62 protein-coding genes and 1 riboswitch (1 of these 63 only partly in view) are annotated in these 52569 nt (G+C 64.6%); of the genes, 21 read left to right on the forward strand and 41 right to left on the reverse strand.

The annotated features are described in order from the left end of the window. The 5 genes from FXB41_RS25300 to FXB41_RS25320 form a co-directional block, all read right to left on the reverse strand. A partial coding sequence (locus FXB41_RS25300; RefSeq protein ID WP_219683614.1) for a M16 family metallopeptidase occupies positions 1-341 on the reverse strand: 341 nt, incomplete at its 3' end. A 199-nt stretch (positions 342-540) separates the two neighbouring features. After that, entirely contained in the window at positions 541-1266 is a 726-nt protein-coding gene (locus FXB41_RS25305; RefSeq protein WP_007596887.1) for a hypothetical protein, read from the reverse strand. A gap of 97 nt (positions 1267-1363) precedes the next feature. Next, on the reverse strand, positions 1364-1858 hold the full coding sequence (lspA, locus tag FXB41_RS25310; protein WP_219683616.1) for a signal peptidase II: 495 nt from the start codon (positions 1856-1858) through the stop codon (positions 1364-1366). 164 nt (positions 1859-2022) lie between these two features. Next, positions 2023-5031: an isoleucine--tRNA ligase gene (gene ileS, locus FXB41_RS25315; RefSeq protein ID WP_219683618.1), complete on the reverse strand. Its 3009-nt coding sequence runs from the start codon at positions 5029-5031 to the stop codon at positions 2023-2025. A 201-nt stretch (positions 5032-5232) separates the two neighbouring features. Beyond that, complete coding sequence (locus FXB41_RS25320; protein WP_007596884.1) at positions 5233-6204, reverse strand: bifunctional riboflavin kinase/FAD synthetase; 972 nt, start codon at positions 6202-6204, stop codon at positions 5233-5235. Positions 6205-6435: 231 nt separating this feature from the next. Between FXB41_RS25320 and FXB41_RS25325 the strand changes: the two genes are divergently transcribed. Further along, positions 6436-6831 (forward strand): response regulator, encoded by a 396-nt coding sequence (locus FXB41_RS25325; protein ID WP_007596883.1) that lies wholly within the window; start codon positions 6436-6438, stop codon positions 6829-6831. A gap of 120 nt (positions 6832-6951) precedes the next feature. Here FXB41_RS25325 and FXB41_RS25330 read toward each other — a convergent pair whose 3' ends face one another. The 9 genes from FXB41_RS25330 to uvrC all read right to left on the reverse strand — a co-directional run bounded on the left by FXB41_RS25330 (position 6952) and on the right by uvrC (position 15735). Continuing rightward, positions 6952-7806, reverse strand: coding sequence for a TIGR01459 family HAD-type hydrolase (locus tag FXB41_RS25330; protein ID WP_007596875.1), 855 nt, complete (start codon positions 7804-7806; stop codon positions 6952-6954). Positions 7807-7821: 15 nt separating this feature from the next. Further along, positions 7822-9297, reverse strand: a complete 1476-nt coding sequence (locus FXB41_RS25335) for an EAL domain-containing protein (protein WP_219683620.1) — start codon at positions 9295-9297, stop codon at positions 7822-7824. Between the two features lie 142 nt (positions 9298-9439). Continuing rightward, entirely contained in the window at positions 9440-10570 is a 1131-nt protein-coding gene (locus FXB41_RS25340) for a YihY/virulence factor BrkB family protein (protein WP_219683623.1), read from the reverse strand. 2 nt (positions 10571-10572) lie between these two features. Further along, complete coding sequence (locus FXB41_RS25345; protein ID WP_007596868.1) at positions 10573-11172, reverse strand: hypothetical protein; 600 nt, start codon at positions 11170-11172, stop codon at positions 10573-10575. A gap of 90 nt (positions 11173-11262) precedes the next feature. After that, a complete protein-coding gene (gene prmB / locus FXB41_RS25350; RefSeq protein ID WP_219683624.1) occupies positions 11263-12222 on the reverse strand; it encodes a 50S ribosomal protein L3 N(5)-glutamine methyltransferase in 960 nt (319 codons plus the stop codon). After that, positions 12222-12698, reverse strand: a complete 477-nt coding sequence (locus FXB41_RS25355) for a molybdenum cofactor biosynthesis protein MoaE (protein ID WP_219683626.1) — start codon at positions 12696-12698, stop codon at positions 12222-12224. The genes prmB and FXB41_RS25355 overlap by 1 nt, the downstream gene beginning before the upstream one ends. A gap of 3 nt (positions 12699-12701) precedes the next feature. After that, a complete protein-coding gene (moaD, locus tag FXB41_RS25360; protein ID WP_007596861.1) occupies positions 12702-12953 on the reverse strand; it encodes a molybdopterin converting factor subunit 1 in 252 nt (83 codons plus the stop codon). After that, a complete protein-coding gene (gene pgsA, locus FXB41_RS25365; protein ID WP_007596859.1) occupies positions 12950-13567 on the reverse strand; it encodes a CDP-diacylglycerol--glycerol-3-phosphate 3-phosphatidyltransferase in 618 nt (205 codons plus the stop codon). The genes moaD and pgsA overlap by 4 nt, the downstream gene beginning before the upstream one ends. Positions 13568-13665: 98 nt before the next feature. Continuing rightward, positions 13666-15735, reverse strand: coding sequence for an excinuclease ABC subunit UvrC (uvrC, locus tag FXB41_RS25370; RefSeq protein WP_219683628.1), 2070 nt, complete (start codon positions 15733-15735; stop codon positions 13666-13668). Positions 15736-15986: 251 nt separating this feature from the next. Here uvrC and FXB41_RS25375 point away from each other — a divergent pair, with 251 nt between their 5' ends. Beyond that, positions 15987-16610: an outer membrane protein gene (locus FXB41_RS25375; protein WP_219683630.1), complete on the forward strand. Its 624-nt coding sequence runs from the start codon at positions 15987-15989 to the stop codon at positions 16608-16610. Positions 16611-16680: 70 nt separating this feature from the next. Here the strand turns inward: FXB41_RS25375 and FXB41_RS25380 are convergent, their stop codons facing one another. The 4 genes from FXB41_RS25380 to FXB41_RS25395 form a co-directional block, all read right to left on the reverse strand. Then, complete coding sequence (locus tag FXB41_RS25380) at positions 16681-16896, reverse strand: cold-shock protein (RefSeq protein WP_007614865.1); 216 nt, start codon at positions 16894-16896, stop codon at positions 16681-16683. A 249-nt stretch (positions 16897-17145) separates the two neighbouring features. Then, positions 17146-18006 carry a 23S rRNA (adenine(2030)-N(6))-methyltransferase RlmJ gene (locus FXB41_RS25385; protein ID WP_219683631.1) on the reverse strand — a complete coding sequence of 287 codons (861 nt, stop codon included), beginning with the start codon at positions 18004-18006 and terminating at the stop codon, positions 17146-17148. A gap of 52 nt (positions 18007-18058) precedes the next feature. After that, positions 18059-18751, reverse strand: coding sequence for a ribonuclease T2 family protein (locus tag FXB41_RS25390; protein ID WP_219683632.1), 693 nt, complete (start codon positions 18749-18751; stop codon positions 18059-18061). Positions 18752-18871: 120 nt separating this feature from the next. Next, positions 18872-19336, reverse strand: a complete 465-nt coding sequence (locus tag FXB41_RS25395) for a hypothetical protein (protein WP_007596853.1) — start codon at positions 19334-19336, stop codon at positions 18872-18874. A 182-nt stretch (positions 19337-19518) separates the two neighbouring features. On the opposite strand from FXB41_RS25395, the gene FXB41_RS25400 reads away from it, so the two are divergent. Beyond that, on the forward strand, positions 19519-19812 hold the full coding sequence (locus FXB41_RS25400) for a hypothetical protein (protein WP_007596852.1): 294 nt from the start codon (positions 19519-19521) through the stop codon (positions 19810-19812). 44 nt (positions 19813-19856) lie between these two features. Continuing rightward, positions 19857-20387 (forward strand): DUF3617 domain-containing protein, encoded by a 531-nt coding sequence (locus FXB41_RS25405; RefSeq protein ID WP_007596851.1) that lies wholly within the window; start codon positions 19857-19859, stop codon positions 20385-20387. A 172-nt stretch (positions 20388-20559) separates the two neighbouring features. Here the strand turns inward: FXB41_RS25405 and FXB41_RS25410 are convergent, their stop codons facing one another. The 3 genes from FXB41_RS25410 to FXB41_RS25420 are packed head-to-tail and all read right to left on the reverse strand — an operon-like array spanning position 20560 to position 23234. Further along, complete coding sequence (locus FXB41_RS25410; protein ID WP_007596850.1) at positions 20560-21948, reverse strand: ATP-binding protein; 1389 nt, start codon at positions 21946-21948, stop codon at positions 20560-20562. 18 nt (positions 21949-21966) lie between these two features. Beyond that, entirely contained in the window at positions 21967-22698 is a 732-nt protein-coding gene (locus FXB41_RS25415) for a response regulator (RefSeq protein ID WP_035993624.1), read from the reverse strand. Then, the gene (locus FXB41_RS25420) at positions 22695-23234 is read right to left on the reverse strand and encodes a MarR family winged helix-turn-helix transcriptional regulator (RefSeq protein ID WP_007596846.1); all 540 of its coding nucleotides are present in this window, start codon (positions 23232-23234) and stop codon (positions 22695-22697) included. The genes FXB41_RS25415 and FXB41_RS25420 overlap by 4 nt, the downstream gene beginning before the upstream one ends. Before the next feature lie 339 nt (positions 23235-23573). Between FXB41_RS25420 and FXB41_RS25425 the strand changes: the two genes are divergently transcribed. The 5 genes from FXB41_RS25425 (at position 23574) to FXB41_RS25445 (ending at position 27770) form a co-directional block, all read left to right on the forward strand. Continuing rightward, complete coding sequence (locus tag FXB41_RS25425; protein ID WP_007596844.1) at positions 23574-24656, forward strand: branched-chain amino acid aminotransferase; 1083 nt, start codon at positions 23574-23576, stop codon at positions 24654-24656. Between the two features lie 122 nt (positions 24657-24778). Then, entirely contained in the window at positions 24779-25303 is a 525-nt protein-coding gene (locus tag FXB41_RS25430) for a YegJ family protein (protein WP_219683633.1), read from the forward strand. Positions 25304-25353: 50 nt separating this feature from the next. Next, a complete protein-coding gene (gene hisS, locus FXB41_RS25435) occupies positions 25354-26874 on the forward strand; it encodes a histidine--tRNA ligase (protein WP_219683635.1) in 1521 nt (506 codons plus the stop codon). A 99-nt stretch (positions 26875-26973) separates the two neighbouring features. Beyond that, positions 26974-27177 (forward strand): tautomerase family protein, encoded by a 204-nt coding sequence (locus FXB41_RS25440; protein WP_007596840.1) that lies wholly within the window; start codon positions 26974-26976, stop codon positions 27175-27177. Positions 27178-27374: 197 nt separating this feature from the next. Further along, positions 27375-27770: a thioesterase family protein gene (locus tag FXB41_RS25445; protein WP_219683636.1), complete on the forward strand. Its 396-nt coding sequence runs from the start codon at positions 27375-27377 to the stop codon at positions 27768-27770. Between the two features lie 132 nt (positions 27771-27902). On the opposite strand, the gene proC is transcribed toward FXB41_RS25445, so the two are convergent. Beyond that, entirely contained in the window at positions 27903-28727 is an 825-nt protein-coding gene (gene proC, locus FXB41_RS25450) for a pyrroline-5-carboxylate reductase (protein ID WP_219683638.1), read from the reverse strand. A 203-nt stretch (positions 28728-28930) separates the two neighbouring features. Then, on the reverse strand, positions 28931-29431 hold the full coding sequence (locus tag FXB41_RS25455; protein ID WP_007596830.1) for a type III secretion system chaperone family protein: 501 nt from the start codon (positions 29429-29431) through the stop codon (positions 28931-28933). A 387-nt stretch (positions 29432-29818) separates the two neighbouring features. Beyond that, positions 29819-29978, forward strand: a riboswitch (FMN riboswitch). Between the two features lie 76 nt (positions 29979-30054). On the opposite strand from FXB41_RS25455, the gene FXB41_RS25460 reads away from it, so the two are divergent. Continuing rightward, the gene (locus FXB41_RS25460) at positions 30055-30618 is read left to right on the forward strand and encodes a 6,7-dimethyl-8-ribityllumazine synthase (protein ID WP_007596828.1); all 564 of its coding nucleotides are present in this window, start codon (positions 30055-30057) and stop codon (positions 30616-30618) included. 76 nt (positions 30619-30694) lie between these two features. On the opposite strand, the gene FXB41_RS25465 is transcribed toward FXB41_RS25460, so the two are convergent. The 8 genes from FXB41_RS25465 to FXB41_RS25500 all read right to left on the reverse strand — a co-directional run bounded on the left by FXB41_RS25465 (position 30695) and on the right by FXB41_RS25500 (position 38357). Then, positions 30695-31729 carry a D-alanine--D-alanine ligase family protein gene (locus FXB41_RS25465; RefSeq protein WP_007596826.1) on the reverse strand — a complete coding sequence of 345 codons (1035 nt, stop codon included), beginning with the start codon at positions 31727-31729 and terminating at the stop codon, positions 30695-30697. Beyond that, entirely contained in the window at positions 31726-32754 is a 1029-nt protein-coding gene (locus FXB41_RS25470) for a putative zinc-binding metallopeptidase (protein WP_007596824.1), read from the reverse strand. The genes FXB41_RS25465 and FXB41_RS25470 overlap by 4 nt, the downstream gene beginning before the upstream one ends. A gap of 220 nt (positions 32755-32974) precedes the next feature. After that, a complete protein-coding gene (locus FXB41_RS25475; RefSeq protein WP_007596822.1) occupies positions 32975-33928 on the reverse strand; it encodes a ribose-phosphate pyrophosphokinase in 954 nt (317 codons plus the stop codon). A 193-nt stretch (positions 33929-34121) separates the two neighbouring features. Then, positions 34122-34748: a hypothetical protein gene (locus tag FXB41_RS25480; RefSeq protein WP_219683640.1), complete on the reverse strand. Its 627-nt coding sequence runs from the start codon at positions 34746-34748 to the stop codon at positions 34122-34124. A gap of 113 nt (positions 34749-34861) precedes the next feature. Next, positions 34862-35629, reverse strand: a complete 768-nt coding sequence (pgeF, locus tag FXB41_RS25485; protein ID WP_219683642.1) for a peptidoglycan editing factor PgeF — start codon at positions 35627-35629, stop codon at positions 34862-34864. Continuing rightward, positions 35626-36744, reverse strand: coding sequence for a class I SAM-dependent methyltransferase (locus tag FXB41_RS25490; protein ID WP_007596817.1), 1119 nt, complete (start codon positions 36742-36744; stop codon positions 35626-35628). Before FXB41_RS25490 ends, pgeF begins: the two co-directional genes overlap by 4 nt. Positions 36745-36765: 21 nt before the next feature. Further along, entirely contained in the window at positions 36766-37611 is an 846-nt protein-coding gene (gene lgt / locus FXB41_RS25495) for a prolipoprotein diacylglyceryl transferase (protein ID WP_219683644.1), read from the reverse strand. A gap of 14 nt (positions 37612-37625) precedes the next feature. Continuing rightward, entirely contained in the window at positions 37626-38357 is a 732-nt protein-coding gene (locus tag FXB41_RS25500) for a dienelactone hydrolase family protein (protein WP_007596814.1), read from the reverse strand. A gap of 169 nt (positions 38358-38526) precedes the next feature. On the opposite strand from FXB41_RS25500, the gene FXB41_RS25505 reads away from it, so the two are divergent. From FXB41_RS25505 to ychF, 4 genes are all read left to right on the forward strand, one after another. Then, positions 38527-38778 (forward strand): accessory factor UbiK family protein, encoded by a 252-nt coding sequence (locus FXB41_RS25505; protein ID WP_007596812.1) that lies wholly within the window; start codon positions 38527-38529, stop codon positions 38776-38778. Between the two features lie 183 nt (positions 38779-38961). Continuing rightward, entirely contained in the window at positions 38962-39681 is a 720-nt protein-coding gene (locus FXB41_RS25510) for a 50S ribosomal protein L25/general stress protein Ctc (RefSeq protein ID WP_007596810.1), read from the forward strand. 58 nt (positions 39682-39739) lie between these two features. Then, on the forward strand, positions 39740-40345 hold the full coding sequence (gene pth / locus FXB41_RS25515; protein ID WP_007596809.1) for an aminoacyl-tRNA hydrolase: 606 nt from the start codon (positions 39740-39742) through the stop codon (positions 40343-40345). 5 nt (positions 40346-40350) lie between these two features. Then, positions 40351-41448 carry a redox-regulated ATPase YchF gene (ychF, locus tag FXB41_RS25520; protein ID WP_007596807.1) on the forward strand — a complete coding sequence of 366 codons (1098 nt, stop codon included), beginning with the start codon at positions 40351-40353 and terminating at the stop codon, positions 41446-41448. 120 nt (positions 41449-41568) lie between these two features. Here the strand turns inward: ychF and FXB41_RS25525 are convergent, their stop codons facing one another. Next, on the reverse strand, positions 41569-41865 hold the full coding sequence (locus FXB41_RS25525) for a DUF4282 domain-containing protein (protein ID WP_018453524.1): 297 nt from the start codon (positions 41863-41865) through the stop codon (positions 41569-41571). Between the two features lie 178 nt (positions 41866-42043). Between FXB41_RS25525 and FXB41_RS25530 the strand changes: the two genes are divergently transcribed. The 3 genes from FXB41_RS25530 to FXB41_RS25540 all read left to right on the forward strand — a co-directional run bounded on the left by FXB41_RS25530 (position 42044) and on the right by FXB41_RS25540 (position 43323). After that, a complete protein-coding gene (locus FXB41_RS25530; protein ID WP_219683739.1) occupies positions 42044-42496 on the forward strand; it encodes a MaoC family dehydratase in 453 nt (150 codons plus the stop codon). After that, a complete protein-coding gene (locus FXB41_RS25535; protein WP_219683646.1) occupies positions 42496-42978 on the forward strand; it encodes a MaoC family dehydratase in 483 nt (160 codons plus the stop codon). The genes FXB41_RS25530 and FXB41_RS25535 overlap by 1 nt, the downstream gene beginning before the upstream one ends. Before the next feature lie 198 nt (positions 42979-43176). After that, a complete protein-coding gene (locus tag FXB41_RS25540; protein WP_007596790.1) occupies positions 43177-43323 on the forward strand; it encodes a hypothetical protein in 147 nt (48 codons plus the stop codon). Between the two features lie 41 nt (positions 43324-43364). On the opposite strand, the gene FXB41_RS25545 is transcribed toward FXB41_RS25540, so the two are convergent. The 5 genes from FXB41_RS25545 to FXB41_RS25565 all read right to left on the reverse strand — a co-directional run bounded on the left by FXB41_RS25545 (position 43365) and on the right by FXB41_RS25565 (position 46745). Next, a complete protein-coding gene (locus tag FXB41_RS25545; protein WP_007614812.1) occupies positions 43365-43502 on the reverse strand; it encodes a hypothetical protein in 138 nt (45 codons plus the stop codon). Between the two features lie 266 nt (positions 43503-43768). After that, a complete protein-coding gene (locus FXB41_RS25550) occupies positions 43769-44191 on the reverse strand; it encodes a hypothetical protein (RefSeq protein ID WP_007596788.1) in 423 nt (140 codons plus the stop codon). Between the two features lie 315 nt (positions 44192-44506). After that, a complete protein-coding gene (locus FXB41_RS25555; RefSeq protein WP_219683648.1) occupies positions 44507-45424 on the reverse strand; it encodes a hypothetical protein in 918 nt (305 codons plus the stop codon). A gap of 214 nt (positions 45425-45638) precedes the next feature. Beyond that, positions 45639-46079 carry a nuclear transport factor 2 family protein gene (locus FXB41_RS25560; RefSeq protein WP_219683650.1) on the reverse strand — a complete coding sequence of 147 codons (441 nt, stop codon included), beginning with the start codon at positions 46077-46079 and terminating at the stop codon, positions 45639-45641. A 213-nt stretch (positions 46080-46292) separates the two neighbouring features. Next, on the reverse strand, positions 46293-46745 hold the full coding sequence (locus FXB41_RS25565; RefSeq protein ID WP_007596785.1) for a nuclear transport factor 2 family protein: 453 nt from the start codon (positions 46743-46745) through the stop codon (positions 46293-46295). A gap of 283 nt (positions 46746-47028) precedes the next feature. Here FXB41_RS25565 and FXB41_RS25570 point away from each other — a divergent pair, with 283 nt between their 5' ends. From FXB41_RS25570 to FXB41_RS25585, 4 genes are all read left to right on the forward strand, one after another. Then, a complete protein-coding gene (locus tag FXB41_RS25570; RefSeq protein WP_063993925.1) occupies positions 47029-47271 on the forward strand; it encodes a hypothetical protein in 243 nt (80 codons plus the stop codon). A gap of 96 nt (positions 47272-47367) precedes the next feature. Next, on the forward strand, positions 47368-47547 hold the full coding sequence (locus FXB41_RS25575) for a hypothetical protein (protein WP_219683651.1): 180 nt from the start codon (positions 47368-47370) through the stop codon (positions 47545-47547). Between the two features lie 110 nt (positions 47548-47657). Beyond that, positions 47658-48044 carry a hypothetical protein gene (locus FXB41_RS25580; protein WP_219683653.1) on the forward strand — a complete coding sequence of 129 codons (387 nt, stop codon included), beginning with the start codon at positions 47658-47660 and terminating at the stop codon, positions 48042-48044. Positions 48045-48051: 7 nt separating this feature from the next. Next, complete coding sequence (locus tag FXB41_RS25585) at positions 48052-48417, forward strand: hypothetical protein (protein ID WP_219683654.1); 366 nt, start codon at positions 48052-48054, stop codon at positions 48415-48417. A 68-nt stretch (positions 48418-48485) separates the two neighbouring features. Here the strand turns inward: FXB41_RS25585 and uvrB are convergent, their stop codons facing one another. The 4 genes from uvrB to FXB41_RS25605 form a co-directional block, all read right to left on the reverse strand. Next, positions 48486-51485, reverse strand: coding sequence for an excinuclease ABC subunit UvrB (uvrB, locus tag FXB41_RS25590; protein ID WP_219683655.1), 3000 nt, complete (start codon positions 51483-51485; stop codon positions 48486-48488). A gap of 125 nt (positions 51486-51610) precedes the next feature. Continuing rightward, a complete protein-coding gene (locus tag FXB41_RS25595; protein WP_007596779.1) occupies positions 51611-51841 on the reverse strand; it encodes a hypothetical protein in 231 nt (76 codons plus the stop codon). A 57-nt stretch (positions 51842-51898) separates the two neighbouring features. Further along, positions 51899-52126, reverse strand: coding sequence for a hypothetical protein (locus FXB41_RS25600; RefSeq protein WP_007596778.1), 228 nt, complete (start codon positions 52124-52126; stop codon positions 51899-51901). 315 nt (positions 52127-52441) lie between these two features. Next, a protein-coding gene (locus FXB41_RS25605; RefSeq protein ID WP_219683656.1) for a LysR substrate-binding domain-containing protein crosses the window boundary here: on the reverse strand, positions 52442-52569 show its 3' portion. 790 nt of this gene lie beyond the right edge of the window; 128 of the gene's 918 nt are visible here — the last part of the coding sequence; its start codon lies off the right edge, out of view — the gene reads right to left on this strand; its stop codon occupies positions 52442-52444.

Genomic DNA, 52569 nt, shown 5'->3' on the forward strand with positions numbered 1-52569 from the left:
GTCGAGGCGTTCTCGTTGCCCCCGACGCGGAGCACGGTCTGGGAGAATTCGCCGACCGGATGCTTCGATGTGCCCTTGAACATCAGGTGCTCGAGGAAGTGCGCGAGCCCGGACTTGCCCGGCGTCTCGTCCGCCGAGCCGACCTTGTACCAGATCATTTCCGTGACGACGGGCGTGCGGTGGTCGGGAATCACCACGACCTGCATGCCGTTTCCAAGCGTGAAGCTGGCGGGCGGAGCCGATGTCACCGTGGTCTGCGCAAGAGATGCGCCGGCCGTGAGGACACTCGTCGAAAGCAGCGCGGCAAGGAGGCGGGCAGCCGATCGGTAAGAGGACATCATGATCCTTATGAAAGGCCGAGCCCGGATGTCCGGCTCGGAGGCACGGCATGGTACACCGTGCGGCAAACGCTTCGCGTCACGAAGCAGAGAACTCAACTCGGGCGCAAGTTACTGATAAGCAATTAAAGACCGCGTCCGGCGCGCACGAGCCGTCGGCGCGGGACCGCGTCTGTCGGGATATCGCAAAGTGACAGGAGCGTTATTGTTCCTTGTCCTTCCCGGACATGATGTCGAAATAGGTCCGCCTCGTCTTGTCCTCTCCGGCGCCATAGGCGTAGCTCGGCGACGGCGTCTGGTAGCCCGGCGGCGGCTCGACCAGCGACTGGCGCGGCGGCTCGGTCGTGAATTGCTTGGCCTCGCCCTTGTTGTTCGACATCATGCCCCATAGACCGCCGGTGAAACCGAGCTGAGCGGGGCTGAGCGACGGGTTACCGTTGGTGCCCGGCTGGATGGGGTCGTTGCTCGTGCGCTCGGGTGCAGCTGTTCTGCCGACCTCCATCTCGGCGGGCGACAACGTCCGGCCTGCCTGCCAATTCTCCGTCGCCTTGACGGCCTTTTTCCGCTGGGCGATGGCCTCCTTGCGGCGCTTTTCGTCCGGGTCCTTCGGCCAGTTCGGCGCGTTCTTGGCTTCGGTGCCGGCGGGCGGCGGCAGGTCGAGCTTGGGCGGTACCACCAGCGGCGACCGCTCACGGTACTCAATACCCTTCTTCTCCATGCTCTTGGCGCCGATGCCCGACATCAGATTGTCGATGAGCTTCTCTTCGAAGGTCATATCGTCATCGTCCTCGCCGTCGTCACCGGCGCGGGCGGCGCCAGCCGACATGACGAGACCGATGCCGAGTGCGACAGCGGACAATTTCAATGCCCGCCAGAACCCTTGCCCGGGATCTCCAACCATCGAACTGCTGGTCTTCGAGCTGCGCATCACTGTACCTGTTCCAAATTGTGGCAGTTTGCCGCTCTCGCGCGGCATAATCCCTCGCAAAAACAAGGGTCCGCCTGCCGGTCCGTATCGGCCGGGATCAGGGCGCTTTTGCGGCGGGTACCCCCAGGAAGGAATCATACAATAGCGCCGCCACGCCAGCAACGATGGCCACGTCCGCGAGGTTGAACACGTACCAATTATAGGTCTTTCCGCCGATCTCGACGTGAAACAGGGCGAAATCGACCACCGCGCCATAGGCGAGGCGATCGATCCCATTGCCGATGGCGCCGCCGATGATCAGGCCGAGCGCGATGGTTGCCAGCAGGGTGTGCGAGCGGGCCATCCAGATCGCCAGCGCAACCACGGCTAGGACCTTCACGGCCATCAGCGCCAGTTGCGCAGCCTGGCCGTCGTTCTGGAGCCAGCCGAAGCTGATGCCGATGTTCCAGGCCAGCACCAGGTCGAAGAACGGCGTCACCTCGACCGCGCCGCGACGGGCAAGGTCGAACACATTCAGCAGCCAGAGCTTTGAAGCCTGGTCGGCCACCAGCGTGAGCAGGGCCGCGAGGATGCCGGCGCGGAGCGGGGTCATGCAGGGGAGATCTCTATCTCCACTACAAACACCGCCGTCGTCCCGGCGAAGGCCGGGACCCATACTCCGAGGCGGAAGTTGTTTGAGGGACTCGTGGTCATCAGCCTTCGCTGCAATCGGCGGTCGTGGTTATGGGTCCCGGCCTCCGCCGGGACGACACGAAGTTAGACACTCACCCCCAGCGCCTTCCATTCGCGCAGCGCCTTGGCGTCGCGCGGGGTGACGTCGGGGTATTCGGGGTCTTCACCCACCGTCGGCGAAATCTTCCAGGAACGGGCGCATTTGGTGCCGACCGCCTTCTCCACCACGACAGCGATGCCGGGAACGGCATCGAGACGGAATGCGGAAGCCGGCGCCTCGTCCTCGCGCACCTCGTAGTTCGAGGTGATGCAGATCTCGGCGAGGTCGGTGTCGAACAGCGTCGCAAGCATGTCGCGGTCGGCGACATAGATCACCGGCGAGGCCTCCAGCGACGAGCCGATGTTCTTGGCGGCGCGTTCGAGCTCCAGCGCACCGGTGACGACGCGGCGGACGTTGCGGATCGCTTCCCACTTCGCGGCGAGCTTGTCGTCGCGCAGGCTTTCGAGGTCGTCGGGAAACTGCGTCAGGTGCACCGAGGGCTCGGCGCCGGGCCTGTACATGCGCCAGGCTTCCTCCGCGGTGAAGCTGAGGATCGGCGCCAGCCATTTCAGGATCGAGCTGCACAACAGATCGATCGTGGTCAGCGCCGCCTTGCGCGTCGGCGAGGAGGGCGGATCGCAATACAGCGTGTCCTTGCGGATGTCGAAATAGAACGCGGAGAGCTCACTGTTCAGGAATGCGGACAAGGTTGCGACCACCGTCTTGTAGTCGAACTCCTGATAGGCCTTGCGGACGACGGCAGCACGGACCGCGAGCTCGTGCAGCATCAGCCGTTCGAGCTCAGGCATGTCGGCGGGTGCGACTGCGTCGGCGGGCTTGTAGTGATCCAGCGTTCCCAGCATCCAGCGCACGGTGTTGCGCAGCTTGCGATAGGTCTCGATGGTGTTCTTCAGGATCTCCGGGCCGATGCGCTGGTCGTCGGCATAGTCAGTGGCGCAGACCCACAGGCGCAGGATATCCGCGCCCGAATCCTTGATCACCTTCTGTGGCTCGACGGTGTTGCCGATCGACTTCGACATCTTGCGGCCGTTCTCGTCGAGCGTGAAGCCGTGGGTGAGCACGATGTCATAGGGCGCGCGGCCGCGCGTGCCGGCGCTCTCCAGCAGCGAGGAATGAAACCAGCCGCGATGCTGGTCGCTGCCTTCGAGATACATCACGGTGTCGTCGCCGCCGTCGACCTTGCGAACGATGTTGCCGAGCTGCGGGAAATTCTGGCGGTCCTCGAGCACGAAGGCGTGCGTGGAGCCGGAATCGAACCAGACGTCGCAGATGTCGTCGATCTTCTTCCAGTCTTCGCTCGCGCGCGATCCAAGGAAGCGCTCGCGGGCGCCTTCCATGTACCAGGCGTCGGCGCCTTCCTCCATGAAGGCCTCGGCGATGCGCTGGTTGACGATCTCGTCCTGCAGGATCTCGGCCGAGCCGTCGCTCTTCTCGCGCACGAACACGGCGATCGGAACGCCCCAGGCGCGCTGGCGCGAGATCACCCAGTCCGGACGGTTGGCGATCATACCGTTGATGCGGTTCTCACCCGACGGCGGCACCCATTGCGTGACCGAGATCGCATGCAGCGCACGGGCCCGCAGTGTATCGCCCTTCTTGGCATGGCCATCTTCGCTGATGTCCTTGTCCATCGCGATGAACCATTGCGGCGTGTTGCGGAAAATGACCGGCTTCTTCGAGCGCCAGGAATGCGGATATTGGTGCTTGAGGCGGCCGCGCGCGAGCAGCTTGCCGGCCTCGATCAACGCCTTGATCACGGCCTCATTGGCATCGCCCTTCTCGCCCTTGTCGTTGAGCACGCGCTTGCCGGTGAAGCCGGGGGCCTGCGCGGTATAGGCGCCGTTCTCGTCGACAGTGTAGGGGATCGCGGTCGAGATGCCGCGTTCATCGAGCTCGCGGGTATTGGCCATCCAGACGTCGAAGTCCTCGCGGCCGTGGCTCGGCGCGGTGTGCACGAAGCCGGTGCCGGTATCGTCGGTGACATGCTCGCCGGCGAGCAGCGGCACGATAAACGCGTAACCGCCATCGAGGCCGCGCAAGGGATGAGCGCACTCCACGGCGTCCAGCGTATCGCCGGGAATGTCGCGCAGCTTCTCATAGGCCGTGACGCGCGCCTGCTTGAACACCTCTGCGGCAAGCGCATCGGCCAGGATCAGGAGATCGCCGGTCTTCGCCCAATTGTCCGCGGCTGCATCCGTCACCTTGTAGAGGCCGTAGGCGATCTTCGGTGAGAACGAGATCGCGCGGTTGCCGGGCAGTGTCCAGGGCGTGGTGGTCCAGATCACGACCGAAGCATTGGCGAGCGCACCATGTGCCGGGGACGTGACGGGGAACTTCACCCACACCATGTCGGAGGTGTAGTCCTCGTACTCGACCTCGGCCTCGGCGAGCGCGGTCTTCTCGACCACGCTCCACATCACCGGCTTGGAGCCGCGATACAGCGTACCGTTGGCGGCGAACTTCATCAGCTCGCGGGCGATCTGCGCTTCGGCGGGATAGCTCATCGTCTGATAGGGATGATCCCAGTCGCCGATGATGCCGAGGCGCTTGAATTCCTCGCGCTGCACGTTGATCCAGTGCGTCGCATAGGCGCGGCATTCCTTGCGGAACGCCACCATCGCGGCGGAGTCGCGGAAGTCGGGCTTCTGCTTGCCCTTGGAGCGGTAGTTCTCTTCCTCGATCTTCCATTCGATCGGCAGGCCGTGGCAGTCCCAGCCAGGCACATAGTTGGAGTCGAAGCCGAGCATCTGCTGGCTCTTGGTCACGACGTCCTTGAGGATCTTGTTCAGCGCGTGCCCGATATGGATGTTGCCGTTGGCGTAGGGCGGGCCGTCATGCAGCACGAATTTGGCGCGGCCCTGGGCTTGCTGGCGCAGTCTGTCGTAGAGGCCGATGTCGTTCCAGTATTTCAGCAGCTCCGGCTCGCGCTGCGGCAGGCCGGCGCGCATCGGGAATTCGGTCTGCGGCAGGAACAGGGTTTTCGAATAGTCTTTGGCTTCGGATTTTTGGGACTTTTGTGGCTTGTCGGACATGAGGCTGACTGGCTCGGAAGGGCGCGGGAACGGATGGCGATGCGGAATCGCGGGTGAAACGACAACATCCCGGTCTTGCGCCGAGCCGAAGGCTCAGGCGGAAGCCGGGCCGCTAATCCCTATGATGCGCCGCGCAAACATGGGCTCTCCATAGCAGGGGGCTAAGGGAAGCGCAAAAGGTTCGGGGGCCGGTTTCCGGCCTCAATCGATGATGCCAAGCCGCGGAAACGCGTCCGGGGCGGCGGCGAGCATGGCGCGGGCGCGGGCGGAATCGTCGTCCATCTGGCGGATCAGGGCATCCAGGCCGTCGAATTTCAGCTCCTCGCGGATGAAGCCGATAAAGGCGCAGTCGAGCGTCTGTCCGTAAAGATCGCCCTTGAAGTCGAACAGGAAGATTTCCAGCAGCGGCGCGCCGTTATCGAAGGTCGGGCGGCGGCCGAAGCTTGCCACCCCGTCCAGCCGCTCCGCGCCGCGGCCGACCCGCACCGCATAGATGCCGTGCTTGAGGCCGCAATTGGCATCGAGGCGGATATTGGCGGTGGGATAACCGAGGTCGCGGCCGCGCTTCTCGCCGTGGATGACCTCGCCGGTGATGAACCAGGGCGCGCCGAGCATGGCCGTGGCCTCGTCGATCTGGCCTTCTGCGAGCGCGATCCGGATCGCGCTGGACGAGACCGGCCGCTCGTCGATGTCGACATGCGGCTGCACGTCGACCTCGATGCCGAGCCGGGGCGCCTCGTTGACCAGGAGGCTCGGCGAGCCGACGCGACCCTTGCCGAAGTGGAAGTCGTAGCCGACGGCGATTCCGCCGATGCCCAGGCGCCCGATCAGGTCATGGTGAATGAAGTCTTGCGCGCTGGTCCCGGCGCGGGACTTGTCGAAGGTCATGACCACGGCGCCGTCAAGTCCGGTGCCGGCCAGAAGCCGCAGCTTGGCACGCTCGTCCGTCAGGCGGAATTGCGGGGTGTTGGGGCTGAAAAACCGCCGCGGATGCGGCTCGAAGGTCAATGCCAGCGCAGGGCGGCCATGGATCCTGCCCATTTCCAGGGCTGCGGCGATCACGGCGCGATGGCCGAGATGAACGCCGTCGAAATTGCCCATGGCGACCACGGCCCCCCTTGCAATGGCGGAGTCCGGCGTGGTGTCGCGGATAACGGTAAAATGCGGAGCCATCAGGGGAATTCTCGAACCGGCGGGACCGGCCGGGACCGTGGCGCGACGGGCCGGATGAAGTCAAGCGGGAGGGGGGCGGCCGCATCGAAGGTGATTTCAGTCCACCGGGGGCGTTCCCAGTTAACGCGCTGTTTAACGCCTTGGTGCTAGTCCTTGGAGCGTGGAACCGCGGGGCTCCGGCCCGGCAGGTCCGATCGTAATATTTCCTGGGTTTGCGTTGGGGGAGTCGAGATGGCGGTTGATTTGTCGATGTCGGTTCTGGTGGTTGACGACTACAGCACCATGATCCGTATCATCAGGAACCTCCTGAAGCAGCTTGGCTTCGAGAATATCGATGATGCAAGCGACGGTTCGGCAGCGCTGAACAAGATGCGTGGCAAGAAGTACGGTCTCGTGATTTCCGACTGGAACATGGAGCCGATGACGGGTTACGACCTGCTGCGCGAAGTGCGCGCGGATCCGAACCTCGCCACCACGCCCTTCATCATGATCACGGCCGAATCAAAGACCGAGAACGTGATCGCGGCCAAGAAGGCCGGCGTGAACAACTACATCGTCAAGCCGTTCAACGCGGCGACGCTGAAGACCAAGATCGAGGCGGTCTTCCCGGACATGGCGAGCGCGTAAGGCGCGCTCGAAGCCATCGGTTGAATTCGGAAGGCCCGGGCGGTTGTCCCGGGCTTTCTGCGTCTGGTTCGTCGTTCTGGAATCGATGCCCGATATCAAGCCGGAATGACGATCAACTCGCTACCACTTCAGTTCGCGCATCAGCGCCTTTGGCGGATGGCCGAACAATTCCAGCACCGAAGCCGGGTCGAGCTGGTCGAGACCCTCGAACTCCTCGGCATGGATGCCGCGGGTCACGAATAGGCAATCGATGCCGAACTCGCGCGCGCCGGTGAGGTCGGTCCGGACGGAATCGCCGATCGCGAGCACCTTTTTGCGGTCGATCTGGTGGCCCTGGCGTTCGCCGGCGAGCGCCATCGCGCGCTCGTAGATCGGCCGGTGCGGCTTGCCGTAGAAGATCACCTCGCCGCCGAGCTCGCGATAGAGCTCCGCGATCGCGCCGGCGCAATAGATCAGGCGGTCGCCGCGTTCCACCACGATGTCGGGGTTGGCACAAACCAGCGTCAGCTTGCGCTCGCGCGCCTTCAGCATCATGCCGCGATAGTCTTCCGCCGTCTCGGTCTCGTCGTCATAGAGACCGGTGCAGACGATGTAGTCTGCCTCCTCCAGCGGCGCGGTCACCGCATCGAGGCCGCGGTAGATCGAGTTGTCGCGCTCGGGGCCGAGCCAGAACATCTTGCGGCCGGGATGGTCGGCGACATAGAGCCGCGTCAGATCGCCTGAAGACACGATCGCGTCGTAGGTCTCGTCGGCGACGCCGAGCTTGCGCAATTGACGCTGCACGGAGTCGGCCGGGCGCGGCGCGTTGGTGATCAGGATGACCGTACCGCCGCGGCTGCGATAGGTGTGCAGCGCGTCGCAGGCTTCGGGGAAGGATTCGAGGCCGTTATGGACCACGCCCCAGATGTCGCTGAGCACGACGTCCACGCCCGCCACGAGTTCACGCAGGCTTTCAGCGAAATGCAGCGTGGTCATGATGCGTGGGGCCGATCAGATGCGGCGCGCGAGCGCGGCGCTGCCGGTGACGCGCTGTGGCGCAGACGCAGCCGACGTTGCGCTTGAGCTCGGTATGCCGGAGCCATTGGATCCCTGAGTGTCCTGTGCCTGGTTCGGCGCGGCGGTAGCAGATGACCCCTCCGGCCGCAATGGCCGGGGCGGCGCGAACAGGAACCCCTGGCCGAACCGCACGTCATAGTCGAGCAGGTCGATCACGGCGCGCTCGCCCTCGATCCGCTCGGCGATCAGGTCGATGCCGAAGCGGCCGAGCAGGTCGGAGAGATCGGACGGGTGGATATCCGAGGCCGAAGCCTGCCTGGGGTCGAGCAGGAGCGAGGCAGGCACCTTGATGAAGCGCACGCCGCGATCGGCGAGCTCGCGCGGTTCGATCCGCAAATCGGTGACATGGTCGATCGAGAAACGGAAACCGCGCTGGGCGAGCGCGGCGAGATTCTCGGTCTCGGCCGGACCGAGATTGCGGAAGGTCGATTGCTTGAATTCCAGCACCAGCGAGGGCGCCAGCGCCCGGTTGGCCTCGAGGAAATCGAGGTATTGCGCGAAGGTCGTGGAATTGCCGAGCGTGGAAGCCGCGACGTTGCAGAACACGCCGACCTCCTTGTTGCGTACCATCAGGCGTCGCAGCACCTGCACGCACCGCAGCATCACCATGTTGTCGATGCGCCCGATCAGGCCGGAGGCCTCCGCAATGCTGATGAACTCCTCGGCCGCGACCAGCTGGTCACGCTCGTCGCGCAGGCGCGTCACGGCCTCGTAGAAGCGGACCTTGCGCTGCGGCAGCGTCACCATCGGCTGGAGGAAGATGTCGATGCGGTTCTCGTCGATCGCGTTGCGGAGCGTCGCCAGCAATTGGGTCTGGTTGCGGCCGTTGGCGGTCTGAACCGGATTGGCGCTCTGGGTCTGGATCGCCGGTGCCGCCGGCCGTGGCGTCGGCGCGGGTGCCGGGGGAGGGGCAGCCGACCGCTCCTCTTCGAACGGGGCCATCAGGTCGAGCGACGCGTCCTGCTCCTGCCTTGCGACCGGAGCTGGGGCCGGGAGCGGCGCGTTGCCGGCCATCAGATCCTCATGAGCCGAGACGGTGGTGGCGAGCTGCCTGACCAATCCGCCGAGCTCGTTGATCTCGCCGACCACCGCCTGAATGCGGTCTGAGTTGGCCGAATTGGAGGAGGCGATGCGTGCTTCGATCGTGGCAAGCCGGCGGCCGAACTCGGCGACCTGGCGGGCGAGGTCGGCGGTGCCGCGCGAAAGATCGGTGATCTGGCCGCCGACGTCGCTGCGGTCGCGCAGGCGCATCGAGACTGCATTGTAGAGGATCAGGAAGGTCAGCGCCGTTAGCGCCACGATCGCGGATTCGGTTCCGCTGATGCCGGCGACCGCGTAGAGCACGAGCCCGAGCGAGGCGGCGACCAGAACCATGCAGATGGCGATGAAGATCGTCGAAATACGAATCATGCCGCGCGTTACGCCTCAAGTGCTGACTGCCTGACCGGGAAAACACGGGTGGCGTCTCGAACCCGTCACGCCGCATGCTCCCCCAAGCGGCATGAGCTTAACATCATTGTTGATTCGAGGGGATAGCGACCCAATCGCGGAGTCAGGATGGCGCCGCAGCGCCGACCGTGTCGGCCGAGACGGCCTCGCGGGTGCCAAGCGGCTTGGGTGCCCCGGTGGTCGTGTCGCGCAGGGTCTGCCGTTCGATCTCCGAATTCAGCTCGGCCCCGAACATGATGACGATCGCCGACATCCACATCCACATCATCAAGCCGATCGCAGCGCCGAGCGAACCGTAGGTCGCATTGTAATTGGCGAACTCCGAAAGGTACCAGGACAGCAGCGCCGAGCCGGCGATCCAGAGGATCGCGGCCGTCACCGCGCCGGGGCTCAGCCATTGCCAGCGCGGGGCATCGCGGCTGGGCGCGAAGCGGTAGAGGACGGCGAGCGCCGCAAGGAGAATGACGAACAGCACCGGCCATCGCGCCAGCGCCACGATCAGCTTGCTTTCGGGCGCCATGCCGAGGTGGTTGAGCGCGAGCGGGAAGGCGACGACGGCGCCCACCATCAGCAGCAGGGCAACGATGCCACCGACCGTGAAGGCCAGCGAGACCGTGTTCAGCCGGATGAAGCTGCGCTTTTCACGCTCCTCATAGGCGACGTTGAGGGCATCGAAGATGGCTTTGACGCCGGCATTGGCGCTCCAGATCGCGAGCACGAGGCCAAACAGGAAGGTGACACCAAGCGTCGCACCGCCGTGCGACACGACGCGCGCCACCTGGTCCTCGACGATCTGGAACGCACCCTCGGGCAGCATCATCGCGAGCGATTGCAGGTTGGAACTGATTGTCGAGGGATCGGCGAACAGGCCATAGAATGAAACCAAAGCTGTGATGGCGGGAAAGATCGCGAGCAGCCCGAAAAAGACGACGCCGCCGGCGGTCGCGAGCAGGCGATCCTCGTCGATGCGCTGATAGGTGCGCCAGAAGATGTCCTTCCAGCCTGCCCACGGGATTGCGAACGGGTTTTTCGCGCGGCGGCCGCGGCCGGGCTGCGAGGCTGCGCCCGTCGGGCTCGTTTCCGGCGAATTCGCCTCGCCGTTGCGGTGGTCTTGCGGAGGTCCCGCCCTGACCAGGCCAGAATCCTGGAAATACCGTTCCGCGGTGAGCACGAACACGGTCGTGGCTGCCACTAACAGCCAGCTGTCGAATTGCTCGGCGCGCCGCATACGCATTTTCAGGTATCCGCTCGGTGGCCGTGACGCCGCCGGCGCGCGGCCGTGAGCCCGACCAGCCCAACGGCCGCGAGCATCAGCCCGAGTTGCACGGGCCGGTTGGACCGAGCCGGCCACGTGCTGCCGCCATGTCCTCCTTCATGTCCGCGTTCGCCCGGCGCGAGCGGCGCCAGGGGAATTGTGGTCGCGACCTCCTTCACCGCCTCCTTCACCGTTCCGCGCGGGATGCGCGGGGTGGCGATAGCCACGCGCAGGCGGCTGGCAAGCGGCACGATCGGCTTGGTCTTGCGCTTCATCTGGGCCATGGCCACGCCGGCGCAGGCGGCGGCCAGGACCAGGAGCACGCCGCCGACGGCGCCGAACCCCCAGAATTGCCCGTAATGGATTGCAATCCAGCGGTACAGGGCAATTAGGCCGACGAAGAAGGCTGCGACGACAAACAAGCCCGCAACCGCGAGCAGTCCGGCCGCAGCCGCATACGACGTCATGCGGCCCGTGGCCTGGTTGCTCCGGTCACGGGCATAGGACTGGGCAGCGCGCTTGAGATGGTTGAGCTTGAGCGCGACGCCGGCGCGCAGCAATTCGCCCGATGGCGCAAGCATGCGGTTATCCTCCGAGTGCGAGAAAATTCGTCGGGGGATGAACGTGGCGGTATTTGACTTGTTCCGACGAGGTCTGCCCGCCGTGATGGATCAGCCGAGATCGGCGGCCGCGATCCAGAACACTTCGCCCTCTGAGTCCTCGGTGTCGAGCCAGAGCAGCGGTAATTCAGGAAAGGCCTCGTCGACCAGTTCGCGGCCGCGTCCGATCTCGCAGATCAGCCCGCCATCCGGCGTCAGGTGGTCGGGCGCGTCGCGCAGGATCCGGCGCACCACGTCGAGACCGTCGGCGCCGCCGTCAAAGGCGAGCTTCGGCTCGGCCCGGCACTCCGGCGGCAGCGCCGCCATGCCTTCGGCATCGACATAAGGCGGGTTGGTGATGATCAGGTCGTATTTGGCGTCACCGAGCGGGGCGAACAGGTCGCCGCGATGCAGGCTGATCCGGTCATCGAGCCCGTATTCGCCGACATTCCGTCTGGCGACGTCGATCGCGCCCTTGGAGATATCGACGGCGTCGATCGTGGCGTTCGGAAAATGATGCGCGGCGAGGATCGCGAGGCATCCCGATCCCGTGCAGAGATCGAGCACGCGCTCGACGGCGCTGGGATCGTCGATCAGCGAGCCGGCTTCGCCGTCGCCGCCGAAATGCGACTCCAAGAGCTCGCCGATGAAGGAGCGGGGAACGATGACGCGCTCGTCGACATAGAACGGCAGGCCGCGCATGTAGATCTTGTTGACGAGATAGGCGGCCGGTTTGCGCGTGGTGACGCGCTGATGAATGAGATCGATGATGATCCTGCCCTCGGCGGCCGTGACGCGCGCGTTGGCAAAAATCTCGAACTGCTCGGGATGCAGATGCAGGGCTTCACAGACCAGGAAGGCCGCTTCCGCGACCGGATCGGGCGTGCCATGGGCAAAGGCAAGCTTGGCCTCATTGAAGCGGCTCACCGCATAGCGGACGAAATCGACGAGCGTGAGAAGCTCGCCGCGGCCCACTTTCGCGAGCTTTGGCGCGGCGCGGCCGCGCACGGTCTTTTTGGATGTTGTTGCCATCAGGATCGGGTCCAGCGTGCGGCGGCTTCGTCGTCGCGGGCTTGGGCCTCGACCCAGCCGGTGCCGGTGGCGCTCTCTTCCTTCTTCCAGAACGGCGCGTTGGTCTTGAGATAATCCATCAGGAACTCGGCTGCCTGGAACGCGGCCTGGCGGTGCTGAGAGGCGGTCAGCACCAGCACGATGTTCTGGCCGGGCATGAACCGGCCGACGCGATGGATCACCGTGACGCCGTTGAGAGGCCAGCGCGAGGTGGCCTCGTCGGCATGGCGCCTGATCTCTTCCTCGGCCATGCCAGGATAATGCTCGAGCGAGAGTGCGGCGATCTTCGCGCTGTCCTCGTCGCCGCGGCAGATGCCGGAAAAGCTCACGACCGCACCGATGTCGGTGCGGTTCCCGGTCAGGACCGCGATCTCGCGCGCGATGTCGAAATCGTCTTGCTGGATACGGATGGTGACGGGGCAGGTGGCGACGGGCATGGTCTAGCCGCCGGTCATCGGCGGGAAGAACGCGATCTCGCGAGCGCCCGCGATCGCGGCGTCCGACTTGACGTGGGCATGGTCGATCGCGGCGCGGATCACCTTCGGCTTCTCGAAGGCGTAGGCGTAGGCTTCGCTTTGGCCGGACAGCCAGGCGATCAGCTCTTCCACGGTGCGCACGGTTGCGGGCGGCTCGATGGTCTCCTCGGCCTTGCCGACGCGCTCGCGCACCCAGGCGAAGTACTTCACCTTCATCCCTCATCCTCCTTGATGAGGTGATGGATGCCGGCGCCGAAATAATCGTAGCCGGTGTACATGGTGAGGATCGCCGAGGCCCAGAGCAGCGCCAGCCCGATCATCGAGACCATGGGCACCACCTCATCGCCGGCCGGACCAGCCAGCAGGAAGCCGATGGCGATCAGCTGAACCGTCGTCTTCCACTTCGCAAGCTTGGTCACGGGCACGCTGACGCGCAGCGCGGCAAGATATTCCCGCAGGCCCGAGACCAGGATCTCGCGGCACAGGATCACGATGGCGGCCCACAGCGACCAGCCGTGAATGATGCCGTCGGCGGCCAGCATCAGCAGGCACGAGGCGACCAGAAGCTTGTCGGCGATCGGATCGAGCATGCGGCCGAACGCCGATTGCTGATTCCAGATTCGCGCGTAATAGCCGTCGAGGTAATCGGTGACCGCAGCCGCGATGAAAATGGCGACCGCAACCCAGCGCAGCCACAGCGGGCCGTCCATGATCGACTGTGCGTAGATGCACCCGACCACGACCGGGATCGCGGCGATCCGGCCGTAGGTCAGGATGTTCGGGAGGGACATCGCGCGGCTGGTGGTCCCTCGTGTCGTGGCGATGTTCATCCGTCCTACCAATACCGCTGCAGCCTGAAGGTCAACCGTTCCGCTCGCCAAATGGGGTGCGGGATGCGACGACCATATGACCGCGGCCCCCCTTTATTTCACCCCGGCTGGGGATGGAAATACTCGAAAATCCTGCGAGCGCTCTCGGCGCTCACCCCCGGAACCTTGCCGAGATCGGTGATCGAAGCCCGTTCGATCTCCTTCAGGGTTCCGAAATGGTGCAGCAAGGCACGTTTGCGTGACGGACCGATGCCCGGAATCTCCTGCAAGCCGGCCTCGCGGATATCCTTCTTGCGCAGCTTGCGGTGCGAACCGATGACGAAGCGGTGCGCCTCGTCCCGCAGCCGCTGGATGAAATAGAGCACGGGGTCGCGCGGCTCCAGCTTGATCGCCTCGCGCTCCGGCATGAACAGGGTCTCGCGGCCGGCGTCCCGGTCCGGCCCCTTGGCCACCGACATCAGCGCCACCTGGGTCAGGCCGAGATTTGCAAAGATTTCCCGGACGGCGTTGAGCTGGCCGCGGCCTCCGTCGATGATCACGAGATCGGGCCATTGCGGGAAGTCGTCGTCCTTGGTTTTGGCCGCGCCCTCTTCGGGCGGGTTGATCAGGCGCTTGAAGCGGCGCTCCAGCACTTCGCGCATCATGGCGAAGTCGTCGCCCGGCGTGATCCCTTCCGACTTGATGTTGAACTTGCGGTACTGGTTTTTCACAAAACCGTCTGGGCCGGCGACGATCATGGCGCCGACCGCGTTGGTGCCCTGGATGTGGCTGTTGTCGTAGACTTCGATCCGCTTCGGCGCATGCGTCAGGTTCAGGGTCGTGGCCATGGCGTCGAGCAGACGGCTCTGCGTCGCGGTGTCCGCGAGCTTGCGGCCCAGGGCCTCGCGCGCGTTGGTGAGCGCGTGGGTGACGAGCTCCTTCTTCTCGCCGCGCTTCGGCGTGGACACCTCGACCTTGCGGCCGGCCTTGATCGACAGCGCGTTGCCGAGCAGCTCGCTCTCCTCGATCTCGTGCGAGAGCAGGATATTCCTCGGCGGCGGCTTGTCGTCGTAGAACTGGGCGAGGAAGGAGCCGAGCACCTCTTCCGGCGTATACGTCTTCTCCGCGCGCGGGAAATAGGCGCGGTTGCCCCAGTTCTGCCCGGTGCGGAAGAAGAACACCTCGACGCATGAGAAGCCGCCCTCCTGGTGGATGGCGAAGACGTCGGCTTCTTCCACCGTGCGCGGATTGATGCCCTGCTGCGACTGGATCGCGGACAACGCAGCGAGGCGGTCGCGGTAGAGCGCGGCGCTCTCGAATTCGAGCTCGCCGGAGGCCTTCTCCATCTCGGCGGCAAGCTCCTGTTTCACCGCATGGCTCCTGCCGGACAGGAAGTCGCTCGCCTCGCGCACCAGGGTCGTGTAGCCGGGGAAGTCGATCTCGCGGGTGCAGGGGCCGGCGCAACGGCGGATCTGGTAGAGCAGGCAGGGCCGCGAGCGGCTCTCGAAGAAGGAATCCGTGCAGGAGCGGATCAGGAACGCGCGCTGAAGTGCGGTGATGGTGCGGTTGACGGCGCCGGCTGAGGCGAACGGGCCGAAATAGCGACCGGGCCGCGTCTGGGCGCCGCGATGCTTCAGGATCTGCGGCGCCCAATGATCGCCCGTGATCAGGATATAGGGAAACGACTTGTCGTCGCGCAGCTGCACGTTGAAGCGCGGCCGAAGCTGCTTGATGAGGTTGGCCTCCAGCAGCAGCGCTTCGGTCTCGGTGTGGGTCGAGATGATTTCCACGGTCACCGTGGCGGCGATCATGCGCAGGATGCGGGCCGGCTGCGGCGCACTCTGGCGCGCATAGTTCGACAGGCGCTTTTTGACGTTCTTGGCCTTGCCGACATAGAGCACGTCGGCATTCGCATTGAGCATGCGGTAGACGCCGGGCGAGGTGGGAGCGAGGCGGACCGCGCGTTCGATCGCCTCGTGGCCGGTCGCCAGCGGCTCTTCGCCGACGGTGCCGCTCTCTTCCAGGATGTCCGGCAGCCGTGCGTCGTCCTCGTCGTCGCCGTTTGCTGTGGCGGGATCGAGGTCGGGCGGCGCCGCTTCGGTTTCCTGGGCCGGGACATCGGGTGCGTTGCCGCGCACGGGTTTGCGCGTGCGTGCGTCGTCCGGATTGTCGGTGGAATCGTGAACCATGGGTGCGAATTTAGGCGCTGCGGGTGCCGATTTGAAGTTCCGGCCGTGCGGCACGCACAGGATGGCGGCGCAGTTCCCGGTAACGCTTGCTTAAGCCTGTTAACAGCCCGGTAACCCGACTTAACAGGCCTTTAACTTAAAACTCTCGATAAATCTTACGCGAAAAAGTGGTGGTTCCGTAACCATGCGGTTTTGCCTCGCGCGGCGGCGCAGGCATCGCACCGGTGACGGCAGTTGCGTTGGAGTGTGTGATGAAGGCGCTCGTTGTGGGCGCAGCCGCGTTGGCTGCAGTCGGCTGGACGGCTTCGGCAGAGGCCGCCGATCTCAATTACGGGCAGCGTGCGCCCTATACGGTCAATCAGCCGCTCAATGCCTATAGCTGGGCCGGCCCGTATCTCGGTGCCAATCTCGGCTATGAATGGGGTTCGGTGAACAACAATCCCGCAAAGCCGTCAGGCTTCGTCGGCGGCGTTCAGGCCGGCTACAATTTCCAGACCGGCCCTTGGGTGTTCGGCGTCGAGGGCGAGATCCAGGCCGCCGGTGCCGACGACACCTTCGCGCCGTGGAAGTTCTCCAATCCGTGGTTCGGTACCCTGCGCGGCCGCGCCGGCTATGCCTTCAGCAACGTGCTGTTCTACGGCACGGCGGGCCTCGCCTTCGGCGAGCTGCGCGCGCAGACGTTCGGCTGGACCGAGTCGCACACCAGCGCCGGCTGGACCATCGGTGCCGGCGCGGAAGTCGGATTCGCGCCGAACTGGAGCGCCAAGCTCGAATATCTCTATATCGATCTGTCGACGAGTCAGTTCGCGATTACGGGCGTGTCAAACGGCTATAGCGCCAGCGTTGTGCGCGCAGGCGTGAACTATCACTTCTGATAGCTAAGAAGAAAATACCGGACCAACCTCCCGGCCGCTTGCGGCCGGGATTTTTTTTACGCCAGGCTCGCTAGGGAAGGATGACCAAATCGACCGCCTTCGGCCCCTTGCCCTTCTTGTCCGGTTCGACTTCGAAAGTAATACGCTGTCCTTCGGCAAGGTCCTTCAGTCCGGCCCGCTCCACAGCAGTAATATGTACGAAGACGTCGCGGCCCCCGTCGTCCGGCTTGATGAATCCGTAGCCGCGCTCACCGTTGAAAAACTTGACCGTTCCCGTCATGGCCATCGGGAAACTCCCCCTCATTGCTCCTCCGTCGTGACGCAGACGCACGTCACGACATGACCGGGCCTTACGAAGCCCGGGAGCTGGCCATCCTTGGGCAGACCATTTGGTCCGACTGGATCTTTCTTAGGCCTTCACTCCGCCGCAACCATTCGCGGAAGCGGAACGTAAAGCCAGTCACGGAAACAGCATAATACGGTTCTCCGCAGATTGACCACCGCTCCTGCATATTTTTCCCAAGATGCCGGAGTGTTACGGTCTCGGCACCTCTAATCGGAATCTGGCAGCGCCACCCTGGCCGAGCGGCATTTCCAGCTCGGGCAGGATCGTCTTGAGTTCACCCTGCAGCGTGTAAGGGGGATTGACGATCAAGAGCCCGGTGGAGGTGAGAGTTGCACCGTCGGCCTGCGGCGCCACGCTGAATTCGAGGCGCAGGCATTTTCCCGGCGGTTTTGCTGCGGCTGCGAGCCGCGCCACTGATTGCACCAGCGCGTCGGTGGCGCGCCGGCTCTTGGCGGGATACCAGATTACATAGATACCGGTCGGCCATTTCGCGAAAGCCGTCGAGAAGGCCTCGCCGAGCTTTTCGAACTCGTCCTTTGCCTCGAACGGCGGGTCGATCAGGACGATCCCGCGCCGTTCCTTCGGCGGCACGAAAGCCGGCAACGCCATCCAGCCGTCGAGGTCGACCACGCGGGCCTGCTCGTCATGGCGCAGCACGCCGATCAGCGCTTTCCGCGCCTTCGGCTCGAGTTCGCAGGCGACGAGGCGATCCTGCGGCCGCATCAGGGCGCGCGCGATCAGCGGCGAGCCCGGATAGGCCTTGAGCTCGCCTTTCGGATTGAAGGCGCGGACGATGTCGAGATAGGGCTTGGTCAGTGCCATGGCGTCGTTCGACAGCCGCGCCTGCATCAGCCGCGCAATGCCCGTCAGCCACTCGCCGCCGCGGCGCGCCTCGTCGCTTTCGAGATCGTAGAGGCCGGCGCCGGCATGGGTGTCGATGACGCGGAACGCGCCCGGCTTGTCCTGGAGATAGGTGATGATGCGCGCCAGCACGATGTGCTTGATGACATCGGCGAAGTTGCCGGCATGGAAGGCGTGGCGGTAATTCATGCAAGAGCACTACGCCACGTGGCGGCTTGAGCAAAGAGGCACGACGCCTGGACTACCCACCCCGGATCGGCGGCATCGCCACCTGGTCGCGGCGGCAGGCGCGGCGGTCGATCTCCTCGCAGGCGCGGAATTGCAGGTCCTTGCTGAGGCAGATGCGGACTTCCGATAGCCGCGTCCGGTTGCAGGTGATCGAGACGGCGGCATTGCTGAGGCCCGGATTGGCCTTGATGAAGGCTTCCTCCACCTCCGCCGGCGCCACGGTCTTGGCCTCCGACAGATCGAGATATTCAGCCGGAATCTTGATCGCGGCGCGCGCCTTCCGGATCGTTTCGAAATAGCTGCGGTCGGCCAGGCCCGAGCAGGTGCCGTGCTTGTCCCATTCGTTGAAGATCAGACCCGGCGCCGGCATCAGATCGAGCATGGAGGAGACGATGCTGCGGTTCAGCCGCGGCGAGGGCCGCTGGCAATATTCCGGAAAACCGTTCTCATATTGCGGCCACAGACCATGCACCACGAAAGCGTAGGGCCGTCCGCTGCACTGGGTCTGCGAGCGGCCGCCGCGCTCCGCCGCCTCCTCGCAGAAGGAGGGCGACCACGACAGCGACAGCACATAAAAATCGAATTCGCCGGGCGTGTTCTGCCGCTTGTCCTGGGCCTTGGCACCGCCGGCCAGCGCAGCCAGCCCGGCTGCAAGCGTCAGCGAGATCATAAGGCGGGAGAAAAAATGCAATCTGGAATGAAACATGGCGACGCCCCTCAACTAGACTGTGCAGAAGAGCCTAGCAGGCGGTAAGAACATTTCAAGAACAAAATTCGGACGACCGTCGTTCGGCCGCCTGATCGGTCCGGATCAGAACTTTTGCAATTATTGTTTGGCGGCGCGGCAGGCCGGGTTGTAGGCCCAGTTGCGGTCGAGCCCGACCACACACCATTCGACGCCCTGGCCGTAGCCGGCGAAGCCGCCATCCTCGACAATCGAGAAATGCACCTTGCGCAGCTTGCCATCCGTGAGCATAGCCTCGCCGGTGCAATAGCGGCGCGGGATGTTGTCGGACGCCCAGGGCCGGAACGCGGTCTCGTGAACGGCGGAGAAGCCGGTGATCTTCAACGAGGAATTCCAGAACGAGCTTTCTTTCTCCCAGAACTGGCTGGCGATCGTCGGCAGCGCCCTGTCGCATTCGGAGACGTTGCCGTCATAGCGCGGCCCGCTCAGCCAGAAATTCAGCTCCAGCGGATTGGCGGCCCTGGCCTCACCGAGCGACAACGCCCCAAACAGGAGGCCGAGCACGGCGGCAAAGCGGAGCGATTTCAGGAAGGTCGAGGCGCGCATGGGCAATCCAGACAGCATGATCTGCGAGGGTCCGACGGTGCCGTGAAGGCCGGGGGAGGTCAAGTGCAGCGCGGCAACACTTGCCGACGAGTTGACCGCAATGCTGCAATAGAGGGGTCTTCGGTTCTTTCCACCGCCGCGCCGGCACCGTAAACTGCCGCTAACCAATCGGAGTGACGGGAATGCGAATCATTGCGGCCGCGGGCCTACTTGCCTTGGGTATGATGGCGAGCCAGTCGGCGCGCGCCGATCTGCTTCCGGTGCCTCCGTTCAAGGGCAACGACACCGGCGGTATCATCGCCTATTCGATGGCAACCCAGGTCGATGCGCGGCAGGTCGCGGTCGATCACTGCGCGCGCTACGGCAAGGTCGCCAAATTCCTGGCGATGCAGGCCTATGAGGGCGGCTACATCTCGTTCTCCTGCCGCTGGGTGCCCTATGGCGCGGCCGACCAGCCGATCCGCACGCTCTACTGAGGCGCTTTCGCAGCGCCGCTACCTCTCAGCCGGGAGCTTCCCACATGACGCGCAAACTCGCTTTGCTCGGCTCCGCCCTTTGCCTCGTCGTGTCGGCAGGCAGCGCCCGCGCTGACGACCTGCCGGTGCGCAAGGCGGGCCTGTGGGAATTGAAGATGGTCAGGACCGGCACGCCGGTGCCCGAGATGACCATGCAGCACTGCACCGACGAGACCGTCGACAAGGAGATGAACAACAACGTCTCCCCGATGGCCAAGCAGATTTGCGCCAAGCAGGACATCAAGAAGACCGCGACCGGCTATGTCAGCGATTCCGAATGCAATGTCGCCGGCATCAGCACGACCTCGCATGCCGAGATCACCGGCGATTTCAATTCGGCCTATACAGTGAAGACGTCGTCGCACGCGCAAGGCGGCGCCGCCGGCGCAGCAGGCCGCGACACGACCCTGCAGCTCGAAGCGAAATGGCTGGGGGCCTGCAAGCCGGACCAGAAGCCCGGCGACATCGTGATGCCCGGCGGCTTCAAGATGAACGTGCGCGACATGGACAAGCTGAAAGCGCTGTTGCCGAAGTAAGACTCTTCCCTCTCCCCTTGCGGGAGAGGGTGGCTCGCCGCGTAGCGGCGAGACGGGTGAGGGGTCTGTCTCCGCGTGTGACTCTTTTCGCTTTTGAATTCGCGGAGAGAGACCCCTCATCAGGCGCTTCGCGCCACCTTCTCCCACAGGAGGGGGAGAAGGGAAGAGGCAGCTACACCGGTATCCGCACGCTTGCTCTCAATCCGCCCATCGGGCTGTCGCCAAGGGTGATGTCGCCGCCGTGCGAACGGGCGATGTCGCGGGCGATCGCGAGGCCAAGACCCGTGCCGCCTTCGTCCTGGTTGCGGGCGTTGTCCAGCCGCAGGAACGGCTTGAACACCTCTTCGCGTAAGTGCGCGGGAATACCCGGGCCGTCGTCGTCGACTGTCACGGTCAAATAACGGTGATCGCGCTGGCCGGTGATGGCGATGGCCTTGCCGTAGCGGGCGGCGTTGGTGACGAGGTTGGCGAGGCAGCGCTTGAACGAGGCCGGCTTCACCGTGACCACGGGCAGCCCGTTGAACGCGACGGTCGCAATGTGGCCGTGGCGTTCGGCGTCGCTGCGCAGCTCCTCGAGCGCCTGCGCCATGTCGGTCGGCTGCGACTGCTCGCCGGAATCGCCGCGGGCGAACGCGAGATAGTCCTCCAGCATCATCGACATCTCGTCGACGTCCTTGCGCATGCCCTCCATTTCGGGGCTGTCGCCGATCAGCGCCAGCTCGAGCTTGAACCGCGTCAGGATCGTGCGCAGATCGTGGCTCACGCCGGCGAGCATCGCGGTGCGCTGCTCCATCGTCCGCTCGATGCGCGACTTCATTTCGAGGAAGGCGACCGACGCGCGCCGCACCTCGCGCGCGCCGCGCGGACGGAAATTCGGCGCCTCGCGGCCCTTGCCGAAACTTTCGGCGGCATCGGCAAGTCGAAGGATCGGCTTGATCTGGTTGCGCAGGAATAGCACCGCGACGATCAGCAGAATCGAGGACGTTCCGACCATCCAGAACAGGAAGATCTCCGAGTTCGAGGCATAAGCCGCGCTGCGCTGCGCGAACACGCGCATCACGGCGTCGTCGAGCTGAATCCGGATCTCGACCAGGTTGGAGCGGCCGACCGTATCGATCCAGAAGGAGCGCCCGATCTGGCGGCCGAGCTGCACTGACAGCGTCTGGTCGAGCAGCGAGAAGAACGGCTTGGGTCCCGGCGGCGGCATGTCGCCGGCCGGGAGGAAATCGACGACGAGGCCCAGGCGCTGCTGCGCGATGCGGCGGATCTGGTCGCGATCCTTGTCTTGCGGATAGCCCTTGTAGACGTCGATCAGCGCGGCGATGTCTTGCACCACCGCGGCCGACAGGCGCCGTGTCACCGTGTTCCAGTGCCGCTCCATGAACACGAAGGCGACGACCGATTGCAGGATCACCATCGGCACGATCATGATCAGCAGCGCACGCGCGTAGAGGCCGGTCGGCATCCAGCCCTTGAACGCATTGCCCATCCAGCCATTGGCGGCGGAGACGCGGCCGGCGGCGCTCTTCAAAAGCGTCAGGCCGCTATCGATCGTGCTCATCGGTGGCGCTTTACTGCTTTATGGCGAGGCTACCAGCCGGTAGCCAATCCCGCGCACGGCCTGGAGGAACAGCGGATTGGCGGGATCGGTCTCGATCTTGCGCCGGAGGCGGTTGATCTGCACGTCGACGGCGCGCTCGTTGACGCTGCCATTGCCGGTCAGCGCGCTGCGCGGCACGGTCTCGCCCGGTGTCTCCGACAGGATCCGCAGCATCTCGCGCTCGCGGTCGGTGAGGTGAATGACGTCTTCGCCCTGGCGCAATTCGCCGCGCTCGAGGTGATAGATGTACGGGCCAAACGCGATCTTCTCCACTGCAGCGGCCTGCGGCGGCGGCGCAGCGCGCTTGAGGATGTTGTTGATGCGCAGCGCAAGCTCGCGCGGCTCGAACGGCTTTGCGACGTAATCGTCGGCGCCGATCTGCAGGCCTTCGATGCGCGCTTCGGCTTCATGCCGCGCCGTCAGCATCACGATCGGCACCGAGGACGAGGTCCGGATGAAACGGGCGAGATCGAAGCCGGTCTCGCCGGGCATCATGACATCCAGGATCAAGAGGTCGAAGTGCAGGCCCAAAAGCTTGGAACGGGCGTCGCTGGCGCTCGCGGCGGTCGAGACGCGATAGCCTTCGCCGGCAAGGAAGCGCGAGAGCAGATCGCGGATGCGGCGGTCGTCGTCGACCAGCAGGAGATGCGGGGCATCGTCGGCGGGGCGTGCCGGCGGGCGTGCGAGCGTTGCAGCGAGCGGCACGGTCACTCCTTGTCCTGATTGACGGTGGCAAAGATCGTCTCCAGCACCTTGTCCGGATCGTCGCGGTCGATCATCGCGCGCAGGAAGCGCTTGACGGTCTCGGCATCCTGCGGCGCCATCTCGGCGAGTGCCTTGGTGATGCGCGTGGTCTGCAGGCCTGCGAGCTTCTGCACCAGCGCCTCGCCCTTCGGTGTCGCAAACAGCAGGCGTTGGCGGCGATCATTGTCGCCGGTCTTCTGCACGATATAGCCCTCGTCCAGGAGCTGCTTGAGCACCCGGCCGAGCGATTGCTTGGTGATACGCAGGACGTCGAGGAGGTCGGCGACCTTGAGGCCGGGATAACGATAGACAAAGTGCATGACGCGGTGATGGGCCCGGCCGAAGCCGAACGCCTCCAGCTCCTGGTCGGGATCGCCGACGAAATCGCGATAAGCGAAGAACAGCAGTTCGATAATATCCCAGCGCAAATTGCCTCCGTCGTCTGCGGCCGGCCGCGGCCCGGCAGCGTCTTGAGAAGGAGTCGCGAAATTTATGTCAGGCATATTGACGTATCTTGGTCTCAATGTTACAAAACGATCAGCCCGCACGAAATTTTAGATCGTTTCGCGTCGGGTGGGCATCGAAGCAAGGCCGCCGCAGTGGGCCGGACGGGCGGCGACGGCCGGAGCAGATCTACCGTGCGATTGTCGAACGGCATTTCGGCAAAACATACTGGACTTCCGTCTTCCGCAAAAGCATGTCCTCGGTGACATGCTGGCCACGGAAACCGGCCGTAACAAGGCTGGCGGCGGTCCGGCCAGAAACCAATCGAGCCAGCCGGGCCCAAATCAGGGCAGGTGGGTGCCACAACGGCACCGCCACCGGCAGCGGGAGGCAAGGACATGAGCATGAAATTCGACATCCAGCCCGCATCCAATCCGACCCCCGAGAAGGATCGGGTCGCCAAGCTGGTCGATCCCGGTTTCGGGCGCGTCTTCACCGACCACATGGCGGTGGTCCGCTACAACCAGGCCAAGGGCGGCTGGTACGAGGCGCGTGTCGAGGCCCGCGCCAATTTCCAGATCGATCCGGCCGGCGCCGTCCTCCACTACGCCCAGGAAATTTTTGAAGGCCTCAAGGCCTACAAGCGCGACGACGGCGGCGTGAACCTGTTTCGCCCCGACGCCAATGCACGGCGCTTCAAGGACTCGGCGGACCGCATGGCGATGGCGCAGCTCCCCGAAGACGTCTTCATCGAGGCGGTCGAGCAAATCGTGCGCATCGACCGCGCCTGGATGCCGGGCGGCGAGGGCAGCCTTTACCTGCGCCCCTTCATGATCGCGAGCGAGACCTTCCTCGGCGTCAAGCCGTCGTCCGAATACATTTTCGCGGTGATCGCCTCGCCGGTCGGCTCCTACTTCAAGGGCGGCCCTGCGCCGGTCTCGATCTGGGTGTCCGAGAATTACACGCGCGCCGCGGTCGGCGGCACCGGCGCCGTCAAATGCGGCGGCAACTATGCCGCGAGCCTGCGCGCCCAGGCCGAAGCGATCCAGCACGGCTGCGACCAGGTCGTGTTCCTCGATGCGATCGAGCGCCGCTATATCGAAGAGCTCGGCGGCATGAACGTGTTCTTCGTGTTCGACGACGGCTCGCTCTCGACCCCGCCGCTCGGCACCATCCTGCCCGGCATCACCCGCGATTCCATCATCGCGCTGGCCAAAGATGCCGGCAAGACGGTGCGCGAGGAGCCGTACTCGCTCGATCAGTGGCGCAAGGATGCGGCAAGCGGCAAGCTGAAGGAAGCGTTTGCCTGCGGCACCGCCGCCGTGATCTCGCCGATCGGCACGGTGCGCTCGGTGAGCGGCGATTTCGAGATCAGCGGCGGCGCCGCGGGCCCGGTCGCCATGGGCCTGCGCAAGCAACTCGTCGACATCCAGTACGGCCGCACCAACGATCCGCACAACTGGATCCGCAATCTGTCTTGATTTTTGCCCTCTCTCTCCCCGCGCGCGGGGAGAGAGAGGCGCCATGAACGCGACACGATGATCGTGCGACAAAGTCCGAGACCTCGAATACTCGAACATCGAGTCATCTGGACATCGCGATCATGGCATCCACTCTTCCCCAACCCCTGAAATGGGTCGTTCTCGCCGCGATCACCGGCGTCACCGTCTTTGGCATTCTGACCATCGGCCCCCAGCCGGATGTCTCCGCTGAGGGACGTTCGCCCGTCGTCGACGTGCGCACCACCGATCCGGAGATGAACACCGCGATCGCGCGCGCCCGCGGCACGCTGCCGACATTCTGGGCCTCCTACGAGGCGCCGAAGCCGTCGGAGACGGGGCATGCCCTGAAGGTGCACTTTTCGACCCGCAAAGGCGGTGAGCACATCTGGATGGCCGAGGTGAAGAAGCTAGCAAACGGGGCTTATTCCGGCCTCTTCGCCAACGAGCCACGCGATCTGCCCGGCAAGCGGGCAGGCGACAAGGTCGAATTCACCGAAGCCGATATCTCGGACTGGATGTTCATGCGCAACGGCAAGATCGTCGGCGGCGAAACCATCAAGCCAACGCTGAAGTCGCTGCCGAAAGCGGATGCCGACGCGCTCCGGGCGCGGATGGAGCAGCCGTAAGAGCCTACCCGGCAGTTGCCGCCTCGCGCGTCGGCTGGTAAATGCCGCGCATGGCCGAAAAATCCAAAAAACCCCAGAAACTGAAGGCGCGCCTGCCGCGCGGGCTCGAGGATCGCGATCCCGCCGCGATCCGGGCGACGCGGGAGATGGTGGAGAAGATCCGGACCGTCTATGAGCTCTACGGGTTCGAGCCCGTGGAAACGCCGGCGATGGAATACACCGATGCGCTCGGCAAGTTCCTGCCCGACCAGGATCGTCCGAACGAGGGCGTGTTCTCGTTCCAGGACGACGACGAGCAGTGGATCAGCTTGCGCTACGACCTGACCGCGCCGCTCGCGCGCTACGTTGGCGAGCGCTACGGTACCGACGGTCTTGTATTGCCCTATCGCAGCTATCGCGTCGGTTACGTCTTCCGCAACGAGAAGCCCGGCCCCGGCCGATTCCGCCAGTTCATGCAGTTCGACGCGGACACGGTGGGCTCGGCAACACCGGCGGCCGATGCCGAGATCTGCATGATGGCGGCCGACACGATGGAGGCGCTGGGCGTTGCGCGCGGCTCGTATGTCGTGAGGGTGAACAATCGCAAGGTGCTTGACGGCGTTCTGGAAGCAATCGGGCTCGGTGGCGAAGAGAACGCAGCACGCAGACTGACCGTGTTGCGCGCGATCGATAAGCTCGACAAGTTTCCCGCCGAGGAAGTTCGCAAGCTGCTCGGTCCCGGCAGATGGGATGGCGGCGAAGAAGGCAAGGGCGACTTCACGAAGGGCGCCAATTTGAGCGCGTCGGAAGCTGACGTCGTTCTCGCCATCACCAAACCGCACGACGACTGGAAAGAGGCGATCGCCGCGGCGGAAACCTATCTCGCCAAGAGCGAAGTCGGTCAGGCCGGCGTGAGCGAGCTGGAAGAAATCGCCAAACTGGTGACGGCTTCGGGATACGGCGCAGACCGCATCCGCATCGATCCCTCCGTCGTGCGCGGCCTCGAATATTACACCGGCCCCGTCTACGAGGTCGAACTGCTGCTCGAGACCAAGGACGACAAAGGCCGTCCGGTCCGGTTTGGCTCGGTCGGCGGTGGTGGCCGCTATGATGGTCTGGTCTCGCGCTTCCGCGGCGAGCCGGTGCCGGCGACCGGATTCTCGATCGGCGTGTCCAGGCTTCAGGCCGCGCTGACGCTGCTTGGCAAGCTCGACACGAAGCCAGAGTTCGGCCCCGTCGTTGTCACCGTGTTCGAGCGCGAGCGCGTCGCCGACTACCAGAAGATGGTCGCATCGTTGCGAACCGCCGGCATCCGCGCCGAACTCTATCTCGGCAATCCCAAGAACATGGGCAACCAGCTCAAATATGCCGACCGCCGCAATGCGCCCTGCGTCATCATCCAGGGCTCCGATGAAAAAGCGCGTGGCGAGGTGCAGATCAAGGATCTGATCGAGGGCGCGAAGGCGGCGGCCGCGATCGCTTCCAACCAGGAATGGCGGGAGAGCCGCCCGGCGCAGTTCTCGTGCAGCGAGGCCGACCTCGTCGCCAAAGTGCGCGAGGTGTTGGCGCGCCATGACGTGAGCTGGGGCTAGCTATTCGCTGGTGCGCCATGCCCGGGCTTGTCCCGGGCATCCACCTCCTGTTTGATGACGACCGTCAATGGCCGGTGTGCGGCCCAAGGGAGAGAAAAAATGCCTGAGATCACTGTCAGCATGGCCGTGGGCCGCACCGACGAGCAGAAGGCCGGCATGATGCGCGACATCACCCAGGCGCTGGTGAAGAATCTCGGCGTCGATGCCGACGCCGTCGTCATCCAGATCAACGAAGCCCCGCTCGCCCATAAGATGAAGGGCGGCAAGACGTTCGTGGAGCGCGCGGCGGCTGCGAAGAAGTAGCCATCGCTGTAGCTGCAAACGCAACTGTCGTCCTGGCCTAGTGCGCAATTGCGCACGGGGGCCAGGACCCATTACCCCAAGCGGCAGTTGTTGCAGCAGGTCGAGTTCAGACCGCGCATAAAAGTGTTGTGTCGGGGTAATGGGTCCTGGATCGGCGCTCGCTTTGCTCGCTTGTCCAGGACGACGGGGGAGGCCCCATGGACGCACGCGACTTCATCAAGGCCGGCATGAGCGCCGAGCGCACGCTGGTGGTGCCGGTGGAGCGCACGGTCGGGCATTTCGTGCCCGGCATGCCGATGGTCTATGCGACGCCGATGATGATTCTGGAAATGGAGATGACGTCGGGCGATGCGATCCGTAGCGTCCTTCAGCCCGGCTGGGTCACCGTCGGCACCGAGGTCGACATCCGCCATCTTGCAGCAGCTCTCGTCGGTGCGACGGTGCGGACTACCGCGAAGGTGGTCGCGGTCGAGCGCCGCGTCATCCGCTTCGAGGTCGAGGCCTTCGAGGGCTCGCGAAAACTCGGCGAAGGCCGCCACGCGCGCGGGCTCATTAATGTCGCGATGTTCAACAAGCGGCTGGGGACGAGCTAGGAGCCGCTTGCTCCGCCCTCATCCTGAGGAGACCGCGCCGCGGTCGTCTCGAAGGATCGCCACAGGCGAGAGCCGGGCCTGCATGGTTCGAGACGGCGCTTCGCGCCTCCTCACCATGAGGGGATAGCTTCCTTACTTCGCCAATTCCTTCGACCGTTTCGTCGCCGCCGCGATCGCACGGATCATCAGATCGCGCAGGCCGGGCTCGCCCATCAGCACGCCGAGTGCCGCAGCCGTGGTGCCGCCGGGCGAGGTGACGTTCTGGCGCAGCGTGCCGGAGGCAAGCTCCGACTGGTGGAGAAGTTCACCGGAGCCGGCGACGGTTTCGCGCGCGAGTTTTGTCGCGAGCGCCTCGGGCAATCCCGCCTCGACACCGGCGCGCGCGAGCTCTTCGGCCAGCAGAAACACATAGGCCGGGCCCGAGCCGGACACCGCGGTCACCGCGTCCATCAGGCTCTCATCGTCGACCCATTCGACCGAGCCGGTGGCGCGTAGCAGCGCATCGGCCACCGCGCGTTGCTGTGCGCTGACATTGTTCGCGGCGACAGCCACCGTGATGCCGCGACCGATCGCGGCCGGTGTGTTCGGCATCGCGCGCACCACCGCGCCGCCGCAGACCTCCTCGAGGGAGGCGATCGTGGTTCCCGCCATGATCGACACCACCGCGGTCTTATCGGAGACGAATGGCTTCAGCTTGGCGCCGGCCTCGCGGAACATCTGCGGCTTCACCGCGACCACGAGCGTCTCGACCTGGCCCGCCGTCGTCACGTCGGGATTGAGCGCAACCCCCTTGGCGGCAAGTGCGGTGATCTCGGCCGAGATGTGAGGATCAATCACCGCGACGCGGCGCGGGTCGAGCCCACCCGAAAGCCATCCGGTCAGCATCGCGCCGCCCATCTTGCCGGCGCCGGCGAGCAGGATGGTGCCGGTGATGTTTTGGAGAGTGCTGTTCGCCATCGCTGTCGCCACCGCCGTCGTCCTGGCCTAGTGTGCAATTGCGCACGGGGGGCCAGGACCCATTACCACGGCTGGTTCTAGTGGAAGGATGGCAGGGCAACAAGCATCGCGAGACACGGAGAGACCTCGCGATATGGGTCCTGGCTTTCGCCAGGACGACGATGGAGAAAGCTGGGCTCGCTCGCCGCCTCAGGAGAGCGCGCTTAAGCCTCGCCCACCGTGTCGAACATGGCCGCGTCCATGGCTTCCGCCGTGGACTTGCCGGCCCACACCACGAACTGGAACGCCGGGAAATAGCGTTCGCAGGCGTGGATGGCGCCGGCGAGCATGGCTTCGCACTGGCCGGTGGAGGCGATGAGCCCGCCCGGCAGCACCAGGGCCTGCCGGTGCATGATCATGCCGGTGGTGGTCCACAGGTCGAAGTGCCCGACCCACAGCTGCTCGTTGACCGCGGCGACGAGCCGCTGGACCTCAGATCGCCGCGCAACCGGAATCTTCATGTCGAATGCGCAGGCCAGATGCAGCGCCTCGATCTCGCCCATCCAGGTGAAGGAGATCTGGTAGTCGGTCCATTGTCCCTTGGAGACAATCGTGAGTTCGTCTTCGCCGGAGCGTTCGAACGGCCAGTTATTGCTGGCAGCGATATCCTCGACCACCGCGAGCGGATGGTTTTTGGAATCGATAGTGCCTTCGAGCAGGGACATGCCGTCTCGACCTCTTGCCTTTTTGTTGTCTTTGATACGCACGCGGTTGGTCCGGCGCGCGCTCCCTTAAATTTGCTAAGGCGATCCGTTCGGATCAGCGCGGGCTTGTCGCGGATCAACTGATGTGATTTGCGGAATCTGCGCAACTGGCTGCCGAGTCCGTCCACAAGTCAGGACTCGTTCGTCCACAGCTCATCTCGGCCACAATTATTAACGGGAAGAACAAATCGGAATCGGATTCGGCGGCCGCCCCCGATCGTTAATTCCGCGGCGTGCCCCCTGGACCGCCTTCGCGGTATGGGACCATGCGATTTTCCCATGCGGAACCCGCTTGCCGCGGCCCCGAACCGGCGTCATATTTCGGTCAGGCCGTTCATTCCGGACGGCCGATGTTCTCAGGGCGGGGTGAAAGTCCCCACCGGCGGTAAGGGCCGTAAGGCCCAAGCCCGCGAGCGCCTTCCTCAAAGCCTGTTGCTGCGGGGAAGGGTCAGCAGATTCGGTGCAACTCCGAAGCCGACGGTTAAAGTCCGGATGAAAGAGAACGGTCGGTGGCAGACGCATCGCAGGATGCGGCTGTTTGTCGTTCCGTGTGCCCTGATTCTGGTCCTTAACTGAGGAAAGCCATGAATCAGATGTTGCAAGATCCCCAAGCCGAAACCTCCCAACCAACCCAAACGCCACCGCCGGTTCCACAGGACCCGGCGCCCGACCACCCGCGCTTCGCGAAACCGCAGCGGGTGGCCTTCGTGCAGGCCTGCTGGCACCGCGACGTGGTCGAGGAGGCCCGTATCGCCTTCGTGAAGGAGGCAGAAGCGCGCCACCTCAATCATGTCGACGTGTTCGAGGTGCCGGGCTCGTTCGAGATCCCGCTGCATGCGCAGATCCTCGCCAAGACGCGGCGCTACACCGCGATCGTCGCGGCCGGCCTCGTCGTCGACGGCGGCATCTACCGCCATGAATTCGTCGCCGACACCGTGATCAAGGCGTTGATGGACGTGCAGCTGCGTACCGAGGTGCCCGTGTTCTCCGCGGTGCTGACGCCGCAGCAATTCCACGAGACCGAGGTGCACTACGATTTCTTCCGCAGGCATTTTGCGATCAAGGGCGTCGAAGTGGCGGCCGCCTGTGCGGAGACATTGCTCGGGCTCGAACGCCTGCGCGGCCAGGTCGCCGCGGGAATCGTGTAACGCCGCGCAACGACCATCCCTCATCCCGAGGGGCGCGAAGCGCGTCCCGAAGGATGAGGGGTGATCGCAGCCGTCATCACCCCAATGACACGCCCGCTTTGGCGCGGCTGATTCCGAGCGCCAGGATGCGCTGCAGGAGAGCCGGATATTTCAGCCCGTCATGTAGAGCGGCCGTGGCGAATTCCTGGCTCTTGGCGATCTCGGGATTTGGATTGGCTTCGATGAAATACGGCGTGCCGTCGGCGGTGAGACGAAAATCGATACGCGCGTAGCCGTCGAGGCCAAGCACCCGGTAGATGCGTTTCGCGGCCCGCTGGATCCTGGCGGTCACTTCCGGCGCCAGATCCTTCGCAGGCCCGTCGACGATGCCGACCTTCTCCTGATAGTCGGTGTCGTGCTTGGCTTTCTCCGTGGCGATGTGCCGTGACGAGCGGCCGCCCATGCTGCCGAATTTCAACTCCCAGACCGGCAGGACTCGTAAGCGGTTGTTGCCGAGCACGCCGACGTAAAGCTCTCGTCCTTCGATGAACTGCTCGGCGATGGCGGCGGATTCGACCCGTTCGTGGATGAAGGCGACCCGCTCGGCCAGCTTCTCGTCGGTGTCGACGATCGATGCTTGCGAGATGCCGAACGAGCCATCCATGTTCAGGCTCTTGACGATCAGCGGCAGCGCAAGACGCGTCGGGCGTTTCACCTTGCGGCGCATCGGGAAGACGGCAAAGGCCGGCGCGGCGATCCGGCGGTGATGCACCAGCGTCTTGGACAGATCCTTGCCGCGGGCCAGGGTCAGGCCGCGCGGATTGCACCCGGTATAAGGGACCTTCATCAGCTCGAGATAGCTCGCGATGTGCTGGTCGAAGGCGACGTTGTTGTGGAATTCCTCCAGCAGCGTGAAAACCACGTGCGGCTTGAACTCCTCGATCGCCTCGCGCACCGGCTTGATTTCCTCCTGCGCGCCGAGCGGTCGAACCTCATGGCCGGCTGCGCGCAAGGTGCTCACCACGTCGTATTCGGTTTTCCACGCATTGATTTCCTGCGCGGTGTGCCCGTCGCTGGAGTCCGGCGGCACGAAGTCCGGATGCATGAGCACCAGAATGCGCAGACGTCTCATAGCGCGATCCATTTTCGTCGAGATGGGCCAAACATCGTGTGCATCGTCTTGGCGGTCACGAGGACGATGAAGTCGAGAACGAGCTTCTGTTCAGGACCGACGGCGCGCAGGTCGAGCTCGCGGCAGCGGGAGATCATCTCGTCAAGCACGGCATCGAGCGTAAGCTGATTCTCGCCGGTCCATCGCGCGACCAATTGCCTGATCTGGGAGCGGTGGCGCCTGATCAGGGTCGAAGCCGGCTTTGAGCGGTGATGCCGCGGATCGGCCGAAAACAGCCGGGAGAGATCGCGGTCGTAGGTCTTGGGAGGCGTGAAGGCGTAGAACGCCTGCTTCTTCTTGTAGTGCTCTTCCAGCGTTTGGCTGAGCCGACCCAGCGGATCGACACGCTCCCGCGTCGTGATCGGCGGCCGCTTGCCCGCAATCTCGCCCATCAGCTCGTCGACATATTCGAGCTTCTTCAGTGCCGGCCAACCAGCGTATCGCGTCCGCCAGTTCGAACGGGGCCGTAGCCACACCGCAAACGTCTCGGCGAAATCCTCGTCCGGATGGCTCTGCGCGTACCAGAGCCGTAGATGCTGGACATAGCGCCGGCTGGCCGGATTGGGCCGGTAATAGCGCGGATAATGTTTCGACGACGGGCCGAACAGTTGCTGCCAGCGCCGGCGGCGCTGCAACTGGTAGCCGTGCTGTATGGCGTGGCCCGCTTCGTGACGGAGGATGGCCATGCATTCGCGCCAGGTTCCGCCCTCGACGTCGAACATCATCTTCTTCTCGAGCTTCATCAGGCGGGGATGAGCGAGATAGAACGGAATGGCGATGCCGGGAACGCCGCCCGGGCTGAACCATTCGCTCGACATCCAGGTGTGCGGCCGCAGCCGGATGCCGCGCTCCTCGAGCTCCTCGTACAGCGTGCTGACGCAATCCTCGAGCCAGGTGCCTTCGACCGTAACCCTCAGGCTGGAGAGGCGTTGCTTGAGCAACTCGTCATCCGACAGCTTCTCCCAGGCAAATTTCCGGCGTGGCATCGGGCATCCAGAGGGCAGAGATGACTCGGGATTCGGATGATGTCATGGGCGGTCGTTGGCAACAATGGGGAGCGGCGGCGCGTGAGGGAGCCGTAGGGTGGGTTAGGCGCAGCCGTAACCCGCCTCTTACTTTCCGCGGGGGTAGAAGTGGTGGGTTACGCCGAGCGGTCTGCGCTTCGCGCAGTCCGCAGGGCTAACCCACCCTACGAGGTCAGCGTGCTCAGTCGAACAGGCTCGACACCGACTCTTCCGCGGCGGTGCGGGCGATCGCGTCGGAGATCAGGCTGGCGATCGGCAGCGTGCGGATGTTCGGGGCCTTGCTCACCGCCTCGGTCGGCAGGATTGAGTCGGTGATCACCAGTTCCTTCAGCCTGGAGTTCGTGATCCGGGCGGCCGCGCCGCCGGAGAGCACGCCGTGGGTAATGTAGGCGTAGACGTCCTTGGCGCCCTTGGCGATCAGCGCGTCGGCCGCGTTCACCAGCGTGCCGCCGGAGTCCACGATGTCGTCGATCAGGATGCAGGTGTAGCCGGCGACGTCGCCGATCACGTTCATGACCTCGGATTCACCCGCCCTCTCGCGGCGCTTGTCGACGATCGCGAGCGGGGTGTTGATGCGCTTGGCGAGACCGCGTGCGCGCGCCACGCCGCCGACGTCGGGCGAGATCACCATCGTCCTGGAGAGGTCGAACTTGTCCTTGATGTCGCGCACCATCAGCGGCGCCGCGTAGAGGTTGTCGGTCGGGATGTCGAAGAAGCCTTGGATCTGGCCGGCATGCAGGTCGAGCGTCATGACGCGGTCGACGCCGGCCTGCGTGATCAAATTGGCGACGAGTTTAGCCGAGATCGGCGTGCGCGAACCCGATTTGCGGTCCTGCCGGGCGTAGCCGAAATAGGGCAGCACCGCAGTGATGCGGCGCGCCGAGGAGCGGCGCAGTGCGTCGGTGATGATCAGCAATTCCATCAGATGGTCGTTCGCCGGGAACGAGGTCGACTGGATGACGAAGGCATCCGAGCCGCGCACGTTCTCCTGGATCTCGACGAAGATCTCCATGTCGGCGAAGCGCCGTACCACCGCCTTGGTCAGCGGCAGGTCGAGACCTTGCGCGATGGCCTGTGCGAGAGCCGGGTTGGAGTTGCCGGCGACGAGCTTGATGGAGCCGTTCTTGGCCGACATGGACGCTTCCTCCCGCGCTTTGCTGGACACGATGTTCAACATCAAACAATACCCACTGGAAGCACGGTTACGACGGGCGAGGAAATATCAGGCCGGGGGCTGCAATGGCAACCCGGGACGCTACGTTTTCCCTGCGAAATCCCGAATCCGGCCAACGGTTTGGCCGGAAGTTGGGGCCGTGGTTTCGCGGGGGTTATCGCTCGGCATAGCCCAGCGCCGAGGCCGGCATCCCGGTCGCCGGAGCCTCCGGGATCACGCTCGCCACAGCCGGCCCGCGCAAGCCGGGAGCCGAGCCCGGCGCATCCGGCGTACCGTTGATCATGTTGGAAAGTCCGCTGAATCCGGCCTGGGCGATCTTCCGCAGCACGAGATCGTCGGCAGCTCCCCAAGGATCCCGGGCAGCGTCGCGGCCGCCCTTGGCCGCCGTAGGTTCCTCGCCGGAAAGGCGCAGCGCCCGCTGCTGGTTGGCGTCGTAGACGTCCCAGACCCAGGCGATCACGGTCTTGCCGCGCACGATCTGGGCGGAGAGGTAGCTGCGCACGCGGTAGGCAGCCGTCCCCTCGCGGGAGACCACGGACAGGCTGCGCAGCTTGGATTCGGTGTCGAGCACGCCGACCATGCGGTCGAACACTTGCGGCGGCGGCCCGTCGATCGATTCGAACGCGACTGTCGCTCCGGAGCCGGCGCTCGGCGCCATGGCGTAGGAGTTTGCGGCACCACCGCCACCGGCACAGCCGCCAAGCGCGGTCGCAGCCGTCAGCAGCATGACCGCCAGCACGCGCGAACCTGCGCGGCGCAAGATGAATGACGCGTCCCTCATTATGGAGGGCAGCGATATCGTTAAAACGCATTAACGTCTAGGGCGGGGGCGCCACAGCCCACTGTCATCGCGCGCAGGCATAGCCCCGGAATGACACGGGGTTGCCTTTGTGTTCACGCTTCGAGCGCGATCGCGTGAACGTGGCGGCCGTAATCCGGCTCCTTGCGATGCACCGAGCGGCGGTAGCTGAAGAAGCGTTCGTCGGCGTAGGTGTCCAGACCGAGATCGTCGATCATCAGGATGCCCGCGGCTTCCAGACGCTTGCGGATGAAGCCGGCGAGGTCGAACATCGCGTGTCCCTCGCGCACCGACGGGATGAAAAACATCGTGTTGTCCGCATCCGCCTCGATGAAGCGCGCCACGAACTCGTTGCCGACTTCATAACTGTCCTGGCGGATCAGCGGGCCGATCGCGGCGATGATGCCGCTCCGCGAGGCGCCGAGTTTTTCCATCGCTGAAATGGTCTGCTCCAGCACGCCGGTGAGCGCGCCCTTCCAGCCGGCATGCGCGCCGCCGATCACGCCCGCATTGGGGTCGACGAACAGCACGGGCCCGCAGTCGGCGGTGGAGACGCCGAGCGCGATGCCGGGCACCTTCGTCACCAGCGCATCGCCCTTCGGTCGCGGCCCGCTCGGCCACGGAGCGTCGGCCACTAGCACGTCGGGCGAATGGATCTGGTGCAGGCTGAGAAAGCGTTCCGGCGCGACGCCGACATGCTCGGCCATGCGGCGGCGGTTCTCCGCGACAAGGGCCTGATCGTCGTTGGAGCCGAGCCCGCCGTTAAGCGCGGAATAGATGCCGCCCGAGACGCCGCCCTCGCGGGTGAAGAAGGCGTGGCGCAGGCCGGGCACCGCTGAGAGCAGCGAGGAGGCAAGCGTCATGAATGGTCTCCGGCGCGTTCGAGATCGCTCAGTCCCGCAAGGCCCGTCAAGCGCGGCTCAGAGATGCCGAGCACCTTGAACATCGAACCCATGCCGCTGCGCCCGGTTTCAGTCAGGCGCTTGAGCGCGATCGAAATGTCGGTGGCAACGTCGGGCGCCGCCTTCTGCATCAAGGCGGCGGCACGGGTCTCGATGCCGACGCGCTTGAGGAAATCGCCCTGCGTCACCGGCCCGTGCACGCGGGCGCCCACGTCCTCCGCCCCGCGCGCGAGCGCCTGGAAGTCGACATGGGCCGTGACGTCGGCTTGGCCCGGCGCCTTCAGGGGATCGGTGAAGGTGTGGCGCGCGATCGCCTGGAAGGTGTCGCCGGCATCGCTGCGCAGATGGCCGTAATCGATGATCAGCGCCGCGCCGTCCTGGTCGCGCACGCGGCTGGCGAGCTTCATAATCTCGGCATCGGGCCGCCACTCGAACACGGCCCCGACGGGCGCGGCGCGCACCAGAGGCGGCAGCAGCACCTCGAAGCGTGGGGTCGGCTCGGCCGCCGCGCCGAATTGAAGTTTTCCGTTGGCGTCCACCTCGATCACGCGCTCGTGCCAGCCGTTCTCGTGACGGACCATCTGGTGGATCGGCAGCACGTCGAAATATTCGTTGGCGAGAATGATGCTCGGTCCGTCCGGCACGTCGTCGATGCTGTCGTGCCAGGCAATGTTGCGCACGCCCGACAGCGTCGCACTCTGCCGCTCGCGCAGGACCGGATTGACCTCGACCATGTGGATGTGGAGCGCCTGGTAGAGCGGCGGCAGCACGCGGAGCGCACGCAGCGCATCGGCCATCATGGTGCCGCGGCCAGGACCGAGCTCGATCAGCCGCAGGAATTGCGGCGAGCCCATCTGCTTCCACACCGAGGCGGTCCATAGGCCCAACAGCTCGCCGAACATCTGGCTGACCTCGGGCGCGGTGGTGAAGTCGCCTTCTCGTCCCAACGGATCGCGCGAGACGTAATAGCCATAGCGCGGATGCATCAGGCACAGTTCCATGTACCGCCAGACCGGCATGGGGCCTGAGGATTTGATCAGCGCCTTGATCTCGTCGAGTAACGGCTGGTCGGTCACGGCCTATCTTCTCAAAAGGAATTAACGAATAGCCCTTGCGGGCTCGGGCGCACCGCGCCTCACTGCCAATACAATAAGTATGCCGCCCACAATAAGCATCGGAATCGACAACAGCATGCCCATGGTTAATCCGCCCCAGAGGAAGCCGAGCTGGACGTCCGGTTCACGGAAATGCTCGCCGGCGATCCGGCTCAGACCATAGATCAGGATGAACGCGCCGAGGATCATGCCCGGCCGCTTCAGGGCGCCGAAGCGGATCATGATCGCGAGCACCGTGAACAGCAAAATGCCCTCCATGCCGGCCTCGTAGAGCTGGCTCGGATGACGCGGCAGTTGGGTGGGATCGTTGGGGAAGATCATCGCCCAGGGCAGCTCCGGCCCGGCGGTGCGGCCCCACAATTCGCCATTGATGAAATTGGCGATGCGGCCGAGCAGCAGCCCGACCGGGGCGACGGCGGTGGTGATGTCGCCGAGCGACAGGATCGAGATGCGGTTGCGATAGGCGAACCACATCACCGCGACGACGCAGCCGAGGAAGCCGCCGTGGAAGGACATGCCGCCTTCCCACAGCCTGAAGATCGCGGCGGGATGGTCGATGAAGAAGGGCAGATTGTAGAACAGCACATAGCCGGTGCGGCCGCCGAGGATGATGCCGAGCGTGACCCACAGAATGAAGTCGTCGATCTGCACCAACGACATCGGCGCCGGGCCGCCCCACAGCCGCTCTTTCTTCAGGAGCGAGCGCGCATAGAGCCAACCGAACACGATGCCGCAGATATAAGCCAGCGCATACCAGCGGATCGCGAACGGACCGATCTCGATCGCGATCGGCTTGAAGGCGGGAAAGTCGATGAGCAGAAAGGGCATCGCGCCTTCTATGTCTAGACGAGATTGCGGCGATAGAGCGCCAGCAGACGCTCCCAATGCCGCTCGGCGGCGTCGCGGTGATAGACCGGACGCTTGGGGAAGGCGAAGCCGTGATGGGTGTCGGGATAGATCTCGACTTCGGCTTTGGCGCCGCTCATGCCCTGCTTCACCTGCTCGATGATCTCGGCCGGTGCGTAGATGTCGGTCTCGGCGCAGGCGAAGTAGAGTTCGGCCTTGGTCTTGGCGGCCGCGAGATGCGGGCTGTCGTCCTGGTCGGTTGCGAGTTGCGTGCCGTAGACCGAGGCAGCGGCTTTGACGCGATCGGGAAAATGCGTGGCGGCGTTGATCGCGTAGCGGCCGCTCATGCAGTAACCGACAGTGCCGATCAGTTTGGTGTTCGCGGCCGCCTGGCCCTCGGCATAGGTCAGCAGCGCCCGCGTGTCGTCCATGATCATGGGGATCGTGAGCGATCCCATCAGCGCAAACATGCGCTTGCGTTCCGGAGCGTTCGGATCGGCCGGCAGCGCGCCGAGCTCCATCACGCCGGAACGGTAATAGAGGTTCGGCAGCATCACGTAATAACCCGATGTCGCGAGCCGGCGTGCCATGTCGCGCAGCTCCTCGCGGATCGCCGGCGCGTCCATGTAGAACAGGACGACCGGAAACGGCCCGCCGCGTTCGGGATGGCTGATGAAGGTTGCGGTGTGACCGTCCTTGGTGGGGATCGCGATCTGCTGGTCGATCATCTCGAGCGCCTTTTGTGATTCTTCTTATGCAGGGACGTTGAATACGATTGCAAGGAAACCGGGGCATGACAAGGATACCGCCGATCGGCCCTTGAACCGGCCCAATCGGATTGCCATTGTCTCCCCGCGCGTTCGCGCAGAGTTCATCGAAAGCCGCCAGGAGACCGACATGACCCAGACCAACAACCGGTTTTTCGACGAGATCGGCCGCCTGATGAACGATGCCGCCGGTGCCGCGCAGGGCGTCAAGCGCGAGTTCGACACGGTGATGCGCACCCAGGCCGAAAAATTCCTGCGCGACATGGACCTCGTCAAGCGCGAGGAGTTTGAGGCGGTCAAGGACATGGCGCGCCTGGCGCGTGAGGAGAACGAGGCTCTGAAGGCGCGCATCGCGGCGCTGGAGGCCAAGCTCGGCGGCTAACTCCGCCGGCTCCATCCGGGCGATCCGGTTCCGCCCACCAGCCCATTCTCCTTGTCATTTCCGCGTCTTCCGGGTAAAAGCCCGCCACGTCCGCAGCCCCCGCACCCCTGGAGGCTTGCTGCGGCGTATGCCATGGGCCGCGTTGCGGCCCATTAACTTTTGCAAAAACAAGGACTTAACGTTATGGCGACCGTCAAGGAATTGAAGGCGACCGCACGTCCGAAGAGCGGCAAGGGGGCCGCCCGGGCTGAGCGTCGCGCCGGGAGAGTGCCCGGAGTGATCTATGGCAACAACCAGCCCCCGCTGACCATCTCGGTTGACGATCGCGAACTGCGCTCGCGCATCCTCGCCGGCCGGTTCCTGACCACGCTGGTCGACATCGACCTCGAAGGCAACAAGCACCGCGTGATTCCGCGCGACTACCACCTCGATCCGGTCAAGGACTTCCCGATCCACGTCGACTTCATGCGGCTCGGCGAAGGCGCCACCATCCGCATCAGCGTTCCCTTGCACGTGGTGAAGGCTGAAGGTTCGCCCGGCGTGAAGCGCGGCGGCGCCGTGAACATCGTTGCGCACGCGATCGAGCTCGAGTGCGGCGTGGAGAACATCCCGCAGTTCATCGAGGCCGACGTCGGTTCGCTCGAGATCGGCCACTCGCTGCATCTCTCCGACATCAAGCTGCCGGCCGGCGTGAAGGCGCTGACCTCCGAGGACGCGACCCTCGTCACCATCGTGCCGCCGTCCGGCTACGCCGAAGAGCAGAAGGCTGCGGCTGCTGCTCCGGCTGCGGGTGCTGCTGCTCCGGCGGCTGGTGCTGCTCCGGCTGCGGGTGCTGCTGCTCCGGCAGCGGCTGCCAAGGCCCCGGCTGCCAAGGCCCCCGCCGGCGGCGACAAGAAGAAGTAATCTCTCAAAGCTGGCGCGCGGTCCCTGACCGCGCGCCGAGCGAGGGGCGCGCCGCGTCATGCGACTGTTTGTTGGGCTCGGCAATCCCGGCCCGAAATTCGCACGTAACCGGCACAATGTCGGCTTCATGGCCGTCGACGAGATCGCGCGGCGTCATGGGTTCGCACCCTGGCGCCGCAGGTTTCAGGGCGAGACCTCGGAAGGCACGCTCGGCACCGAGCGCGTGATCCTGCTCAAGCCGATGACCTACATGAACGAGTCCGGCCGCAGCGTTCAAGAAGCGGCAAGCTTCTTCAAGATCGCGCCGGGCGACGTCACCGTATTCCATGACGAACTCGAACTGCCGCCGGGCAAGGTGCGGGTGAAGATCGGCGGCGGCATCGCCGGCCACAATGGCCTGCGCTCGATCTCCGCCCATATCGGCAACGACTACCGCCGGGTGCGGCTCGGCATCGGTCATCCCGGCGTGAAGGAATTGGTGCACGGCCACGTGCTGTCGGACTTCGCCAAAGCGGACAACGACTGGGTGGCGACGCTCTGCGACGCGGTGGCCGAGCACGCGGCACTGGTTGCCAAGGGCACGGACGCGACTTTCGCCAACAGGGTGCACCTCGCCATGCAGGCGAAGGGATTTTTGACCAAGGACGACAACGGCAAGGATTAACGCTCGTGGGATTTAAATGCGGGATCGTCGGATTGCCCAATGTCGGCAAATCGACCTTGTTCAACGCGCTGACCGAGACGGCCGCGGCGCAGGCGGCGAACTATCCGTTCTGCACGATCGAGCCGAATGTCGGCGAGGTCGCTGTGCCGGATCCGCGGCTCGATAAGCTCGCAGCGATCGCCAAGTCGGGCCAGATCATCCCGACCCGGCTGACCTTCGTGGACATCGCCGGCCTCGTGCGCGGCGCGTCCAAGGGTGAAGGCCTCGGCAACCAGTTCCTCGCCAACATCCGCGAGGTCGACGCCATCGCGCATGTCGTGCGCTGCTTCGAGGATTCCGACATCACCCATGTCGAGGGCAAGATCGCCCCGCTCGCCGACATCGAGACCATCGAGACCGAACTGATGCTCGCCGATCTCGACAGCCTCGAAAAGCGCGTCGACAATTTGGCCAAGAAGGCCAAGGGCAACGACAAAGACGCCAAGGAGCAGCTCGACCTCGTCAATCGCACCCTGGTGCTGCTGCGCGAGGGCAAGCCCGCGCGTCTCGTCGAGCGCAAGGCCGAGGAGGAGCGCGCCTTCGGCATGCTGGGCCTGCTGTCGTCCAAGCCCGTGCTCTACGTCTGCAACGTCGAGGAAGGCTCGGCCGCATCAGGCAATTCGTTCTCGAAGGCGGTGCAGGACCAAGCCGCCAAGGAAGGCGCCATCGCCGTCGTCATCTCGGCAAAAATCGAATCCGAGATCGCCACCATCTCACGTGACGAACGCGCCGACTTCCTGGAGACGCTGGGTCTCGAAGAGGCCGGCCTCGATCGCCTGATCCGCGCCGGCTACACGCTGCTCGACCTCATCACCTATTTCACGGTGGGCCCGAAGGAAGCGCGCGCCTGGACCATCTATCGCGGCACCAAGGCGCCGGGCGCGGCCGGTGTGATCCACACCGACTTCGAGAAGGGGTTTATCCGCGCCGAGACCATTGCGTATGAAGACTACGTCGCGCTCGGCGGCGAAGCCGGCGCCCGCGATGCCGGCAAGCTCCGCCTCGAAGGCAAGGAATACGTCGTCGCCGACGGCGACGTGATGCATTTCAGGTTCAATACGTAAGATCTGGATAGGTTCGTAGGGTGTGTTAGCGCAGCGTACCCCACCATGCTTCCTCGTTTGCGGAACGAAGTTGGTGGGTTATGCCTTCGGCTAACCCACCCTACGGCACCTGCGCTTGCCTCACCGCACCCCGCCGCCCTGATCCCTGATCGCGCCGAGATGCTCGTTGATGCGGAAGATGATCAGGATCAGCTCGGCGAGAATGCGCGAGAACACGATTCCGACGACGACGCTGGCGATCGACGACAGCAGCATCAGGAAGCCGCCGAACGGGCTGATCGCCATCATTGCGAGGCCGGAGAAGATGCCAGAGAGGCCGAACAGGCAGATCAGCGCGATCACCAGCCAGTAGAAGGTCTTGATGATCGTCGGCGTGATAAAGCGGTCCCATTGAAACAGATCGCTGAATGAAAACATTGCTCTCCCCAGGGCAATTCGGGTGTTGTCGGGCCTTGCAAATGGATCGTGGCCCCTGATCGATCCGACTCAAGACCGACGCCGGCGCGCCGAATGTAGCACGAGCCATGCGGGCCGGCGGGTTGAGATTGCCGCAAAGTGCGGCCACAATCTGTCATTTCCTCAAACCTTTCCCAAGATGACCCTGACCTTCGAAGATTTCCCGCCCGGCCGGTTCGGAACATTCGGCCCGCGCCATGTCACGCGCGACGAGATCGTGGCCTTTGCCGCCGAGTTCGATCCGCAGCCGATGCACCTCGACGAGGAGGCCGCCAGCAAGAGCATGCTGCGGGGCCTGTCCGGCTCGGGCTGGCATCTCTGTTCGCTGATGATGCGGATGATGGCCGACGGTTTCATTACCCGCGCCGCTTCGCTGGGATCTCCCGGCGTCGACGAAGTGCGGTGGTTGTCGCCCTTGAGGCCAGGCGACGACCTCATGCTCGATGTCGATGTCGTGGAGGCCCGCACCTCGAAGAGCCGCCCGGAGCTCGGCATCGTCAAGTTCAAATGCACCGTGCGTAACGCCAGGGGTGATGCGCTGTGCGAGATGACGTCGCCGATCCTGATCAAGCGGCGCGAGGGGGCGGTCTGATGCCGTTTTTCGAGGAGATCGAGATTGGGCATCGCCGCGAGATCGGCGCCTATACGTTCACGGCGGAGTCGATCAAGACATTCGCCGCAAAGTTCGATCCGCAGCGTTTTCACCTCGACGAGGAGGAGGGCAAGAACTCCTTGTTTGGCGGGCTCGCGGCCTCGGGCTGGCATGTCGGCTCGGCCTGCATGAGCCTGCTTGTCGCCGACGGCCAGCGTCTGGCGCGGGAAGCCGTTTCGCGCGGCGAGGAGGTCGCGGTGTGGGGCCCGTCGCCCGGCTTTCGCGATTTGCGCTGGATCAGGCCGGTGCTCGCCGGCGACATCGTCACCTACGTCAACGTCGTCATCGACAAACGCAGCTCCGCCTCGCGACCCGGCTGGGGCATCCTGACCGCGCGCACCACCGGCACCAACCAGCGAGGCGAGGACGTCTACGCCATCACCGCAACGGCCTTCGTGCCGATGCGTGCGAACGGCGGTTAGATTCGTTCCAGGATGAACGGCGAAAACAGCGTGCGAGTGTTGCTTCCGCGCTATGGACGCGATTCCGGGGGGCTGCCATAAGCCTGCGCAACATGGTTTTCCCGCGAAGCAGTGTGCGGAACCATCGAGTTGCTAACCAATTATGAACCTGTCGCTGTCTATTTGAACGAACTGGGCAGAGTACAGGGGACGAGGACCATGGCAGACCGCGGCGCACTCAAGCTGGTCGGATTCATCTTTGCTACCGCGACGCTGGCCGTGATGCTGGTCGCCGGCATGGTGGTGAAGGGCTATGCCGACGGCGCCTACACCCTGGAAGCCTCGACCGTGGAAGCCGCCCGGTAAGATTTCGTTAACTCCGCGGGGCCGCAACGCGGCCTCCGCCCTCAGCGGCTATAGACGAACGCCAATATCGCGATCGCAACCGCCAGCAATCCGACAAAACGCAGCATGATCGTGCCGAACTGGTTCGGCGCGGGCCGCAGCGGTATCGGGTCGGTGGTGTCGGGCCGAATGCTTTCCATGACATGTCCCCGGGCCCGCCGCGATGGCAGGAGCGCTTGGCGTTAGTCGTCGGGTGGCGGTGGGGGGTTCAAAACCCTCCGCTGTCATGCCCCGCGAAAGCGGGGGCATCCAGTACGCCGCGGCGTCTCGGTAGCACATCACCGCCTCTGGAATACTGGATCATCCGCCTTCGCGGATGATGACGTTACATTGAGGGTGCCCCCCAGACTCAAAACCGCCGCGCCCCTTTCGGAACGCGGCGGCCGGTGATGCGTGATGTCAGCGATCAGCTGTTGCGCAGGCCGTCGGCGGCGCGCTTCCACTGCGAGACGTTGTCGGCGATCATGCGGGTCGACTTCATCGCGGCCTGGCTGAGCTGGGCGTAGCCGGAGATCTCGCGCTGGACGCGCTGGCCTTCGGCGTGGAGCAGGTCGCGCAGGCTCTCAAGCTCGGAGATCAGATTCTCGATCTCGGCGAGCGAGGTGCCGGCGACGCGCTGGATCAGCGAGTTGACGTTGGTGACGGTGGCCTCCGCGCTCGGATCGAGCGGCGGCGCGTCCGTGGCGGTCGCTGCCGGACGGCGCAGATAGGCGATGTCGTTGCGGACGAAGTCACGGATGCCGGCTTCGACTTCCGTCACGGCGGCGAGGTTGGTGTCGATGGTCTCGGTCTCGGTGGTTTCGGTCTTTTCCGGACGCATGGCGTTCATCGTTATTCCCCTGTTCGCGTTGAGCGCAGCGCGAGTGTCCCCCGCACGACGACGTCAGCCTGGGACTAGGGCGTCGGATTTTGGCCGCAACTTGGCCGAGGTGCGGCAAGGGCGGTCCATTCGGGGGCTTTGCCGTGGCGTATGGTTACGGAAGTCTGAACGCGGCCGCACCGGCGAACTTTGTAGCTCCTCATGGTGAGGAGCGCGAAGCGCGTCTCGAACCATGCAGGCCCAACTGTAGCAGCGGGGGCCTCGATCCTTCGAGACGCGCGCAAGAGCGCGCTCCTCAGGATGAGGAGAAAGATTAGCGCCCAACTACCAGCTCTTCTTGAAACCCGCCGTCAGGCTCTTGTTGATCGCCCCTTGCGAGGTTTCGCCGACCGAGCCGGAGACGGTGACGTTGTCGAACAGCTTTTGCTCGGCGCCGACCTTGCGCAGCCATTTGTCGTCGGTGGTCGACAGCGACTGGCCCGCGGTGATGCTGGTGCCGGTGTCGGTGAGAGTGACCTTGGCCGACTGCTCGGTCTCGTAATTCCGCGTGATGTGACCGCCGACTCCGGGGAGCGCCGTGGTGCCCTGCTGGTTGACGCTGTAGCCGTTCTGGAGCGTCAGCGACGTGTCGCCCGATAGCGGCACCGATTTGATCAGCGCCGCCCCGAGTTTGCTCTGTTCGGCGCCGGGATCGACGCGGGCCTCCACCGCGGTCTTGTCCCAGATCGCGCCTGCGCCCGGCGCGGTCGCAGCCGCCCAGGCGCTGCCGGACGATTGAGGCACGTTGCCGCCATTGGTGGCCTTCTGTGCCAGCAGCTCGGACATCGTCCGCGGCTCGCTCGTCACCGTCATGTCGGCGCCGATGCGGGCGTCCCAGAATGAGGATACCGACTGCTTCACCGTCACGGCCGAGGTGCCGTTGGCGTTGGCGTTCGTCGCCCAGTTCAGCCCGTCCTTGGCGGCGGCCTGCGCGCGCTTCTTGGCGGCGATGATGTCGTTGAGCGTCCCGGCGTCGATCGCGAGCTGGCCCCAGTCGAGCTTGTCGACGTCGATGCCGCTCAGCACGTCGGGATCGTTGACATCAGGGGCCTCCGCCGTCTCGGCCTCGTCGTCGGGCGCTGCGGCCGGGCCGGGGGAGAAGGGCGGAATGATCTGCGCCGACACCGTCAGCACCGATCCCAAGATGAAAGCGGCCGCCAGCATCGGCAGCCTGGTCAAGCCAAACCCTGTCGAGAATTCCATCGTCCTGCCCGTCAGCCCAGTTCTCGCCGAGGATGCGGAACCATCGTCGCGAAATTGTGGCGGCTCCATCAAGCGCGAACCAACGGGCCGCGCGAAAGGCGCGCGCCCCATGACGAGCTTCTCCACGATTGCATCCGGCGGGGCTGGAGGCCAGGACGCGTCGCGGGGAGCATCAGCCATCGGTCCCGAAGTGCGGGGCCCGTTGGTGTTCCGTTCAGCCGACGCCGGTCATCTTCGGCAGATGAATGGCGCGGCCGAGTGCCTGCTCGACCAGATCGAACGTGTCGATCAGCACGCGCATGCTGGTGAGTTTGCCTGCCCTGAACTGGGCGAACTGCGCCACTCGCAAGCTGATCGGCTTGTTGGAATCCAGCGCGGTCAGCGAATAGCGCAGCATCGAGGCGGCGGAATCGACGCCGAGCATGATGCTCTCGCGGTCGAAGCGGCGGACCTCGAAATTGTCGGCGAGTTGGTGGATGACATCGAGCACGGCATCCTTGCCCTGGCGCGCGCCGAGGAACGGAAACATGTCGATCGGGCCGTAGAGCGCCCACTCGACGTCCTCGTCGATCAGGGCCTCGATGTCCTCGAAATGCCGGTCGTTGATCGCGCGGTGCAATGCGCGCGAGAAACGCCAGAGGCTGTGCTCTGTCATTTTGGGCAGTCCTGAAGCTGGCTTGCAAAAACAAAAATCAACCCCAGCGCACAGAAATGGTGCCGCGGGGTCGCTCAACTCATTTGTATACGAACAAAATACGCCAATTCGGCCAAAACGCAATTCACGTTTTCGCAATGCACAATTGATCCCGGCGTGTGAGATTTACAATAGGAGCCCGTATTTTCCCGGTCCGGGCCGGTTTGGAGAGAGCTAGCCCCCGTCCACCCGCTCGCCCACGATCAGCGGGCCGATCTCACGTTCCAGCACCTGCTGCACCAAGTCGTAGGAATCGATGATCTCGCGGATCTGCGCCACCTGGCCGTTGCGGAAAGTGTAGAATATGGCCATGTCGACCTGAATGATGCGGTCGTGGCTGCGCTTCCTGAAGAACACGCGCAGATAGGCCGCGACCGTGTCGCCTTCGGCGACGATCTGCGGCACCTCGTAGCGGATTTCGGCGTATCGCTCCTGCACGGTGCGCCAGAATTCGCCGAGCTCCTTCTTGCCGTGGCAGGGGCCCATGTGCGGCAGCACGTCGATCGGCGCGTGGGTGAGAAAATCGACGTCGTCGGTGCAGCACGACAGCGCGGCCTCGAGATCGCTGCGCCCGATGGCGTCGAGCAGGTGCAGCACGCGCTGGCGATTGAGCTTCTCGACCGTCATTCCGCCCGTCCTCATTGGCCGTGTGGAGTTTGCGCAAAGCTAACGCGCGGCTTCGGACACCGGCAATCCGCAAAACCACAGGGGATGTTGCAGACGATTTGACGCGCAAACGCAATGCCAGGTTCATGACTGCAACTGGCGGTTGAGTTACCGTGCGCCTACACGAATTCGCACGGCGTTCGGCTGCATGGGCTCGCGCTGCCCAACGCGCGGCAGCGAACACGGGAACAGGGACGGGTCCGTGCCCGTTGAGATTGCGACACCGATCCGGAGACATCGATCCATGAAATCCCTTGCCGCCATCGCCGCCGCACTTCTCATCTGTGGCGCGACCTCCGCCGCCAACGCCAAGGGCTGCATCAAGGGCGCCGTCGTCGGCGGCGTCGCCGGCCACTATGCCGGCCATCACGGCGTCCTCGGCGCCGCCGCCGGCTGCCTCTACGGCCGCCACCATGCCAAGGAGCAGCAAGAGCAGGAGAGGCAGCGACAACAGCAGAGCCAGGTCAACGGCCAGGGCAAGCTGTAACGGCACGGAAAACTGTGCTCCCGCCGTCTTCTATCCGGCATGCTTCGATGGTAAATTCCATTCGCGAACGCTGGGATTGAACCAGGCGAGGGAACGATGGACGTCGGGAAGTCCTTGTGGGGTTTAGTCCTCGCAATCCTGTTCCTGTATTTCGTCGTCGCTTTTCTGGGGAAGGCTTCCCGTTCTGCGGGCGTCAAATACAATTGGATCGGCGTCTTGCTGTCATTCTCGACGATCGGCCTCGCCATCTATCTCGTTTTCTTTCGCCAGCTTTGAGCCTGTCCCGGCTGCCTCACGTCCCGGGCTCTGGGCCGGGCGTGAGCCAGCTCACATCGCGCGCTTTCCCCTGTGGCTATCGTCCTCCCCATGTCATCAGGGAGCGTGCCATGGCCGCCATCGCCAGAGTCAGAAAGTCCAGCCTGTACAACGCGATCGAAGGCCTCGCGCTGACCGCGACGCTGCAGAGCTTCCCGACCTTCGCCGCCGCCGCCTTCCTGCTCAAGCTGGTCGGCAATCACGACCTGGTCGGCGATCCCGGCGTCGCCATCTTCGTCGCCATCGCCTCACTCGCCCATGCGCTGCTTGCGGTGACCTTCGGGCCGAGCTTCCCGACATTCTTCAAGACCGTCTACGAACCGAAGTTCTTCGAGGCCCATCTGTCGCTCGCCGAAAAAATCACGGCATGGCGCACCCAGCCGGTCGCCTCGCTGCAACTGATGACGATCGTGCTGCTGCTGTCGGTGATGGCGGTGGTGACGGCGAGCGTGGGGTGAGCGCATCATGCCCTTCATCACCGCGTCGAAATCCGGCCCGCTCAACTGGCTCGAAGGCTTTGCGCTCACCACGATCCTTCAAGGTTTTCCGATCTTCGCCGCGGCGTCGCTGATGGTAAAACTCCTGGGACATGACCGCGGTGGCAATCATGTCCTCACCATCGCGATGGCGTCGATCTTCTACAGCTGTCTCGCCATCTGGGCGGGATCGACATTCCCGGGATTTGCAAAAAACGCCTACGAACCGCTGTTCTTCGACGCCAGCCTGTCCTTCTCCGACAAGATCGCCTGCTGGCGCGCCAAGCCCGCGACGTCGATGCAGCTGGTGGCGTCAGTGCTGCTGCTGTCGCTGCTGGCGGCAAGCGTGGGGTGAGTGCGCGTTCTCATCATTCTCGGATGCCGCCATCAATAACCATGGGCGGCGCCGGCGCTCCGCGCCCCCTATCTCTTCTTCCAACCACCTCTATGCCCCGGCGCCCCTCCGCTCGACCGCGGCGATGGCCCAAACTCCGGGCCTGACTGCCGCGAATCCGTCGGCTGGATGATGCGGCTTTCGCCGCCGAACGGTTTTGAGGGCAGCGCGCGGTCGCCCCGATACGGCAACGACTCCGGGCCGTGCATCTCGTCGAGATGCGGCTTGTGGATTCGCGAGCCCTTGCTGCCGCTCGCCTTGAGCGCCGTGGCAGCGCTCTTGTTCTTCAGCGCGCTGACCGGCAGGTTAGCGGCGTCGCCGTATTTCTTCGCGCCCGCATAGGCGCCGGCTTTACCCTGCACCGTGCGCTGCTTGACGGTGGGATCGTCGACCACCGCGAGCTCGGTGGCGCGCAGGCGCTTGACCTCGTCGCGCAGCCGCGCGGCTTCCTCGAAGTTCAGATCGGCGGCGGCCTCGCGCATCCTTGTTTCGAGATCGCCGAGCACGGCCTCGAAATTGTGGCCGATCGAGATGACGTCGTCGGTCATGTCATGGCCGCCGATCTCGACCAGCACATGATCGCGCTCGTAGACGCTGTTCATGATGTCGCCGATCGACTTCTTGATGCTCTCCGGCGTGATGCCATGCGCCGTGTTGTACTCGACCTGCTTCTCGCGGCGGCGGTCGGTTTCGGCGATGGCGCGCTCCATCGAGCCCGTCATCTGGTCGGCATAGAGGATCACCTTGCCGTCGACGTTGCGCGCGGCGCGGCCGATGGTCTGGATCAGCGAGGTCTCGCTGCGCAAAAAACCTTCCTTGTCGGCGTCGAGGATCGCAACCAGCGCGCATTCGGGAATGTCGAGGCCTTCGCGCAGCAAATTGATGCCGACCAGCGCGTCGAACGCGCCGAGGCGCAGATCGCGGATGATCTCGATGCGCTCGATGGTGTCGATATCGCTGTGCATGTAGCGGACGCGAATGCCCTGCTCATGCAGATATTCGGTGAGGTCCTCCGCCATGCGCTTGGTCAGCACCGTGATCAGCGAGCGATAGCCGGCCTTCGCGGTGGCGCGGACCTCGCCGACGAGGTCGTCGACCTGGGTGCGGGCCGGGCGGATGTTGACGGGAGGATCAATCAGACCGGTGGGGCGGATCACCTGCTCGACGAACACGCCGCCGCTCTCGTTGATCTCCCAGGCGCTGGGCGTGGCGGAGACCGCGATCGTCTGCGGCCGCATCATGTCCCATTCCTCGAAGCGCAGCGGGCGGTTGTCCATGCAGGAGGGCAGGCGGAAGCCATATTCGGCGAGCGTCGCCTTGCGGCGGAAGTCGCCGCGGAACATGCCGCCGATCTGGGGAACGGTGACGTGGCTCTCGTCGGCGAACACCAGCGCGTTGTCGGGCACATATTCGAACAGCGTCGGCGGCGGCTCGCCGGGCAGGCGCCCGGTGAGATAGCGCGAATAGTTTTCGATGCCGGCGCAGCTTCCGGTCGCCTCCATCATCTCGAGGTCGAACGTGGTGCGCTGCTCCAGCCGCTGCGCTTCCAGCAGGCGGCCCTGGTCGTGGAGCTGGTCGAGCCGCATCTTCAATTCGGATTTGATCGACTTGATCGCCTGCACCAGCGTCGGGCGCGGCGTCACATAGTGGGAGTTGGCGTAGATCTTGATGAATTCGAGCTCGTCCTGCTTGTGGCCGGTGAGCGGGTCGAACTCCTCGATGGTCTCGACGGTGTCGCCGAACAGGTTCACGCGCCAGGCGCGGTCTTCATAGTGCGCCGGGAAGATGTCGATGACATCGCCGCGCACACGAAATGTGCCGCGGGTAAAATCGGCCTGGGTGCGCTTGTACTGGAGCGCGACGAGGTCGGCGATGAGCTGGCGCTGGTCGATGCGCTCGCCCTTCTTCAGGGCAAAGGTCATCGCGGTGTAGGTTTCGACTGAGCCGATACCGTAGATGCACGACACCGAGGCAACGATGATGACGTCGTCGCGTTCGAGCAGCGCGCGCGTCGCCGAGTGGCGCATGCGGTCGATCTGCTCGTTGATCGAGGAATCCTTTTCGATGTACGTGTCCGTGCGAGGGACATACGCTTCCGGTTGGTAATAGTCGTAATAGCTGACGAAATACTCGACCGCGTTGTCGGGGAAGAAGCTCTTGAACTCGCCATAGAGCTGGGCGGCGAGCGTCTTGTTCGGCGCCAGGATGATGGCGGGGCGCTGTGTCGCCTCGATCACCTTGGCCATGGTGTAGGTCTTGCCGGAGCCGGTGACGCCGAGCAGCACCTGCGAGCGGTCGTTGCGGTTGATGCCCTCGACCAGCTCGGCGATCGCAGTCGGCTGGTCGCCGCGCGGCTCGTAGTGCGACTTGATCTCGAAGCGCACGCCGCCTTCGGACTTTTCCGGCCGCGGCGGCCGATGCGGGGTCCACACCCTGGTGGAGCCGTCGTCCTTGCGGAACTCCGGCCGTCCCTCGCGGATCAGTGACTCCAGCGCGTCGGCGGTCGCCTTGACGCCGAGCGCCTCCATCTTGCTGCGCGGCGGACGCGCCAGGGCTTCGGCGTCGTCCTCTTCGGTGGGAAGGCCGAGCTGCCGCGCCAGCTCCGGATCGAGCGTCGGGATCGTGGCCGCGGTTCCGTAATTGGCCTGCGGCGCCTCGCCAAGACCTTCGGCCTCTCTGCTCCCTCCCCCCTTGTGGGGGAGGGCCGGGGAGAGGGGTAAGCCGCGAGTCGCGCTGCCCTTTGCGATGTCCTGCGGAAACTCCTTCGGCGTCGAGGCCCGCGCGCGATGCGCGGCGGCCTCGCCTCCGGAGCGGCGGTCGCGCGAATTGTCCGGCGGCGGCTGCAGGCCGGTGCCCGATCCGAGCCCGGCATCGCCGCGATTGATCGCGGGATTGAGCAACTCGGCCAGCGCCGGCCCGATCGGCTGCACGTCCGGGCGGGACGCCTTGGAATTCGGCGCCTTGGCGTTCGGAGCCTTGGTCTTGGGGGATTTGCCGGATTTTTCGGAGGATGCAGGTTTCTTCGCCATGCTCCGAATATGGGGCGAGTCCGCCTCGCAATAAAGAGCGAATGCCCTTCCCGGATCAGACTGCTGACAGCAGGTTGGCAGCAGGCTTGGGATCACGGCAGGCCTTGAGATCCCGGATCTCGCGATTAGGCCGCCGGCGACGGTCCCTCATCGTCCCCGGCTGCCTGATGCGGCTCGAGGATGTCGAGATGGATGCCGCCGCAATCCGTGCAGCGCATGGCCCAATACTCGCTTCCGGCACGGCCGCCGATCACCCGGAGCACGGCGAGATCGCCGTCGCATTCCGGGCAGCTGGACAACACATTGCGGGTGTAAATCCTCGGCCGCGGCGTGTCTTCGAATTCGATGACTGACATGATCGATTGCCCCCTTTGACCCTGCGCCGTTCCTTGGTCGCCTGCAGTCCCGCTCGCTTATTCGTCGTCGCTGTCGTCGGCCCGCCGGCGGAAGCGATCGATGTGATGCTTGGCATGGGCAATGGCGGCATCGGGATCGGGCCAGGCGAAGCCGACTTCCATGGCCGGAAACAGCACGCCGTCGATGGCAACCGGGCTGAAATCGGCACGCCTGATACGGGCGTGCCACAGCCCCTGGCCAGCTTCGAAGGATTCGATGTCAAAGCCGTCGTAGAGGGTCGTCATTGCAGTCCCCAAAATGTTTTGTTCGAGCGCCTTGTTGGAGGGTCAGGGGACCACGTTTGCGGATTTCAGAATGTGAAGCCGTTCACAAGCGGCGGGCTTTTTTGTCTGCGGACCAATGAATTCGGTTCCGCAAACCCGGTGCGCTCCCTCTCCCGCTTGCGGGCGAGGGTTGGGGCGGGGTGTTTCCACAGAGAGATTCCCCAACGTGGAGGGAACCCTCACCCGGCGTTTCGCGCCGACCTCCCCCGCAAGCAAGCGGGAGAGGTGCACCGCATTCCGGGCGCGCGGCTTCAGCAAACCTGTTCGTGTGGATGATCAGTTCCGCGCGCTGGTGCGGCCGGTCCGCCGGGCGGGACGGGCGGCGGGTTCCGACGCCGCGCGCATGATCCAGCGGCGGAACGCGGCAAAGTCGCGCTGCTCGGTCTGGAAGCTGCGATAAAGCA

This window comes from Bradyrhizobium canariense (assembly GCF_019402665.1).
Taxonomy (GTDB): Bacteria; Pseudomonadota; Alphaproteobacteria; order Rhizobiales; family Xanthobacteraceae; genus Bradyrhizobium; species Bradyrhizobium canariense.

What these genes read in the sequence shown, in the direction of transcription:
- FXB41_RS25390 (WP_219683632.1), bottom strand. Translation starts at nt 18,751, where the DNA reads ATGTTTCATTCCAGATTGCATTTTTTCTCCCGCCTTATGATCTCGCTG.
- FXB41_RS25545 (WP_007614812.1), bottom strand. Translation starts at nt 43,502, where the DNA reads ATGGAAAGCATTCGGCCCGACACCACCGACCCGATACCGCTGCGGCCC.
- FXB41_RS25325 (WP_007596883.1), top strand. Translation starts at nt 6,436, where the DNA reads ATGGCGGTTGATTTGTCGATGTCGGTTCTGGTGGTTGACGACTACAGC.
- FXB41_RS25510 (WP_007596810.1), top strand. Translation starts at nt 38,962, where the DNA reads ATGGCGACCGTCAAGGAATTGAAGGCGACCGCACGTCCGAAGAGCGGC.
- ileS (WP_219683618.1), bottom strand. Translation starts at nt 5,031, where the DNA reads ATGTCCGACAAGCCACAAAAGTCCCAAAAATCCGAAGCCAAAGACTAT.
- FXB41_RS25455 (WP_007596830.1), bottom strand. Translation starts at nt 29,431, where the DNA reads ATGTCCCTGCTCGAAGGCACTATCGATTCCAAAAACCATCCGCTCGCG.
- FXB41_RS25565 (WP_007596785.1), bottom strand. Translation starts at nt 46,745, where the DNA reads ATGACGGTCGAGAAGCTCAATCGCCAGCGCGTGCTGCACCTGCTCGAC.
- FXB41_RS25330 (WP_007596875.1), bottom strand. Translation starts at nt 7,806, where the DNA reads ATGACCACGCTGCATTTCGCTGAAAGCCTGCGTGAACTCGTGGCGGGC.
- FXB41_RS25460 (WP_007596828.1), top strand. Translation starts at nt 30,055, where the DNA reads ATGAATCAGATGTTGCAAGATCCCCAAGCCGAAACCTCCCAACCAACC.
- FXB41_RS25580 (WP_219683653.1), top strand. Translation starts at nt 47,658, where the DNA reads ATGGCCGCCATCGCCAGAGTCAGAAAGTCCAGCCTGTACAACGCGATC.
- FXB41_RS25395 (WP_007596853.1), bottom strand. Translation starts at nt 19,336, where the DNA reads ATGCGCGCCTCGACCTTCCTGAAATCGCTCCGCTTTGCCGCCGTGCTC.
- FXB41_RS25430 (WP_219683633.1), top strand. Translation starts at nt 24,779, where the DNA reads ATGGCATCCACTCTTCCCCAACCCCTGAAATGGGTCGTTCTCGCCGCG.
- FXB41_RS25355 (WP_219683626.1), bottom strand. Translation starts at nt 12,698, where the DNA reads ATGCCCGTCGCCACCTGCCCCGTCACCATCCGTATCCAGCAAGACGAT.
- pth (WP_007596809.1), top strand. Translation starts at nt 39,740, where the DNA reads ATGCGACTGTTTGTTGGGCTCGGCAATCCCGGCCCGAAATTCGCACGT.
- FXB41_RS25560 (WP_219683650.1), bottom strand. Translation starts at nt 46,079, where the DNA reads ATGACAGAGCACAGCCTCTGGCGTTTCTCGCGCGCATTGCACCGCGCG.
- FXB41_RS25445 (WP_219683636.1), top strand. Translation starts at nt 27,375, where the DNA reads ATGGACGCACGCGACTTCATCAAGGCCGGCATGAGCGCCGAGCGCACG.
- moaD (WP_007596861.1), bottom strand. Translation starts at nt 12,953, where the DNA reads ATGAAGGTGAAGTACTTCGCCTGGGTGCGCGAGCGCGTCGGCAAGGCC.
- FXB41_RS25385 (WP_219683631.1), bottom strand. Translation starts at nt 18,006, where the DNA reads ATGAATTACCGCCACGCCTTCCATGCCGGCAACTTCGCCGATGTCATC.
- pgeF (WP_219683642.1), bottom strand. Translation starts at nt 35,629, where the DNA reads ATGACGCTTGCCTCCTCGCTGCTCTCAGCGGTGCCCGGCCTGCGCCAC.
- FXB41_RS25405 (WP_007596851.1), top strand. Translation starts at nt 19,857, where the DNA reads ATGACGCGCAAACTCGCTTTGCTCGGCTCCGCCCTTTGCCTCGTCGTG.
- FXB41_RS25585 (WP_219683654.1), top strand. Translation starts at nt 48,052, where the DNA reads ATGCCCTTCATCACCGCGTCGAAATCCGGCCCGCTCAACTGGCTCGAA.
- FXB41_RS25425 (WP_007596844.1), top strand. Translation starts at nt 23,574, where the DNA reads ATGAGCATGAAATTCGACATCCAGCCCGCATCCAATCCGACCCCCGAG.
- FXB41_RS25570 (WP_063993925.1), top strand. Translation starts at nt 47,029, where the DNA reads ATGAAATCCCTTGCCGCCATCGCCGCCGCACTTCTCATCTGTGGCGCG.
- FXB41_RS25380 (WP_007614865.1), bottom strand. Translation starts at nt 16,896, where the DNA reads ATGGCCATGACGGGAACGGTCAAGTTTTTCAACGGTGAGCGCGGCTAC.
- FXB41_RS25575 (WP_219683651.1), top strand. Translation starts at nt 47,368, where the DNA reads ATGGACGTCGGGAAGTCCTTGTGGGGTTTAGTCCTCGCAATCCTGTTC.
- pgsA (WP_007596859.1), bottom strand. Translation starts at nt 13,567, where the DNA reads ATGAACATCGCCACGACACGAGGGACCACCAGCCGCGCGATGTCCCTC.
- prmB (WP_219683624.1), bottom strand. Translation starts at nt 12,222, where the DNA reads ATGGCAACAACATCCAAAAAGACCGTGCGCGGCCGCGCCGCGCCAAAG.
- FXB41_RS25335 (WP_219683620.1), bottom strand. Translation starts at nt 9,297, where the DNA reads ATGATTCGTATTTCGACGATCTTCATCGCCATCTGCATGGTTCTGGTC.
- FXB41_RS25400 (WP_007596852.1), top strand. Translation starts at nt 19,519, where the DNA reads ATGCGAATCATTGCGGCCGCGGGCCTACTTGCCTTGGGTATGATGGCG.
- FXB41_RS25470 (WP_007596824.1), bottom strand. Translation starts at nt 32,754, where the DNA reads ATGCCACGCCGGAAATTTGCCTGGGAGAAGCTGTCGGATGACGAGTTG.
- FXB41_RS25550 (WP_007596788.1), bottom strand. Translation starts at nt 44,191, where the DNA reads ATGAACGCCATGCGTCCGGAAAAGACCGAAACCACCGAGACCGAGACC.
- FXB41_RS25480 (WP_219683640.1), bottom strand. Translation starts at nt 34,748, where the DNA reads ATGAGGGACGCGTCATTCATCTTGCGCCGCGCAGGTTCGCGCGTGCTG.
- uvrB (WP_219683655.1), bottom strand. Translation starts at nt 51,485, where the DNA reads ATGGCGAAGAAACCTGCATCCTCCGAAAAATCCGGCAAATCCCCCAAG.
- FXB41_RS25595 (WP_007596779.1), bottom strand. Translation starts at nt 51,841, where the DNA reads ATGTCAGTCATCGAATTCGAAGACACGCCGCGGCCGAGGATTTACACC.
- FXB41_RS25345 (WP_007596868.1), bottom strand. Translation starts at nt 11,172, where the DNA reads ATGCTTGCGCCATCGGGCGAATTGCTGCGCGCCGGCGTCGCGCTCAAG.
- FXB41_RS25555 (WP_219683648.1), bottom strand. Translation starts at nt 45,424, where the DNA reads ATGGAATTCTCGACAGGGTTTGGCTTGACCAGGCTGCCGATGCTGGCG.
- FXB41_RS25420 (WP_007596846.1), bottom strand. Translation starts at nt 23,234, where the DNA reads ATGCCTGACATAAATTTCGCGACTCCTTCTCAAGACGCTGCCGGGCCG.
- FXB41_RS25525 (WP_018453524.1), bottom strand. Translation starts at nt 41,865, where the DNA reads ATGTTTTCATTCAGCGATCTGTTTCAATGGGACCGCTTTATCACGCCG.
- FXB41_RS25340 (WP_219683623.1), bottom strand. Translation starts at nt 10,570, where the DNA reads ATGCGTATGCGGCGCGCCGAGCAATTCGACAGCTGGCTGTTAGTGGCA.
- proC (WP_219683638.1), bottom strand. Translation starts at nt 28,727, where the DNA reads ATGGCGAACAGCACTCTCCAAAACATCACCGGCACCATCCTGCTCGCC.
- FXB41_RS25530 (WP_219683739.1), top strand. Translation starts at nt 42,044, where the DNA reads ATGACCCTGACCTTCGAAGATTTCCCGCCCGGCCGGTTCGGAACATTC.
- FXB41_RS25465 (WP_007596826.1), bottom strand. Translation starts at nt 31,729, where the DNA reads ATGAGACGTCTGCGCATTCTGGTGCTCATGCATCCGGACTTCGTGCCG.
- FXB41_RS25540 (WP_007596790.1), top strand. Translation starts at nt 43,177, where the DNA reads ATGGCAGACCGCGGCGCACTCAAGCTGGTCGGATTCATCTTTGCTACC.
- FXB41_RS25500 (WP_007596814.1), bottom strand. Translation starts at nt 38,357, where the DNA reads ATGATCGACCAGCAGATCGCGATCCCCACCAAGGACGGTCACACCGCA.
- FXB41_RS25505 (WP_007596812.1), top strand. Translation starts at nt 38,527, where the DNA reads ATGACCCAGACCAACAACCGGTTTTTCGACGAGATCGGCCGCCTGATG.
- FXB41_RS25475 (WP_007596822.1), bottom strand. Translation starts at nt 33,928, where the DNA reads ATGTCGGCCAAGAACGGCTCCATCAAGCTCGTCGCCGGCAACTCCAAC.
- FXB41_RS25535 (WP_219683646.1), top strand. Translation starts at nt 42,496, where the DNA reads ATGCCGTTTTTCGAGGAGATCGAGATTGGGCATCGCCGCGAGATCGGC.
- uvrC (WP_219683628.1), bottom strand. Translation starts at nt 15,735, where the DNA reads ATGGTTCACGATTCCACCGACAATCCGGACGACGCACGCACGCGCAAA.
- FXB41_RS25320 (WP_007596884.1), bottom strand. Translation starts at nt 6,204, where the DNA reads ATGGCTCCGCATTTTACCGTTATCCGCGACACCACGCCGGACTCCGCC.
- lspA (WP_219683616.1), bottom strand. Translation starts at nt 1,858, where the DNA reads ATGACCCCGCTCCGCGCCGGCATCCTCGCGGCCCTGCTCACGCTGGTG.
- FXB41_RS25305 (WP_007596887.1), bottom strand. Translation starts at nt 1,266, where the DNA reads ATGCGCAGCTCGAAGACCAGCAGTTCGATGGTTGGAGATCCCGGGCAA.
- FXB41_RS25440 (WP_007596840.1), top strand. Translation starts at nt 26,974, where the DNA reads ATGCCTGAGATCACTGTCAGCATGGCCGTGGGCCGCACCGACGAGCAG.
- hisS (WP_219683635.1), top strand. Translation starts at nt 25,354, where the DNA reads ATGGCCGAAAAATCCAAAAAACCCCAGAAACTGAAGGCGCGCCTGCCG.
- FXB41_RS25410 (WP_007596850.1), bottom strand. Translation starts at nt 21,948, where the DNA reads ATGAGCACGATCGATAGCGGCCTGACGCTTTTGAAGAGCGCCGCCGGC.
- FXB41_RS25375 (WP_219683630.1), top strand. Translation starts at nt 15,987, where the DNA reads ATGAAGGCGCTCGTTGTGGGCGCAGCCGCGTTGGCTGCAGTCGGCTGG.
- FXB41_RS25600 (WP_007596778.1), bottom strand. Translation starts at nt 52,126, where the DNA reads ATGACGACCCTCTACGACGGCTTTGACATCGAATCCTTCGAAGCTGGC.
- lgt (WP_219683644.1), bottom strand. Translation starts at nt 37,611, where the DNA reads ATGCCCTTTCTGCTCATCGACTTTCCCGCCTTCAAGCCGATCGCGATC.